This is a genomic window from Natronococcus sp. CG52 (assembly GCF_023913515.1).
GTDB lineage: Archaea > Halobacteriota > Halobacteria > Halobacteriales > Natrialbaceae > Natronococcus > Natronococcus zhouii.
In genome coordinates, this window is record NZ_CP099391.1 from 2,129,259 (window position 1) to 2,186,181 (window position 56,923).

Annotated in this window: 52 protein-coding genes and 1 pseudogene (1 of these 53 running past the window's edge); 31 read left to right on the forward strand and 22 right to left on the reverse strand. The window is 63.4% G+C overall.

All coding sequences use genetic code 11. The features are described from left to right. Together hutG and hutU are read right to left on the reverse strand one after the other, a co-directional pair. Window positions 1–345: the 5' end (the start) of a formimidoylglutamase gene (gene hutG, locus NED97_RS10795; RefSeq protein ID WP_252487051.1), read on the reverse strand. It extends 672 nt beyond the left edge of the window; the window shows 345 of its 1,017 coding nt (coding positions 1–345); the start codon lies at window positions 343–345; its stop codon lies beyond the left edge, outside the window. Further along, window positions 342–2,087 carry a urocanate hydratase gene (hutU, locus tag NED97_RS10800; RefSeq protein ID WP_252487052.1) on the reverse strand — a complete coding sequence of 582 codons (1,746 nt, stop codon included), beginning with the start codon at window positions 2,085–2,087 and terminating at the stop codon, window positions 342–344. Before hutU ends, hutG begins: the two co-directional genes overlap by 4 nt. Window positions 2,088–2,174: 87 nt before the next feature. Here hutU and NED97_RS10805 point away from each other — a divergent pair, with 87 nt between their 5' ends. The 3 genes from NED97_RS10805 to NED97_RS10815 all read left to right on the forward strand — a co-directional run bounded on the left by NED97_RS10805 (window position 2,175) and on the right by NED97_RS10815 (window position 4,501). Next, window positions 2,175–2,825, forward strand: coding sequence for a helix-turn-helix domain-containing protein (locus NED97_RS10805; protein ID WP_252487053.1), 651 nt, complete (start codon window positions 2,175–2,177; stop codon window positions 2,823–2,825). Window positions 2,826–3,121: 296 nt separating this feature from the next. Beyond that, complete coding sequence (locus tag NED97_RS10810) at window positions 3,122–3,415, forward strand: hypothetical protein (RefSeq protein WP_252487054.1); 294 nt, start codon at window positions 3,122–3,124, stop codon at window positions 3,413–3,415. A 273-nt stretch (window positions 3,416–3,688) separates the two neighbouring features. Then, complete coding sequence (locus tag NED97_RS10815) at window positions 3,689–4,501, forward strand: zinc metalloprotease (protein WP_252487055.1); 813 nt, start codon at window positions 3,689–3,691, stop codon at window positions 4,499–4,501. Between the two features lie 109 nt (window positions 4,502–4,610). Here NED97_RS10815 and NED97_RS10820 read toward each other — a convergent pair whose 3' ends face one another. The 3 genes from NED97_RS10820 to NED97_RS10830 form a co-directional block, all read right to left on the reverse strand. After that, window positions 4,611–4,961: a winged helix-turn-helix domain-containing protein gene (locus NED97_RS10820; RefSeq protein ID WP_252487056.1), complete on the reverse strand. Its 351-nt coding sequence runs from the start codon at window positions 4,959–4,961 to the stop codon at window positions 4,611–4,613. A gap of 136 nt (window positions 4,962–5,097) precedes the next feature. Further along, on the reverse strand, window positions 5,098–5,949 hold the full coding sequence (gene otsB, locus NED97_RS10825) for a trehalose-phosphatase (protein ID WP_252487057.1): 852 nt from the start codon (window positions 5,947–5,949) through the stop codon (window positions 5,098–5,100). Between the two features lies 1 nt (window position 5,950). Further along, window positions 5,951–7,627 (reverse strand): alpha,alpha-trehalose-phosphate synthase (UDP-forming), encoded by a 1,677-nt coding sequence (locus tag NED97_RS10830; RefSeq protein ID WP_252487058.1) that lies wholly within the window; start codon window positions 7,625–7,627, stop codon window positions 5,951–5,953. 180 nt (window positions 7,628–7,807) lie between these two features. Here NED97_RS10830 and NED97_RS10835 point away from each other — a divergent pair, with 180 nt between their 5' ends. From NED97_RS10835 to NED97_RS10850, 4 genes are all read left to right on the forward strand, one after another. Beyond that, a complete protein-coding gene (locus NED97_RS10835) occupies window positions 7,808–8,950 on the forward strand; it encodes a M24 family metallopeptidase (RefSeq protein WP_252487059.1) in 1,143 nt (380 codons plus the stop codon). Window positions 8,951–8,953: 3 nt separating this feature from the next. After that, the gene (locus NED97_RS10840; protein ID WP_252487060.1) at window positions 8,954–9,418 is read left to right on the forward strand and encodes a nucleotidyltransferase domain-containing protein; all 465 of its coding nucleotides are present in this window, start codon (window positions 8,954–8,956) and stop codon (window positions 9,416–9,418) included. 138 nt (window positions 9,419–9,556) lie between these two features. Further along, a complete protein-coding gene (locus tag NED97_RS10845; RefSeq protein ID WP_252487061.1) occupies window positions 9,557–10,285 on the forward strand; it encodes a proteasome subunit alpha in 729 nt (242 codons plus the stop codon). Continuing rightward, on the forward strand, window positions 10,286–11,041 hold the full coding sequence (locus tag NED97_RS10850) for an archaeal proteasome endopeptidase complex subunit alpha (RefSeq protein WP_252487062.1): 756 nt from the start codon (window positions 10,286–10,288) through the stop codon (window positions 11,039–11,041). A gap of 24 nt (window positions 11,042–11,065) precedes the next feature. Here NED97_RS10850 and NED97_RS10855 read toward each other — a convergent pair whose 3' ends face one another. Both NED97_RS10855 and NED97_RS10860 read right to left on the reverse strand, forming a co-directional pair. Then, complete coding sequence (locus tag NED97_RS10855) at window positions 11,066–12,181, reverse strand: DUF7351 domain-containing protein (RefSeq protein ID WP_252487063.1); 1,116 nt, start codon at window positions 12,179–12,181, stop codon at window positions 11,066–11,068. Between the two features lie 51 nt (window positions 12,182–12,232). Then, entirely contained in the window at window positions 12,233–13,069 is an 837-nt protein-coding gene (locus tag NED97_RS10860; RefSeq protein ID WP_252487064.1) for an alpha/beta fold hydrolase, read from the reverse strand. A gap of 113 nt (window positions 13,070–13,182) precedes the next feature. On the opposite strand from NED97_RS10860, the gene NED97_RS10865 reads away from it, so the two are divergent. Together NED97_RS10865 and NED97_RS10870 are read left to right on the forward strand one after the other, a co-directional pair. Beyond that, complete coding sequence (locus tag NED97_RS10865) at window positions 13,183–13,410, forward strand: DUF5795 family protein (protein WP_252487065.1); 228 nt, start codon at window positions 13,183–13,185, stop codon at window positions 13,408–13,410. Between the two features lie 502 nt (window positions 13,411–13,912). Beyond that, window positions 13,913–15,556, forward strand: a complete 1,644-nt coding sequence (locus NED97_RS10870; RefSeq protein ID WP_252487066.1) for a hypothetical protein — start codon at window positions 13,913–13,915, stop codon at window positions 15,554–15,556. Window positions 15,557–16,299: 743 nt separating this feature from the next. Here NED97_RS10870 and NED97_RS10875 read toward each other — a convergent pair. Beyond that, window positions 16,300–17,160 carry a succinylglutamate desuccinylase/aspartoacylase family protein gene (locus NED97_RS10875; protein ID WP_252487067.1) on the reverse strand — a complete coding sequence of 287 codons (861 nt, stop codon included), beginning with the start codon at window positions 17,158–17,160 and terminating at the stop codon, window positions 16,300–16,302. Between the two features lie 417 nt (window positions 17,161–17,577). Between NED97_RS10875 and NED97_RS10880 the strand changes: the two genes are divergently transcribed. The 3 genes from NED97_RS10880 to NED97_RS10890 all read left to right on the forward strand — a co-directional run bounded on the left by NED97_RS10880 (window position 17,578) and on the right by NED97_RS10890 (window position 20,944). Beyond that, window positions 17,578–18,750, forward strand: a complete 1,173-nt coding sequence (locus tag NED97_RS10880; protein WP_252487068.1) for a sugar phosphate nucleotidyltransferase — start codon at window positions 17,578–17,580, stop codon at window positions 18,748–18,750. Then, on the forward strand, window positions 18,750–20,549 hold the full coding sequence (glmS, locus tag NED97_RS10885; protein WP_252487069.1) for a glutamine--fructose-6-phosphate transaminase (isomerizing): 1,800 nt from the start codon (window positions 18,750–18,752) through the stop codon (window positions 20,547–20,549). The genes NED97_RS10880 and glmS overlap by 1 nt, the downstream gene beginning before the upstream one ends. 209 nt (window positions 20,550–20,758) lie before the next feature. Continuing rightward, window positions 20,759–20,944 carry a hypothetical protein gene (locus NED97_RS10890; protein WP_252487070.1) on the forward strand — a complete coding sequence of 62 codons (186 nt, stop codon included), beginning with the start codon at window positions 20,759–20,761 and terminating at the stop codon, window positions 20,942–20,944. A gap of 241 nt (window positions 20,945–21,185) precedes the next feature. On the opposite strand, the gene NED97_RS10895 is transcribed toward NED97_RS10890, so the two are convergent. Beyond that, window positions 21,186–21,749 (reverse strand): metal-dependent hydrolase, encoded by a 564-nt coding sequence (locus NED97_RS10895; protein ID WP_252487071.1) that lies wholly within the window; start codon window positions 21,747–21,749, stop codon window positions 21,186–21,188. A 163-nt stretch (window positions 21,750–21,912) separates the two neighbouring features. Here NED97_RS10895 and NED97_RS10900 point away from each other — a divergent pair, with 163 nt between their 5' ends. Further along, window positions 21,913–24,171, forward strand: a complete 2,259-nt coding sequence (locus tag NED97_RS10900; protein WP_252487072.1) for a CocE/NonD family hydrolase — start codon at window positions 21,913–21,915, stop codon at window positions 24,169–24,171. Window positions 24,172–24,324: 153 nt separating this feature from the next. Continuing rightward, entirely contained in the window at window positions 24,325–24,450 is a 126-nt protein-coding gene (locus NED97_RS23105) for a hypothetical protein (protein WP_256493251.1), read from the forward strand. 87 nt (window positions 24,451–24,537) lie between these two features. On the opposite strand, the gene NED97_RS10905 is transcribed toward NED97_RS23105, so the two are convergent. Continuing rightward, window positions 24,538–25,230, reverse strand: coding sequence for a CatB-related O-acetyltransferase (locus tag NED97_RS10905; RefSeq protein WP_252487073.1), 693 nt, complete (start codon window positions 25,228–25,230; stop codon window positions 24,538–24,540). A gap of 489 nt (window positions 25,231–25,719) precedes the next feature. Between NED97_RS10905 and NED97_RS10910 the strand changes: the two genes are divergently transcribed. The 5 genes from NED97_RS10910 (at window position 25,720) to NED97_RS10930 (ending at window position 32,428) form a co-directional block, all read left to right on the forward strand. Next, a complete protein-coding gene (locus tag NED97_RS10910) occupies window positions 25,720–27,042 on the forward strand; it encodes a polysaccharide deacetylase family protein (protein WP_252487074.1) in 1,323 nt (440 codons plus the stop codon). A gap of 443 nt (window positions 27,043–27,485) precedes the next feature. Beyond that, window positions 27,486–29,252 carry a nitrite/sulfite reductase gene (locus NED97_RS10915; RefSeq protein WP_252487075.1) on the forward strand — a complete coding sequence of 589 codons (1,767 nt, stop codon included), beginning with the start codon at window positions 27,486–27,488 and terminating at the stop codon, window positions 29,250–29,252. 2 nt (window positions 29,253–29,254) lie between these two features. Next, a complete protein-coding gene (locus tag NED97_RS10920; protein WP_252487076.1) occupies window positions 29,255–29,548 on the forward strand; it encodes a DUF6360 family protein in 294 nt (97 codons plus the stop codon). 137 nt (window positions 29,549–29,685) lie between these two features. Beyond that, a complete protein-coding gene (gene nasA / locus NED97_RS10925) occupies window positions 29,686–31,695 on the forward strand; it encodes an assimilatory nitrate reductase NasA (protein WP_345781240.1) in 2,010 nt (669 codons plus the stop codon). Between the two features lie 361 nt (window positions 31,696–32,056). Then, a complete protein-coding gene (locus NED97_RS10930; RefSeq protein WP_252487077.1) occupies window positions 32,057–32,428 on the forward strand; it encodes a cupin domain-containing protein in 372 nt (123 codons plus the stop codon). Between the two features lie 198 nt (window positions 32,429–32,626). Here the strand turns inward: NED97_RS10930 and NED97_RS10935 are convergent, their stop codons facing one another. Then, window positions 32,627–33,499: a VOC family protein gene (locus NED97_RS10935; protein ID WP_252487078.1), complete on the reverse strand. Its 873-nt coding sequence runs from the start codon at window positions 33,497–33,499 to the stop codon at window positions 32,627–32,629. 1,381 nt (window positions 33,500–34,880) lie between these two features. On the opposite strand from NED97_RS10935, the gene NED97_RS10940 reads away from it, so the two are divergent. Next, the gene (locus NED97_RS10940) at window positions 34,881–35,651 is read left to right on the forward strand and encodes a WbqC family protein (protein ID WP_252487079.1); all 771 of its coding nucleotides are present in this window, start codon (window positions 34,881–34,883) and stop codon (window positions 35,649–35,651) included. Window positions 35,652–35,990: 339 nt separating this feature from the next. Here the strand turns inward: NED97_RS10940 and NED97_RS10945 are convergent, their stop codons facing one another. After that, complete coding sequence (locus tag NED97_RS10945; protein ID WP_252487080.1) at window positions 35,991–36,659, reverse strand: class I SAM-dependent methyltransferase; 669 nt, start codon at window positions 36,657–36,659, stop codon at window positions 35,991–35,993. Window positions 36,660–36,817: 158 nt separating this feature from the next. On the opposite strand from NED97_RS10945, the gene NED97_RS23110 reads away from it, so the two are divergent. Further along, entirely contained in the window at window positions 36,818–36,943 is a 126-nt protein-coding gene (locus NED97_RS23110; protein ID WP_256493252.1) for a hypothetical protein, read from the forward strand. Between the two features lie 160 nt (window positions 36,944–37,103). On the opposite strand, the gene NED97_RS10950 is transcribed toward NED97_RS23110, so the two are convergent. Further along, window positions 37,104–37,307, reverse strand: a complete 204-nt coding sequence (locus tag NED97_RS10950; protein WP_252487081.1) for a hypothetical protein — start codon at window positions 37,305–37,307, stop codon at window positions 37,104–37,106. 650 nt (window positions 37,308–37,957) lie between these two features. Between NED97_RS10950 and NED97_RS10955 the strand changes: the two genes are divergently transcribed. Further along, the gene (locus NED97_RS10955; protein ID WP_252487082.1) at window positions 37,958–38,272 is read left to right on the forward strand and encodes a hypothetical protein; all 315 of its coding nucleotides are present in this window, start codon (window positions 37,958–37,960) and stop codon (window positions 38,270–38,272) included. A gap of 1,502 nt (window positions 38,273–39,774) precedes the next feature. Here the strand turns inward: NED97_RS10955 and NED97_RS10960 are convergent. Together NED97_RS10960 and NED97_RS10965 are read right to left on the reverse strand one after the other, a co-directional pair. Next, a complete protein-coding gene (locus NED97_RS10960; RefSeq protein ID WP_252487083.1) occupies window positions 39,775–41,268 on the reverse strand; it encodes a class I adenylate-forming enzyme family protein in 1,494 nt (497 codons plus the stop codon). Between the two features lie 424 nt (window positions 41,269–41,692). Continuing rightward, window positions 41,693–42,469 (reverse strand): IclR family transcriptional regulator, encoded by a 777-nt coding sequence (locus NED97_RS10965; protein WP_252487084.1) that lies wholly within the window; start codon window positions 42,467–42,469, stop codon window positions 41,693–41,695. 232 nt (window positions 42,470–42,701) lie between these two features. On the opposite strand from NED97_RS10965, the gene NED97_RS10970 reads away from it, so the two are divergent. The 3 genes from NED97_RS10970 (at window position 42,702) to NED97_RS10980 (ending at window position 47,495) form a co-directional block, all read left to right on the forward strand. Then, window positions 42,702–44,354: a long-chain fatty acid--CoA ligase gene (locus NED97_RS10970; RefSeq protein ID WP_252487085.1), complete on the forward strand. Its 1,653-nt coding sequence runs from the start codon at window positions 42,702–42,704 to the stop codon at window positions 44,352–44,354. Window positions 44,355–44,601: 247 nt separating this feature from the next. Further along, window positions 44,602–45,765 (forward strand): hypothetical protein, encoded by a 1,164-nt coding sequence (locus NED97_RS10975; protein WP_252487086.1) that lies wholly within the window; start codon window positions 44,602–44,604, stop codon window positions 45,763–45,765. Then, complete coding sequence (locus NED97_RS10980) at window positions 45,762–47,495, forward strand: GMC family oxidoreductase N-terminal domain-containing protein (protein ID WP_252487087.1); 1,734 nt, start codon at window positions 45,762–45,764, stop codon at window positions 47,493–47,495. The genes NED97_RS10975 and NED97_RS10980 overlap by 4 nt, the downstream gene beginning before the upstream one ends. Window positions 47,496–49,068: 1,573 nt before the next feature. Here NED97_RS10980 and NED97_RS10985 read toward each other — a convergent pair. Further along, window positions 49,069–49,470 (reverse strand): hypothetical protein, encoded by a 402-nt coding sequence (locus NED97_RS10985; RefSeq protein ID WP_252487088.1) that lies wholly within the window; start codon window positions 49,468–49,470, stop codon window positions 49,069–49,071. Window positions 49,471–49,802: 332 nt separating this feature from the next. On the opposite strand from NED97_RS10985, the gene NED97_RS10990 reads away from it, so the two are divergent. Next, a complete protein-coding gene (locus NED97_RS10990) occupies window positions 49,803–49,946 on the forward strand; it encodes a DUF7563 family protein (protein ID WP_252487089.1) in 144 nt (47 codons plus the stop codon). Window positions 49,947–50,235: 289 nt separating this feature from the next. Here the strand turns inward: NED97_RS10990 and NED97_RS10995 are convergent, their stop codons facing one another. Both NED97_RS10995 and NED97_RS11000 read right to left on the reverse strand, forming a co-directional pair. After that, window positions 50,236–50,514 carry a hypothetical protein gene (locus tag NED97_RS10995; RefSeq protein WP_252487090.1) on the reverse strand — a complete coding sequence of 93 codons (279 nt, stop codon included), beginning with the start codon at window positions 50,512–50,514 and terminating at the stop codon, window positions 50,236–50,238. A 274-nt stretch (window positions 50,515–50,788) separates the two neighbouring features. Beyond that, window positions 50,789–50,938: a hypothetical protein gene (locus NED97_RS11000; protein WP_252487091.1), complete on the reverse strand. Its 150-nt coding sequence runs from the start codon at window positions 50,936–50,938 to the stop codon at window positions 50,789–50,791. 610 nt (window positions 50,939–51,548) lie between these two features. Here NED97_RS11000 and NED97_RS11005 point away from each other — a divergent pair. After that, window positions 51,549–51,890, forward strand: a complete 342-nt coding sequence (locus NED97_RS11005; RefSeq protein WP_252490615.1) for a CBS domain-containing protein — start codon at window positions 51,549–51,551, stop codon at window positions 51,888–51,890. Window positions 51,891–52,536: 646 nt separating this feature from the next. After that, window positions 52,537–52,806, forward strand: a complete 270-nt coding sequence (locus tag NED97_RS11010; RefSeq protein ID WP_252487092.1) for an SH3 domain-containing protein — start codon at window positions 52,537–52,539, stop codon at window positions 52,804–52,806. A gap of 141 nt (window positions 52,807–52,947) precedes the next feature. Here the strand turns inward: NED97_RS11010 and NED97_RS11015 are convergent, their stop codons facing one another. The 3 genes and pseudogenes from NED97_RS11015 to NED97_RS11025 form a co-directional block, all read right to left on the reverse strand. Further along, the gene (locus NED97_RS11015; protein ID WP_252487093.1) at window positions 52,948–53,445 is read right to left on the reverse strand and encodes a hypothetical protein; all 498 of its coding nucleotides are present in this window, start codon (window positions 53,443–53,445) and stop codon (window positions 52,948–52,950) included. A 181-nt stretch (window positions 53,446–53,626) separates the two neighbouring features. Continuing rightward, window positions 53,627–53,809, reverse strand: a complete 183-nt coding sequence (locus NED97_RS11020; protein WP_252487094.1) for a hypothetical protein — start codon at window positions 53,807–53,809, stop codon at window positions 53,627–53,629. 199 nt (window positions 53,810–54,008) lie between these two features. Beyond that, window positions 54,009–54,359, reverse strand: a pseudogene (locus NED97_RS11025) (RNA-guided endonuclease TnpB family protein); the annotation flags it as partial. A gap of 407 nt (window positions 54,360–54,766) precedes the next feature. Between NED97_RS11025 and NED97_RS11030 the strand changes: the two are divergent. From NED97_RS11030 to NED97_RS23455, 3 genes are all read left to right on the forward strand, one after another. Then, on the forward strand, window positions 54,767–55,270 hold the full coding sequence (locus tag NED97_RS11030; RefSeq protein ID WP_252487095.1) for a hypothetical protein: 504 nt from the start codon (window positions 54,767–54,769) through the stop codon (window positions 55,268–55,270). A 349-nt stretch (window positions 55,271–55,619) separates the two neighbouring features. Next, complete coding sequence (locus NED97_RS11035; RefSeq protein ID WP_252487096.1) at window positions 55,620–56,033, forward strand: hypothetical protein; 414 nt, start codon at window positions 55,620–55,622, stop codon at window positions 56,031–56,033. 214 nt (window positions 56,034–56,247) lie between these two features. Next, window positions 56,248–56,418 (forward strand): DUF7563 family protein, encoded by a 171-nt coding sequence (locus NED97_RS23455; protein WP_455429872.1) that lies wholly within the window; start codon window positions 56,248–56,250, stop codon window positions 56,416–56,418. Between the two features lie 209 nt (window positions 56,419–56,627). Here the strand turns inward: NED97_RS23455 and NED97_RS11040 are convergent, their stop codons facing one another. Continuing rightward, window positions 56,628–56,861 carry a hypothetical protein gene (locus NED97_RS11040; RefSeq protein WP_252487097.1) on the reverse strand — a complete coding sequence of 78 codons (234 nt, stop codon included), beginning with the start codon at window positions 56,859–56,861 and terminating at the stop codon, window positions 56,628–56,630. Window positions 56,862–56,923 lie beyond the last annotated feature (62 nt).

Here is a 56,923-nt window from a genome sequence, read left to right on the forward strand (position 1 = left end):
CTCGACGAGCGAGCGCACGTCGCCGAGGTCGGCGACGGCGTCGATCGGTCCGCCGTCGAAGTGGTGGCTCTTGGTTCGCGCGAGCGATCGTCTGATCGCGGGCGGCGCTTCCCGCGCTCCCTGCCGTCCGATGACCGCGCTGTCGTACGGCTCGCCGACGAGAACGGCGGTCGCGGCTGCGTCCTCGAGGCTCTCGAGATCGACCCGTTCGACGACGTGGCCGAGCAGTTCGTCGTTCGGGTCGCCGCCGCGCGCCAGTTCGCGCCAGCCGCCCGTCGTCTCCCAGTCCGGGTGGGTCGCGAACCGGCGTCCGTTCCCGTCCTCGCGTTCGCCGTCGTCGGTCATTTGCGGCCCTCCATCGGAACGGGCACGTTCGAGTCGCGGGCCTCCTCGTGCGCCTCCTCGTACCCCGCGTCGGCGTGGCGGATCACGCCCATTCCCGGGTCCGTCGTGAACACCCGTTTTGCCTTTCGGGCGGCCAGGTCGGAGCCGTCGAGGACGACGTGATTGTTCGCGTGAAGGGCGTTGCCGATGCCGACGCCGCCGCCGTCGTGGACGCTGACGATGTCGGCGCCGGCTGCGCAGTTGAGCAGCGCGTTCAAGATCGGCCAGTCGGCGACGGCGTCGCTGCCGTCGCGCATCGCCTCCGTCTCGCGGTTCGGGCTCGCTACGGAGCCGGCGTCCAAGTGATCCCGCGTGACGACGATCGGTGCCGAAATTTCGCCGTCGGCGACGAGGTCGTTGATCCGGAGGGCGAAGCGGGCGCGCTCGGTGAGCGCCTCGTCGCCCTCTCCATCGGTGTTGTAGCCGAGCCAGCACACCCTCGAGGGCAGCCCCTGGAACTCGACCTGCTCCTGGGCGAGGTCGATCCAGCGGTGGAGATGGTCCTTCTCGGGGAAGAGTTCCCTGACCGCGTCGTCGGTCCGGTGGATGTCGGCCGGGTCGCCGGACAGGGCGACCCAGCGGAACGGCCCCTTCCCGCGACAGAACAGCGGGCGGATGTACGCCGGCACGAAGCCCGGGTAGTCGAACGCCGACTCGTGGTCGCGGTGGTCGGCGACCTGTCCGCGGATGTTGTTGCCGTACTCGAAGGCGACCGCGCCCTCCTCCTGCATCTCGAGGATCGCGTCGACGTGGCGCTCCATCGTCGCGAGGCTCTCCGCGACGTAGCTTTCCGGATCCTCCTCGCGAAGCCGGTCGGCCTCCGCGACCGAGTAGCCGGACGGGTAGTAGCCCTCGAGTTCGTCGTGGGCGCTGGTCTGGTCGGTGACGATGTCCGGGACGAAGCCGCGCTCGAGCATCGCCTCGAGCATATCGGCGGCGTTCGTGTGGACGCCGACGCTGTAGGGTTCGCCGGCCTCGGCGGCGGCTTCGGCCCGCTCGATCGCTTCGTCGAGGTCGTCGGTCTTCTCCCGGCAGTAGCCCGTCTCGAGGCGGCGGTCGATTCGGTTTTCGTCGACTTCGGCGGCGATGCAGACGCCGCCGTTCATCGTCACCGCGAGCGGCTGGGCGCCGCCCATCCCGCCGAGTCCGCCGGTAACGACGATCTTGCCGTGCAGGCCGTCGGTGTCCGGGTAGTGCTGGTTCGACAGCTCGGCCAGCGTCTCGTAGGTGCCCTGGATGATCCCCTGGGTGCCGATGTAGGCCCACGAGCCGGCGGTCATCTGGCCGTACATAATCAGGCCCTTCGCCTCGAGTTCGTGGAAATGTTCCCAGTCGTCCCACTTGCCGACGAGGTTCGAGTTGGCGATCAGCACCCGCGGCGCGCGCTCGTGAGTCTCGAATCGGCCGACGGGCTTCCCGCTCTGGACGAGCAGCGTCTCCTCGTCGCCCAGTTCGCGGAGTTCGTCACAGATCGCGTCGTAGGCGTCCCACGAGCGCGCCGCCCGGCCGGTCCCGCCGTAGACGACCAGGTCCTCGGGCCGCTCGGCGACGTCGGGATCCAGGTTGTTGTTCAGCATCCGGAGGGCGGCCTCCTGGCGCCACCCCTCACATTCGATATCCGTCCCCGTCGACGCACCCTGGTACTCCCGCCACTGTTCGCTCGGAGAACCCCTCCCGAGAGACGACCGCTGCTCGTTGCTCATACTCGGTAGAACGACCCGCAGAACCAACACCTATGATGTTCCGTTCGGAAATGGATTTATAACGGGTGGGGCGCGTACTGGAAGCGCGTGTACGAGTCAACCTTCGCCATCTCCGACTCGAGCGCCTACACCGAGCCGACCGACGGAACCGACTGTCGAATCGAACTCTGGTGTAACGACCACGCGGATCTCCTTTACGTCGCCGGCTCGACGATCGAGCCGGTCCTCTCCCAGGTTCGTTCCGATATCGGGGTCGACGAGTGCGTTCGGGGGGACGGAGAGGCCGTCGTCATCACGAGTTCGTGTCTGAAACGACACGAGACTACGTACGTCGAGCAGTATCTCGAGTCCCACAACTGTCTCTTTCTCCCGCCGCTCCGGTACGAAAACGGGAGGAAACACTGCCGGATCCTCGCGCTCGACTCGACGAGCCTCACCGCGCTCTACGCCGATCTCGTCGACGACGGGTTCGAGATCGACGTCCTGAGCAAGCGCGAAATCGACGTCCCCGCTCGATCCTCCCCGCTGTTGTCCCTCGACGAGGTTCTCCCGGAACTGACGGATCGGCAGCAGGAGGTCCTGTCACTGGCGATCGAGGCGGGGTACTACGAACTCCCTCGAGAGACGACGACCGAACGGCTCGCCGACGAACTGGGAGTCAACCGGCGGACGGTGGAGGACCACCTTCGGCGCGCCGAGAGAAAGCTGGTTACGTCGTTACACCCACACCTGTACTGATCCTCGTCCCCCACTCCTGAGAAACGCGCTCGTATCGCGTACGATCTCGCGTCGCGTGAGGTTTCGCGTTACGCGAGATTCCGCCCGTACTGGATCGAGCGCGTCACGTTTTCGCACTCTCGACGGAACGACCGTCCTTCGACGGCGTCAGTTCCGTGGTACGGACACTCAACCGACTATAAGAGTCACAGATGTTAACCCGACTGAGGATGGGACTGGCCCGACTCGGTTCGGAGGATGAGCGATTCGGGTATCCAGCGGAGACGGCCGCCTCGAGAGCCGGCGGAGGATCAGTCGTGATCGACGAAACCTCGGTCGAGGCCGTGTTCGAGGGGTCGAACGGCGAGTACTACACCGGCTGGGAGGTCGATCGACGCCTCCGGACGGACGCGTGGCGCCCCTGTCTTCGACAGAACGATCCCGACCGACGGCTGATCGAGGTCGAAACCGGCGTCCTGCTGTTGCTTGCGCCGATCGACCCGGAGGAGCTACCGGCCTCGATGGTGGTCCGTGTCGACGATGACATCGCCCGAGTCGTCGACACGAGGCGCCCGTTACCGACCGCCCGCTCGGTGCAGGCTCTCGAGTAACCTGTAACGGGCGGAAGGGCCAGCTGCTCCGGAGTCGCCGAAGGGCGACCCTAGCTTCGGCTCTGCAGTCGTGATCCCGTGCGCTTTCCGGGCATCGGTCGAGGAGATCCGTCCGCGAATCGCCGTCGAACTCCGGTCCGGTTTCCCGAGTGTACGGCCGTTCTGACCGTCTGTAGTCCGAATGTAACCGTTTTAGGCACGGCCGTTATAGCTCGTAGGGACACCCAACCCCGACCGACGATCGCGAGCCGAACTGACACCGATTACAGAGACATGAGCACGGATACCCACGCGGGCTCGAGTACGGGGTCCGTCAGACGCCGCCTCTTCCTGGGCGGACTCGGATCGCTACTCTCGCTCGGCACCCTGGGAACGCTCGGCTACGCCACGCGGTCGCCGGCCGAGACGCTCGAGGTCCGAGTCTGGCTCTCGGAGGAGGCGGCCCGATACGACGCCGTCGACAGCCGGCTGCTCGAGTACCTCGACGCACTGCTGGGCTACGAGTACTGGCAGCTCGAACTCTCGTACGGCGGCGTCGTCTCGGTTTCGACCGAGGACGGCGCCCGCGTCACGATCAACGGGGAGTGGCCGAAGATTCTCGCGGCGGGCGCGCTGGGGGCGCGCGATCTCGATCCGGTGGCGGACGTCAACCTGCTCGTGACCGACGGACAGATGACGACCACTCCGACCGGATTTGCGATCCCGCAGGTCGCCTCCGTCGGCGGCGCCCGGTATCTCGCCACGCTGCCGCCGTTCGACGAACTGGAGACGGTCCGGGACGGCGATTCGATTCACCGGGTCGTCGAAAACGAGCGACGGACGCGGACGACACAGATCCTGTTACACGAACTCGGCCACGCCCTCGGACTGGAACACGACCACGGCATCGCGTTCCGCGACGGGGACGCGATCGTCGCGACGCCGATGCTCAGCAGCTACGCCTGGGATTCGACGTACGAGAACGATCGGTCGCGGTGTGGGACGGTCTACCCGAGGACGGACGGTTACGACCGCACGCTCAGTCTTACCTTCTCGGCGTGCGCACAGCGCGAACTCGAGGCGTACAACGGCGGGTTCTCGCTGTAGCGCCACCGCTGTGGGGCAGTATCTTCTCACCGCTCGGCCCGCAGGATGAAACGGAACGGCGACGCTCCGAAAAGCGGCCGGCCTGCAGTCGACCCGGTGACTCAGGACGTTACTCGTCGTTGTCTTCGCTCTCGCCGCGAGCGAAACTGGCCTGACTCTCGGCCTGTTCCCCGTTCGCCTCGGCGCTCGGCCCCTCGATGAGCGACTCGAAGTCGTCGGCGTCGTCGTACTGGTCGCGGTAGACCAGCGCGGCCTTTCCGAGGGAGGTGATCTCGTACAGCCCGGATCGTTCCGCCGGACCGATCTTGCGGACGAGGCTGTAGTCCTCCAGCACCGGCAGTCTGGTGTTGATGTTCTTCCGGCTCTTTCCGGTGTGGGCTGCGAGATTGGTCGCGACGTTGCGCCCCTTATCCTCGAGTTCCTCGAGAATCAGGAAGTCAGTGGGTTGTCGTAATTTCACTCTCGGTCACGCTCGTACTCACACTATATTTCCAGTGGTGACTAATACTTTCGATCCGACCGGTCGGGTCCCTCCCGCGATTTGCCGGGGTAATAACGCGGTAGAGCGTCTGAGGGGAGTACTCCGGCAGTCTCAGTTACCGAGTGTCAGTCTCCTGAACGCCCGAGCGGTTCGCCCGATCGCGAACGCGTTCGAGACCGGCCGTCGCGAACCACTCGAGCAGCGAGGCGACCTGCTCCGGCGAGCGAACGCGGCCGGACGCAGCGGTCGGCTCGTCGCCGCCGACTCGTACGCCGATACCCTCCGGTTCGACCGCCTGAAACGCCGACTCGTCGGTGACGTCGTCGCCGATATAGACCGGGACCGCCTCGTCGGGGAGGTCCGCCACGATCAGTTCGACCGCGTTCCCCTTTCCCCAGGGGATATTCGGACCGATCTCGAGGATCTGCTTGCCGGTCGACACCTCGAGGTCGTCGCCGCCGAACCGGTCGACGGCGTCGTACGTGAGCCGTTCGACCTGCGGCTGGGCGCCCGACGGGACCGAGCGGAAGTGGACCGTCGCGGTCAACCGCTTGTTCTCGATCCGAGCGTTCGGAACGGGTTCGAGGGCAACCTCGAGCGCCTCGCAGACCGCGTCGATCCGTTCGGCACGTTTGCGCGCAACCGGGTGGACGGCGACCGATCCGTCGCGAGCGAGTTCGAGCCCGTGATTGCCGGCGTAGATCCGGGGCCCGTCGACTCGCTGGCGCACGTCCGCGAGTCCCCGACCGCTGACGACCGCGGTCGTTACGTCCGGCTCGGGCGTGACGGTCTCGAGTGCGTCCGTGACGGCCTGCGTCGGCTCTGCCTCGTCCGGATCCTCGACGATCGGTGCGAGCGTCCCGTCGAAGTCGAGACAGAGGAGCAGCTCCGCGGCGCCGGACAGTTTCGTTCGGAGCCGCGGCACCAGCTCGTCGATCGGCCGCGGGTGCGTCTTGCTCTTCGACATTCTACACTGGCGGCGTCTGCGCGTCCGTGTCTCGATCCGAGTTCGATCCCTCGTCCTCGTCGTCGTCCGAGTCAGAAGGCGCGTGAACGCGCCTGATCTCGTCGAACTGGCTTCGCATCCACGACTCGAGGTCGCCGTCGAACACCCGATTGCGGAGCGTGTTCATCCGCCGCCGGCGTTCCTCGGTCGGCATCGACAGCGCGGTCTCGAGCTGTGAGGCGAACGCGTCGGTGTCGGTCGGGTCGATCGTCAGCGTGGTGTCACCGAGTCGCTCGTGGGAACCGGTGCGGTCGCTCAGCACCAGGACGCCGTCGCCGTCGACGCTCGAAGCGACGTACTCCTGTGCGACGAGGTTCATCCCGTCGAGCAGCGGGCTGATAATCATCACGTCGGCCCGTCGGTAGAGTCCGCAGAGGTTCTCGTGGGAGACGTAGTCCTCGGTGTAGACGATCGGCTGCCAGTCGTCGGTCCCGAACCGGCTATTGATGCGTTCGACCTCGCTCCGGACCAGTTCGCCGAGTCGTTCGTAGGCGGGGATACCCGTTCGCGAGGGCGTCGCCTTCTGGAAGAACGTGAACTCGCCGTGCCACTCGGGACTGCGCTCGAGGACGCGCTCGATCGCCGACAGCCGCTCGGGAATTCCCTTCGAATAGTCGAGACGGTCGACGCCGAGGGCGAGGACAGTGTCGGCGGGAACGTCGTGGCGCTCGAGCAGCGCTGTCACCTCTTCGTCGTCGACGGCGCGGGCGTCTTCGTCGTAGGATTCGGCGTCGATCCCCATCGCGGACGTAACGAGTCTCGTCGTTTTACCCTCGTAGCGGACGAGGCACTCGTCGCGGTCGACGACCGCGTCGGCGAGGAACTCCTCGACGCAGTCGAGGAAGAGCGTGGCGTACTGGTCGACGTGGAATCCGAGCAGGTCGTTTCCGAGCAGTCCCTCGAGAATCTGCTCGCCCTCCGGACAGTGTGCGAACGTCTGCGGCGTCGGCCAGGGGATGTGCCAGAAGTGCGCGATCGTCGTCCCGTCTGGTACGCGTTCGCGGATCATCCGCGGCGCGAGCGCGAAGTGGTAGTCCTGGATCCAGACGACCGAGTCGTCGGTCGCGTGCTCCGAGACGGCCTCGGCGAAGCGCTCGTTGACGGTGCGGTACCACGCGAAATCGTTCGACCAATCGCCGTCTTTCTCCTCGATCAGGTCGGGAAACTCGTGGCACAGCGGCCAGAGAACCTGGTTGCTGAAGCCGTAGTAGTAGGAGTCGACCGCCTCTTCGGAGAGGTCGATCCGGTGAAGCGTGTACGCGTCCTCGCCCGGCGGCACGGTGACGCAATTGTCCCCGTCCGTGACGTCGAAGTCAGCCTCGCCGTCGCCCCAGGCGATCCAGGTCCCGCTTGCCTGCTTGACGACCGGATCGATACCGGCGGTCAGCCCGCCGGCCGGTTCGTCGACGGTAATCGATCGTCCGTCGGCCGAATCGTCGAGCGTACCGTCGGCGTTCGCCGCGGCCTCCGATCCGTCGTCCGCGTATTCGTGGCGATACGGCTGCCGGTTCGAAACGACGATCAACGAACCGGGACAGGACGGACCGTCGTCGCCGGATTCGTCGAGGGTCCGGGTTCCGCCGTCTGTTCGTCGCTCGTCCGCGAGTCTCTTCGACAGTCGCTGCTCCGTGAGTCGCATTCGCTGAATCGAAACAGTTCGCCGACGTGTTGGTTCGCGGCCTGCAACTGCATGGACCTCTAATGGGACCCCGTATCATTCAGGCGGATGGACCCGTCAAACAACCGGTTTCGCCGATTTTTCGCGGCAGTTCGTTTCGAAGACCCGAACGTTCTTCTCCCGATCGGCCGAAGCGCCGGCATGCATCCACCGTTCGAGGCCCGCATCGAAACCTGTCAGCGACGCCTCGAGGCCGTCGACGCGGACCTGCTCGTCTGCTTCCCGAGTCCGAGCCTCACCTATCTCACCGGCTTCGCGGAGTCGCCGTCGGAGCGCCACCTGTTGCTGTTCGTCCCGCGAGTCGGCTCACCGGCACTCGTCGCGCCGACGATGTACGAGGCGCAGTTGACGGCCTTCGACATCCCCGACCTTCGACTCTGGGACGACGAGGACGATCCGGTCGCGGTCGTCGACGGAGTGCTCGAGGAGTACGAACTCGAGTCTCCGACCGTCCTCCTCGACGACCGCATGTGGACGACGTTCGGCCAGGATCTGCGCGCGCTGCTTCCGACGGGCGAGTTCGGCCTCGCGAGTACCGTCCTCGAGCCGTTGCGAATCCGCAAAGACGAGGTCGAACTCGACGCGCTCCGGCGGGCGGGGGAGATCGCCGATCGCGTCTCGCTCGAGATCCGGTCGCGCGGCGAGGATCTGGTGGGAACGACCGAGGCCGAACTCGCCGCGGAGATCGACCGCCTGCTCGCGGCGGAAGGCGGCGGCGAGCCGGCGTTCGAGACGATCGTTGCGGCGGGACCGAACGGCGCCCGGCCGCACCACCACAGCGGCGACCGCGAAATTCAACGGGGCGATCCGATCGTGCTCGACTTCGGCGCGTTCGTCGACGCCGACCTCGAGGCCGGCACCGCCCGCTACCCCGGCGACCAGACCCGGACGATCGTCGTCGGCGACCCGCCGGCCGAGTACGAGCGGGTTCACGACGTGGTCCGCGAGGCCCAGCAGGCCGCCGTCGAGGCCATCGAACCCGGCGTCGCGGCCGGCGAGATCGATCTCGCTGCCCGGTCGGTTATCAAGGATGCCGGGTACGGCGATGCGTTCGTCCACCGCACCGGCCACGGCGTCGGCCTCGAGGTCCACGAGCCGCCCTATATCGTCGACGGTAACGACCGCGAACTCGAGCCGGGTATGGTCTTCAGCGTCGAGCCGGGGATCTATTTCGAGGGACAGTTCGGCGTCCGGATCGAGGACCTCGTGGTCGTCACCGAGGACGGCTGCGAGCGGTTGAACGACTCGCCTCGAGGGTGGAAGACCGGAGCCGCCAGCGAGTGAGCAATGCCCTCGATCAACCGGCGGTTCCGCGGCGTGGTGAAGACGCTCGCGACCGCGCTCGACGACGTCCCGTGGGCGCTGACGGGCAGTACGAGCTTCGCGCTGCAGGGCGTTCCGCTGACTCCGAACGACGTCGACGTGCAGACGACCGAAGACGGTGCGTACGAGATCGAACGCCGGTTCGCGGCGCAGGTGGTCGAACCGGTTTCGTTCGCCGAATCGGCGTCGATCCGGTCGCACTTCGGCGCCCTCGAGCAGGACGGCGTCCGCGTCGAGATCATGGGCGACGTTCGGAAACGACGCGACGGCGGAACCTGGGGGTCGCCGATCGAACTCGCGGAGCATCACGAGTTCGTGACCGTAGACGGCGTTCGGGTTCCGGTTCTCTCGCTCGAGTACGAAGCGGACGCCTACGAGAAGTTGGGACGGACAGAGCGAGCTGCACTCCTTCGCGAGCACGCCGATTAGGCGGTGCGTCGCTCGGACCGTTTGTCGGCTGTACGAACGACTCCTGACTCGATCGGACCGTGAAACGGGTTCGTACGCCCCCGCGGCTAAAATATATTTTAGCTAACAGTTATTCGCTGACGTGCCGTTCGTTCGAGTATGAGAGAACCCTTGCAACCGCCGGAAACGGACAATACGATCACGAATGGACGAGCGCCGGTCGTCGACGCGGACGCCGACGACCGAATCGTCAAGACCGGAACGACGACGCTGGGAGCGGTCGCCGTGGACGGCGCCGTCCTGGCCGCGGACAGCCGGGCCAGTCTCGGCGGACAGTTCGTCACGAACCGGACGGCCCAGAAGATCGAACCCATCGACGACCGGACGGCGGTCGCCTTCGCCGGCAGCGTGAGCGACGCCCAGTCGTTCGTTCGACAGCTTCGGGCCGAAGTTCGGGGCTACGAAATGCGACACGAACGGCCGATGTCCGTCGAGACGATGAGCACCGTCGCTGGCGACCTCGTTCGCCGCGGCTCCTACCGGATCCTCGACCCGGTGCTTGCCGGCGTCGACGACGAGCCGGCAGTGTACGATATCGGCCCCGGCGGCGGCGTCATGCGAACCGACTACGCTGCGAGCGGTAGCGGGATGCAACTCGCCTACGGCGTCCTCGAGAACTCCTACGAACCGGACGCGACCGTCGAAGAACTTCGGGACGTCGCCGTCTCAGCCGTCCACGGCGCGACCGAGCGCGACACCGCCAGTGGCGACGGGATGACCGTCGCGGCGATCACCGAGTCGGGGATTGACCTCGAGCGGTTCGACGACCTGGAGGCGGCCGTTGCGACGACGAACGAGACTCCTGACGGCGCCGAGGAGGTGGCCTGAATGGAGTCCTCGCGCCAGCAGGCCTACGACCGCGGGCACACCATCTTCTCGCCGGACGGGCGGCTCTACCAGGTCGAGTACGCGCGGGAGGCCGTCGAGCGCGGCTCGCCCAGCGTCGGCGTCCGAACCGACGAGGGGGCCGTCCTCGCAGCCCGGAAGCGGCTCCCGTCGCCGCTGCTCGAGGCCGACACGGTCGAGAAGATCCACCGGGTCGACGACCACGTCGCGGTCGCCTCGGCGGGCCACGCGGCGGACGCCCGTCGGCTCGTAGACCTCGCGCGCGAGGTCGGCCAGCGCCACCGGCTCCGGTACGGCGAACCGATCGACGTGGAGTCGCTCACGACGGCGATTGCCGACCACGTCCAGGAGTTTACCCAGACGGGTGGGTCGCGGCCCTACGGAACCGCGTTGCTCGTCGCTGGCGTCGACGAGTCCGCACCCGCCTCGAGCCCGCGACTGTTCGAACTCGATCCGAGCGGGACGCCCTACGGCTGGCGCGCGGTCGCGATCGGGAACGGCGCCGACGCCGTTCGAGGATACTTCGAATCGGCACTCGGCGACGACGGTGGCGGAACCCAGTGGGGGATTCGACGCGCACTCGAGGGGCTCGGGACGGCAACCGACGAGCCGCTCGTTCCCGAGAAAGTCGACGTCTGGAGGATGGAACCGGAGCCGGTGACGGTCCAGTCGCTCGCGAACGACGAAATCGCCGCTGCACTCGCAGAATCGGGCGTGGACGGCGGCCAGGAGAACTGAGAACGGGTGCGACGACTGGGGCCCTCACTCCGCGGGCCGACTCTGTGCGTCCGTCGAACCGTCCGCCCCTTCGGTCGTCGCCGGAGTTGCCGTCAGCGACTCCGCCGAGGAATCCCCCGCCATCCGTTCGCTCGACACGAGAGCCGCGTCCGGCCGTTCTTCCGGTTTCGACGGCGCCGTATCCGTCCGCTGGATCTCTCGAATCTGCACGGTTCCGTCGACGTACAGCGCCAGGATCTCCTCCTCGAGTTCGACGACGACCCGAACGCACAGGGGGTCCTCGGAAAGCACCGTCTCGTGCCACTCGTCGCCGACGTTCCAGATCGGACGGTCGCGAATCGGCCGATCATGGTCGCGGTGAAACGACACGACGGCAGGATGCTCGAGCAGGGCGAGCGTGACGGGGCAGCGGACACCGTGGCCACACTGGTGACACTCGAACGCCGCCTGAAGGTGGCCCGTCATCGGTTCGGGTAACAGATCTTTGACGCCCTCGGTCGGCGAAACGAGGTGGCCGTCGATGCGGCCGCTACACTCGGGGCAGACGCCGTCCTGCATGAGCGCAAGCCGATGGCGATGGTGGCGATCGAACGCTTCCGGCAGTCGCTCTCCGTGAGCTTCGAGTCCCGACGGCGGAAAGTCGAGTCCGAGCAGGGAGCGATCACACTCCCGACACGCGACCGTGACGACGTTGTCCGTGGACGTCGCCTCGAGCCCCGCCGCGTCGCAGAACGGGCAGGGGTCGGACAGCGAGATCGGGTCCCGGTCGACTCGTCGAGTGTAGTCACCGGCGGCGATGGCGCGGGCAATCTTCCGGCCCGCGTACGTGAACTCGTAGCCGTCGGAGTCGGTTCCGTCTCCCTCGACCTTCCGGAGGTACGCCCCCTCGAGTTGCTCGAGGTGGTAGGCGAACTTGGCCGACGTCTCGAGCCCCGACGCCTCGAACAGGTCCGTGAACGTCGGTCGCGACGGACCGTCCGCGTCGGTCCGCGCGAGCATCGTCTCGAGAATTCCCATCCGGATCTCGTTACCGAGCGCCTGGAACGCGTCGCTCGGCTCGGTGACGATAGTTCCGGCCGGTTGGTCGTCGTTTCGACCGTCCGATGCGGTCGTCGCGTCGCCATCGGATCCTGGAGTCATTCGCAGCTAGTTTGTCGCTCCGTCGACAAGTGGGTGTGGATACCGGTCGGTTCAGCCGGTGAGAAACTTCCGCAACTCCTCTCGGTAGGCCTCGGGTCGGTCCTCGGGCACCCAGTGGTTCGCCTCCTCGAGGCCGACGAGTTCGGCGCCGTCGATATCGCCCTCGAGTCGCTCGGCGTACTCGATCGGCTGGAACTCGTCCTCGGCGCCCCAGAGCATGAGCGTCCGAGCGTCCACCGCGCTGTGGTCGATCTCGGTCGTGTGGCTCGTGTTCGTCCCGATGGCGTTCCGGGAGAGCGAGACCTTCCCCTCCTCGGAGGCCCACTGGGTAACCATCCCCTCGACGAAGGCGTCGTCGGCGTCGTCACCGTACAGGGTCTCTCGGTAGACCGACTCGAGCAGGTCGGTCAGGTCGTCGACGCTCATCTCCTCGATGGTCGACGGCAGTCCGAGATCGACGATGCGCTCGATCGGCCAGGAGTCGTAACAGACGGCGTTCGAGAGGACGAGGTCGTCGACCGCGTCGGGTTCGTGGACCGCGTAGCGCAGCCCGACGCCGCCGCCGAGGTCGTGGCCGACGAAGGAGACCGAGTCCAACCCCAGCTGGTCGAACAGGTCGGCGACCGCGCGCTCCTGGGCTCGGATGGAACGGTCGAACCGGTCGTCCATCGTCGACTGACCGTAACCGACCATGTCGGGAACGATCACCCGGTAGTCGTCGGTGAACGCCGGAGCGATCTCGCGCCAGAGAAACGACGAGGTCGGAATGCCGTGGAGAAAGACGAGGGGGTCTCCCTCGCCTTCGTCGTAGTACGCCATCTCGAGGGCGTGTTCGTCGACGGTCACGGTCGTCGATTCGAGGTGGTCGATCCACTCGTCGTACTCCATGGTCGGCGCTCCCACACGCGAGTCAATAGTGATTCGCCCTGACCGGACGCGGCCGAGCGCCGGCTCGAGTCGACCTGGAAACGCTTAGGAGTCTCGCGGTCACAGAGTCTGACGTGAGCGAGAATCGCGTCGTTCAGGGGCGAATGGTTACGGCCGAAAAGCTCGCGGAGCTAATCGAGGACGACTCCGTCATGGAGGTCGACTCGATCGAGGAGGCCGACAGGGAGTGTCCCGACTGTGGCGGCAACGTCCTCAAGGTCGGCTACATGCCCTCCGTCACCGAGTTCGTCACCGGCTGGAAGTGCCAGGACTGCGACTGGAGCGAGACCGACAGGGACTGAGAGCACCTTTTCCCGACGGATACAGGCACTCTGCTGGTGTCACTGCAGCGCGTGGAGTCAGTTACGAAGTGCGTGCTCCGGAAACTCGGCACCGCTCTGTGATTACAGCCAATTCTCACGCCAGTAGACACATACCTGATCCGTCGAAAGAGAGCCACTCATTCCCAACGGACCCGAATAGCATCTCAACCAGCGACGGCTCGCGGGCTACAAAATATACTGGAAGGAGTATCTTACAGCTACGACGTAATTCTCGTGTGCAAACGCGTTCTGCTGGTTATTATCATTCTACTCTTCCCTTCGAGATATCGATCTGCCCGGTGTCTGCACCGACCATTCAGCGACGCTCAACGTTTGCACAACAATGAAAATCCCGACATCGTAACAGTGAACGAAACCCAGTCATATAAAATTACATGATTGTATAGTTCTGTTTCAATATATTTCACATATACATGTCTTTTCGCCAATCTTATTGCATACTATAACCCATACTTTCAGTATGGATAGAAGAAGAGTATTAGCAGGTACGGGTATCGCTTTCTCTGCTGCACTCGCCGGCTGTTCCGATCTCGACGGCGATCAGGCCGACGAGAATGACGATGGTGCCGACGATCTCGACGAGGACGACCACGACCAGGGCAACAGTACCGACGATTCTAGTGAGGACGACACTGTCGATGATCAAGGGGATCAGGACCAGGATGGCGAGCAGTTAGACGAAGACGAGGAGTACGAAATCCAGGAGGAGGAAGAGCAGGAAGAGCAGGGTCAAGACGAAGACGAGCAGGAGGACACCGAAGACGATGAAGAGGCTGAGCCGGAAAAACAGCCCAATGTGATCCTTCCAGAGGACGCTGAGGAGCATCTGGATGTTCTCAATCACGAACTCGACTCGGACGGGACCCGGTGCGAGTTTTACGGGGACCTCGAGCGAACCAGCAGCGACGACGAGTACCACGTCTCCTTTGATACCGAGGTAACGCTCTATTCTGACGGCGGTGAGACGGTCGCAGAGAAATCTGGCCCGAGTGTGGATAGGGATGATCTCAGAGAGGGTGAGAGCCGAGTCTACTCGATCAGTTTCGACGACTGCGAGGGTGCTAACCAGTATACGTTCGAGGTTGTGAATTTTAGCGCTATCCTCACGGCCGATGCGATGGAGGCTGACGTCGAAATCCATCCCGAGCTCGAGGATAAGCTCGAAGTCGGTCACAGCTTCAGCTGGGTGGACGAGCCTGGTAGTGGCCGATGTCGGATCCGTATGAGTGTAGAAAACACCACTCACGATCACGTCATCAGTGCCACCGCAAATAGTGATGATCTCGATCTCGGGTTCACTAACATCGAGCCGGGTGAATCAGCTGAGAAAGAGATCGAGGGGTCCTGTAGTGAGGACATCGAGCAGTATCTAGTTCGAATCGGAACGTCAGACTACGAGATTGAAGACGCTGAACTGGTCAACGATCACAATGAAGAGATCGATGCAGAGGGTGAAGTGAGCCTCTCCGAGGAAGCTGAAGAGCATCTGGAGGTTCAGGATCACGCGCTCATACGGAATGGTTCGGATGGATGTGAGGTTCGTATCGAAGTCGAGAAAACCAGCGTCGACAAGTACCTAATCTCCTTTAGGGCTGCGGTGGGTGTCTATTCTGATGACGGTGAAGAAATTGCGCGGAGAGGAGGTCTCGGCGGGCCGGGTACAAGTAACGAGCGTATTGAAAAAGGCGAGAGCCGAATCTACTCGAGTCTCGGTTTAGAAAACTGTGAGGGAGCTGCTGAGTATGAGATCGATGTTTGGCGTTTTGGCGCTTCCGTCCCGATCGACGAGCTGGATCCTGACTTCGACCTGGATACCGAGCTCGAAGGAAAACTCAAAGTCACGGATTCTTCGATCCGTTATCTCGATTCCGTTCCGCTCTACGATAGTGAACCCTGCAGGAAACATGCAACAGTGAAAAACGTCACTGAAGACTATCGTCTCTCTGTTAGAGGGCCAGAAGGCGACGAACGCAGAAAAACGATCACGCTTGAACCAGACGAAACCGGTGAGTTCTATTACTCCGGTTGGTGCTCGGTCTCTATGGACGATCTCACGTACGGGTACAGCATCCAGGCAGAGGAAGTCACAGAGATCGACTCGTAGCGCAACTCTTCCCTGATTTCAAGGAACGGAGACAACGGAGGAATGCGGTGGGTTCGATGGGTGACTGTTTTGGACCGGTGCTATGCGTGCCTCTGACGCCGGAAAAGGTCGGTCTGGGGAAGTGGAAGGAAGCGACTTTTTGTATCAACTGGTGGCTATCTATTGACTACTGGGGGTTTAGCTCGGAGCGGTCTCCTGGCGAAGATCGCCGAGCTTTGGACGTCTGATTTTCTGACGGCAAGCAGAAAATCATGCGCCTAAGACAGCAGAGGGATATATTCCACAGGAGGGAGGAACAGTTCCCGCAGGCGAGTGTGATGTTCGGGTAGTACGACACTCGATAGGCAAGACCGTTCTCGAGTACGAACTCTAAGTATTCGTCTGCCATCCGTTCTGGATTCTGCATCTGATAAAAATCGTCCAGAACGAACTCCGTTTGAGTCACTCGGTAAATGGCACCCGACGATGTCTAGCATCTACTGGTGGCTATTCTTCGCGAGACAATTTTCGCATTTAACAAAATTGAAGGGGAATCGATATCGGATGATCTGTTCTTACGGCCACTTTCGAGCTCACCAGAGACGAAATCCACTTCTTGGATACATACGAGGCATCCAATATTCGATGTTGAGCAAAAGTCCTAATGGAACAGTCATTAAACCGCGTTCCTGACGCCGTTCCGGCTGGGTCGCTCCGCCGCTGCCCGCCCCTCGAAACCCGGACCTCACCGCTGTCGGGACGATCTACAGCGACTCGGCCGCGTAGGACGTCTCGATCCCGTGGTTCCGAAGGAGGTAGCCGGCCAGCGACGTGGCCCACTGGGTCTGGGTCTCGAGGGTCGTCTCGTATCGCGTGACCTCCGTGAGATAGCCGGCATCCTCGAGGTCGGCGGCGACCTTGTGGACGAGTCGAGGGTGTTCGCCAGAGAGGGTGTTTCCGAGCGTGAAATCGTAGTCCTCGGGATACGAGTCGTCGATAACGTTCCGGTTCATGCAGCCGGCGACGTTGCTCGCGATCGCCCTCGAGTTACCCGCCGCGGACGGGAAGATCGCCTGTCCGTAGCCGTCCGGGCCGAGATCCGATCCCCAGATCCCCATGGAAGTGTGCATGTCGATAACGACGTCCGCGTCATAGTCCGTGATGAGGTCCCAGATCTCCCGCGCGATCGGCGTCGTGGGAGCCGAGCCGGAGGGGAACTGCTGATTCAGATCGCCGTCCGGCCCGCTGTACGTCCGCGCTTCGACCGCCGGCGCGTTCGCTTCGGGCAGCACGATGAGCGTTCCGCGGTCGAACTCCCACCCCCTGGCGTTCCGGGCGGCCTCGACGCCAGCCAGTTCGTTGCCGTGGATGCCCCCGATGACGACCGCCGTCGGACCCGATCGTTCGGATTCGCCGATGTACGCCGTGGTCTCGTACTCGGTTCCTGCCCGTAGCGTGCGCGTGGTTCGACGGATCGGGCGGAATCCGTCGTCCGCGCTTACGCTTCCGACGCCGACGAGTGCAGCGGTCGCTACCGTCGTCCCGCTCGCGATAAACGATCGCCGAGACGGCGTCGTCCGTTCAGTGCGTTGCTCCGGTTGTTCGTCCGCCGAGTGGTCGTTCATTGAATTCAACCGGGTACACCAAACTGGAATGTGTATGAAAGTATACTGTCTTTTCCAGATGACAAAGCGATCATATCGGCAGCGTCTCGAGCCGCACCGGTTCGTATACCTCCGGAGATAAATGGCGCCATCGAGCCGCGTGTGTGCCGAATTCGTTCCATCCGCGAATAGCGCCACTCGACCGGAGCGCCCGTTCTCGCCCGAATTTTCGCCGAGAACGTGCTCGATCCTGTACTGCGACCGTACTCGGCCGCCGTTGGTTGCAGAACTGCAACGAACTCGCCAGACGGCCGCTACCGACCGTTCCAGTGCGCGAATTGAGCGGTCAACGATGCCAAGAGACGGATCGAGAGCGTCTCGCTCGAGAATACTATCAGTACCGAAAACAATATCGGTGTCTGATCGTTGTCGATCAGTATGAATGAGTGTTCAGCGATCGTTCTTGCGGCGGGCGAGGGGAAACGGCTTCGGCCGCTCACGAAACACCGACCGAAGCCGATGCTCCCCGCGGCGACGAAGCCGATTCTCGAGCACGTTTTTGACGCGCTGATCGAGGCGGGGGTTACCGATATTACGGTCGTCGTCGGCTACAAGCGCAACCGTGTCCAGTCACACTTCGGACCGACGTATCGCAACGTGCCGCTACAGTACGTCACCCAGCAAAAACAGCTCGGCAGCGGCCACGCGCTGCTGGCAGCGGAGTCGGCGGTCGACGGCTCACTGCTCGTCGTCAACGGCGATCAGCTGGTCGACGAGCAGATCGTCGAGGACGTTCTCGCGGCCCACGACGCGGCTGCGGCGACGCTCGGGCTGATCCGGCGAGCCGACGTCGCGAGATACGGTGGCGTCCTCCTCGAGGAGGAACGGGTGACGGAGATCGTCGAGAACCCGCGCGACGAGCGAGGGTATTGCCTCAATGCGGGCGTGTACGCGTTCGAACCAGCAATCTTCGACGCGATCCGCGCGATCGAGCCCCGGGCGGGCGAACACTCCCTCACGGATGCGATATCGACGCTCCTCGGAAACGACGAGGACGTTCGTGGAGCCGTCTCCGAGGGAACGTGGATCGATGCCACCTATCCGTGGGACCTCCTCCGGATCGCCGACGATCTGCTCGCTGACGCCTCTTCCGTCGAAAATCGGGTGTCTCCGGCAGCGTCGATCCACGACGCCGCGACGATCCTCGAACCGGTCGTCGTCGGGCCGGATTGCGTCGTCGGTCCCGGCGCCGTCGTCGGACCGAACGTCTGTCTCGGCGAGAACGTGACGATCGGCTCGAACGCGACGGTCGAGCGCTCCGTGCTCGACGCGGACACGCGAGTCGGAAGCGGCACCACCCTGTCCGACTGCGTGACCGGTCGCGGCGTGCAGATCGGCCCGAACTCGACGGTCGTCGGCGGACCGGGCGACGTCGAGGTCGGAGACGAAATCCACCGCGAGGAAGCGCTCGGTGCGGTGCTGGCAGATCACGCCCGCGACGGCGGCGGGGTGACGTACGAGTCGGGGACGATCGTCGGTTCGGGGACCGTCTGCTATAGCGGCGCGACCGTCGGCGGCACGATCCCCGGCGACACCGAGGTGCGTACCTGATGTGCGGCATCATCGGCTACGTCGGCACGGACCGCGGCGACGCCGCCGAGGTGCTGCTCGAGGGACTCTCACAGCTCGAGTATCGCGGGTACGACTCGGCCGGAATCGCGCTGGCGAACGGCGAACTCGACGTCCACAAGCGCGAGGGCGAACTCGCCGAACTCGAGGCCGCACTGTCGACGGCCCGGCTCGGCGACGAAGCCGTCGGGGTCGGGCACACGCGATGGAGTACGCACGGCCCGCCGTCGGATCGCAACGCTCACCCCCACACCGACGAGGACGGCCGGGTCGCGGTCGTTCACAACGGGATCATCGAGAACTACCAGGCGCTCCGGGACGAGCTCGCGGCCGACGGCGTCGAGTTTCGAAGCGAGACCGACACCGAGGTCGTCCCGCACCTGATCGCGACGTTCCTCGACCGAGGGTTGGCGCCGGAGACCGCGTTCCGACGGGCGATCGATCGACTCGAGGGGAGCTACGCGATCGCCGCCGTCTTCGCCGGCTCGGAGACGGTGTACGCCGCCCGCCACGAGTCGCCGCTGGTGCTCGGCGTCGCCGCCGACGGCTACTACCTCGCGAGCGACGTGCCGGCGTTCATCGAGTACACCGACCGCGTCATTTACCTCGACGACGGCGAGTTCGCCCGTCTCGAAGCCGACGAGATCGCCGTCACGGACGGGAACGGCGAGGTCGTCGAGACGTCGATCGAGACCGTCGAGTGGGACGCCGAGGACGCCGGCAAGAGCGGCTACGACCACTACATGCGCAAGGAGATCAACGAACAGCCGTCGGCCCTTCGCGAGTGTTTCCGCGGCCGACTGGACGAACTCACGGGCCGCGTCTCGCTCGAGGGATTCGACGAACTGGAGCTGTCGACCCCGATCACGTTCGTCGCCTGTGGAACGTCCGCTCACGCGGCGATGTTCGGCGCACAACTGCTCCGGAAGTGGGGCGTCCCGGCCCACGCGTTTCTGGCCAGCGAGTTCGACGCTAGGTCGATGCCCCTGGGTTCGGAATCGACGATCGTCGGCGTCACCCAGAGCGGCGAGACGGCCGACACCCTGCGTGCGCTCCGGGAGGCCAACGGCGCCGGTGCGACGACGCTCGCGGTGACCAACACGGTCGGCAGTTCGGCCGCCCGCGAGACCGACGAGACGCTGTACATCCGGGCCGGACCGGAGATCAGCGTCGCCGCGACCAAGACCTTCGCGAGCCAGCAGGCCGCACTCACGATGCTCGCCGCCGAACTGAGCGATCACCGGTCCCGGGAACTCGTCCGCGAGCTACGAGCCGTCCCCGATCGAATCCAGTCCGTCCTCGATAGCTCGAGCGCTCGAGAGATTGCCGAACTGTACTGCGACGCCGACGCCTACTTCTTCATCGGTCGGGGGGCGAACTACCCCGTCGCACTCGAGGGCGCCCTGAAGATGAAGGAGATCACCTACGAGCACGCCGAGGGGTTCGCCGCCGGCGAGTTGAAACACGGCCCGCTCGCGCTCGTCTCCGAGAACACGCCGGTGTTCGCGGTCGTCACCGGCGACGGCCGCCGCACCGAGAAGACGATCGGGAACGTCAAGGAAGTCGAAGCGCGCGGGACGCCCGTCGTCGCGGTCACCGACGGCCGCTCCGAGGTCGGACGGTACGCCGACCACGTGCTCGAGATCCCGCCGGCCGGCGACGTGACGAGCGCGATCCTCGCGAACGTCCAGCTTCAGCTCGCGGCGTACTGGACCGCCAACGAATTGGGGCGGTCGATCGACAAGCCGCGAAACCTGGCGAAGAGCGTCACAGTCGAGTAGTCCGGCAGTCAGCGGGTCCTGAAACTCGACCCACAAAATACATACCCGTAACGTAGCTCTCATCTGTACGAATTTCAGCCGATGCGGATCACCGATCCGGACACCGTTTCTTCGCAGTCTCGAGCGACGGTCCGACGCCCGACAGACACTCGAGCGAGCGTCGTCGCTGGTGAAAGCGACCGGCGCGAGCAGGACGAGGGTGAGCGCCGATGACGGTCATCGTCGACCTGACTAACGGCGTCCGCGAGGAGTTCGAAACCGTCGAAGAACTCGAATCGGGCTGGATCAGGTGTACGCGCCCTCGCAAGCAGCCGGAACCGGACCTGCCCGGCGACGAAACGACGAAGTACTATCCGCTCGAGAAGGTCGACGCTGTCGAGTCCGTCTCGAAGTAAGAAACCGTCGTGACGCGGTCGTTCGAGCGAGATAGACGTCGTATCTCTCCGCATCGATCACACGTCCGTCGGGCGTACCTGAATAGGTGGTGGGCCCCCGACACCACCACACTGTCGGTACCCGCTCTCTCACACGTCGTCGTCGCACCACGAGATCGTAATTCTGTCGGCCGACTAACCCTTGTGTCGGAGGCGTGGCGTCTGCGGGTAGACGCCGACTCGCGGTGCGTTCCGTCCGGTCTCACGCCGACTCCTTCGTCGACGAACGGGTCAGGACGTCGAGGATGGCACGGATCGCCCCGAGTCCCGGATAGCCGTCGCGACGCCAGTAGACGAGCGCGAGCGCTGCGAGCGCGAACTCGAGGAGGAAGTACGGATTGCCGAGCGATTCCTGGAAGAGTCCGATCACCGACGGCGCCCCGGACTCGTAGGGCTCGACCGGTAGCGCGGGCCAGAGGAGGAAACTCGGATCGGGAGCACCCCACAGTACGGGCACGGCGTCGACCAGCGTGTGTGAAAGCGCACCGAGTGCGAACGCGATCCCGTACTCGGGACGATCGTACCGTCGAACGAGGAGATAGACGCCGATCGAGAGCGGCACCAGAAGGAGCAACGAGTGGGCGAGGCTGCGGCCGGTCGGGATCACACCAAGATACCACGCCAGCGGTTTATCGACGAGATCCGGGAACTGCGTGCCGAGCAAGAGGATCAGGACGGTGATCTCACCCGGTGGACGGTCGAACCGCGTCCGCGTCGCGAGCGTGTAACAGAGATAACCGACTGCTGCGTGTCCGAGCGGCCACATGTAGTTCGGACGACGCGAGCGACGCCTATAACGCGTCTGATTTCTCGTCGGGTTCGTCTCGCGTCCGCTGGGCGAAAAACGATTGGACGGAGTTGTCACTAGGTTCTTATTCGCTCTTGATTTTACCAGTTTTTGTGGCGATAGAAGTCACAGTCAGTAAACTATGAACCATTCCGACCACGATTCTGAACAGCGGGACGTAACGCGGCGGACCCTCCTGCAGGTAACGGCAGCAGGGACGGCCGGGCTCTCGATGTCCGGCCTCGCGTCAGCCGACGACGATCCGATCGACGGTCCACTTCCGGTCGAGGACCCGCCGGTAGACTTCGTCTGTGACCCGGACAACACCGAGCACTACACCGAGGTATCCGCCGAACCGACCCACGAGTTCGGAGAGGAGGAGACGATCGAACTCGAGAGCGAACAGGACGGGAAGAAGATCCAACTCGGGGTCCTGAAACCCGACCTCGAGGACGAGGAGACGGCGCCCGTCATTCTGCGGGCAACCCCCTACGTCGACGACCTCCGGGAGAAGTCGCTGCGGGACTGCGTGCGCACCGAACGGCTCACCGAGAACTACGTCGAGCAGGGGTACGCCGTCGCCGCCGTCGCCGTCCGCGGAACCGGCGGTTCGGGCGGCTGTATGGAGCTGTTCGGCCCCAACGAGCAGGCCGACGTTGACCAGACGGTGACCTATCTCGGCGAGGCCGACTGGTCGAACGGAAACGTCGCCATCGTCGGCCGCTCCTACGACGGTTCGACGCCGTGGATGGCGGCCCGGATGGGGAACCCGTACCTGGCGACGGTCGTCCCGTTCTCCGGCGTGCCGGACATGCACGATCTGATGTACCGGCGCGGCGCACCCGAGCCCCGCGGGTACGCGATCCTGCCGGGACTGTACTACGCCATCTCGCTCGGCATCCATTCGCCCGCGACCGGGGTCGGGCTGGCGACCTACCTCGAGCGCCTCTCCTGTCCCGACAACTACACCGACGGCTCGGTCTGGTCGCTGTACGCGGGTGCGACCGGCGAGCGCGACCCGAGCGGCTACTGGACCGAGCGCATCCTCAAGCGCGGCGTCGCCCGCAACTACGACGGTAGCGTCCTGATGGTCCACGGGCTCCAGGACTGGAACGTCAACCCCTCGCAGGTGTACCCGTGGACGGACGAACTTCGCGAGGCCGGCATCAGGACCCACATCTACTTCAAGCAGTTCGGGCACCACTATCCCGACGACGGTCGAATTCGGGAGACCGACGCCTACAACGAGAACTGGGCGGACTTCCTGCTCGCCTGGTTCGAGAGCGAACTGAAGGGACGCGACGAGGGCGTCGTCGAGGACGAGATCGACACGGTGGACGTCTTCGACGCCTCCGTCCACGCCCACCACTCCGGGGGCGAGTGGTACACCGCCGACGAGTGGCCGCCCGCGAAAGCGGCGGAGACCGAACTCTTCCTCGGCACCGACGAGGATCTGCGCGCAACGCCCGACCCCGAGACCGACGAGGAGATCGTCTACGTCGACGAGACGCGGGAGTACGATCCGACCCAACCCTCGGATCCGGAGCCTGGCTGTCGGGCGTGTGCGACGTTCGTCTCCGCGCCGTTCGACGACGACTTCCGGTTCGCGGGCGAACCCGAACTCACGCTCACGGTAACGCCGACGACCTCGGGCGGTCACCTCACGGTCTACCTGTGGGCCGTCGACGAAGACGACGAGGCCGAACGCCTCGGCTGGGGGCAGATCGACCTGCGGTACGCCGACGACTCCCCCGCTGCGGAGTATCCCACCCCCGGCGAGGAGCTGGACGTCCGCCTGCCGATCGAGCCCCTCGACGCGGTCGTCCCCGAGGGTCACCATCTCGCCGTCGTCCTCCACCAGGGGACGACCGGCGACCGAACCTACTCGCCGACGCCGGCGCCCGTCGTCGTCGAGACCGGCGGCGAGAACGGGATGTCGCTGCAGGCGTGGAACGCCGCGGTCCCTCGAGCGAGCCTCGATCTCAGCGCGGCGCGCGACGACAGCGGCTCGGTGTTTACCGGGGGCCAGACAAACCGAACCGACCTCGACGTGACGGTCCGGCACCCGGACGACGAGACGTTCCTCGTCCGTGACACGGTGCCGTCAGGGTGGACCGTCGACGAGGAATACGGTGACGGCGCCGCGACGACGCCGGCGTCGGACGGTGCCACGCACGTCCACTTCGGACTCGAGGATCCCCGGAGCGAGTACGACGTCACCCACTTCGCGACGGCACCCGACGACCTCGAGGAGTCGGACGAGTACGCGTTCGGCCCGGTCGCGGTGACGACGGAGACGGCTGATCCGCGGTCGGACGACGCCCCGACGCTGACCGACCGCGAGTGGACGGTCCTCGAGGAGACCGATCGAGACGTGACCGTCGCTGCGGCGGACATCTAGCACTACTGCCCGGATCGAAGCCGGACCGTCCGCCGAAGTGATCGGCGTGTCGACTCCGATCGCAGCCACCGGCATCGAGGATCGCCGTTCGTCTCGACTTCCATCGCTACTTCCGGTAGCTTTATCGTGTGAGGAGTTGACACGATCTACCCCATGGTTGGCAAACTCATCGCCCTGTTCACCCTGCTCCTGCTGGTGCTCTTTCTCGCGGGAGCGCCGGCGGTCGCCGAGTTCACGACGACGCAGCTGTGCGGGCCGCTCGAGTCGCTCGAGTGTTGATCGCGTTCGACGGCTCGGGCGATCCCGGGAAGATCGACGCCGTCCGAGAGGGACCGGCGCGGTCGGAGGGTGCCGCCGGTCGTATCCTCAGTTGACAGCAATCAGATCGTCGGTTTCCTGCAGTTCGCGTTCGAAAAAGGCGCGGTTCTCGCGGATCGTCTCTTCGTCCCACTCCCACCACTCGAGTTCCAGGAGGTGCTCTCTCACCCCCTCGGGGAATCGCCAGCCGATCCGTTCGGCCGGGACCCCCGCGACGATAGCGTACGGCTCGACGTCGTCGGTGACGACCGACCCGGCACCGATGGCGGCGCCGTCGCCGATCGTTACCCCGGAGAGTATCGTCGTCCGGGTGCCGATCCAGACGTCGCTGCCGACCGTGATCGGCCCGTCCGACGCCGGCGGCAGTTCGCTGTCGAGGACCTCGTCGTAGAACCGGATCTGCATCGACGGCTGCGACATCTTGTGGTTCGTCTGCTGGAACGTCGTCTCCCTGGCGATCGCGCAGTACTTCCCGATTTCGACGTCTCCGACCAGATCACAGTCGGGCTCGAGATTCGTCCGTTTTTGGACGGTGACGTCGCCGTCGAGCACGCAGCCGCGACTCAGTCTCGTGTGCGGACCGAGTTCCACCTGCCGTCGGAGCAGACAGCCGATCGAGACCCGCGCGGATGGAGCGATATCCAGATCCATCGAATCGAAGTACCGGTTGAGCACCGCGTGTGTCACAGCGGGATACCCGAGTATCGACAGTGACCGTTCTACGATGGTCCGGAGGGCCATGCGCGTTGTATTACCTCACTATTTCCCTTATATAATTTAGACGTACACGTGATATAGGGTCGGAGAGACGCTTCTTCAAGACGCACCTACTCGAATAGGTACCGGAAAACCTCGGGTAGACCACCGTTTCACGCGCTACAATTACGATTCGCGACACGGCGGGAGATCCCCGATAGCGTGGTACGTCACCCGCACCAGCCGCCGTCTCGACGGAAGGCGATCGTTCAGATCGTGCGCCGGCGCGTCGTGACACTCCGTCGTCGCCGTCCGCCACGATAAGCCCGTCAACACCGCCGACGGACGCTCGTAACCGGTATTCGCGACGGGAGCCGGACGGACATCGTCGGTGGTCGAGCCGGTTCGGACGACGAGGCACGCGTGTCGGCCGCGTTCGATCCTGGTACCGGGATACCGGCGCAGTAAAAATGGTCGCGCTGGAGGTACACAGCGCATAACAATCCGTCGAACCGGGCTGTCCTCGAATGGACAATGGACCGACGAACGTATCTTGCAACAGGAGCGGTGGTCGCCCTCGCCGGCTGTAGCGAACTCGGCGGACCGGGCGAAGCCGACGACGAGGATCCCGAGGACGACGAACGGAACGGAGACGACACGAACGGCGAGGACGAGTCGGACGACTACCCCGAACTGGCCGGCACGTTCGACGACTTCGAGGACCTCGAGCCCTGGGTGGCGTTCCAGGACATCGGCTCGATCGAGGCGGATACGGAGCGCGCATACGACGGCTCGCAGTCCGCCCGCCTGACTCCGGACGCGGAGGGTCACGTCCGAGTGCGTCGCGAACTGGACGACCCGATCGACATCACCGAAGTGACTCCCGGACTCGCCATGACCGCCGAGGACCGCGGAATCGTACTCATCCAGCTCCAGGACGAGAGCGGGGACTACGTCGAGTACAGCCAGCAGGTGCTCGGAGACATGCCTCTCGCCCGCAAGAACTTCGGACCCACTCGCGTGCGCGGCGAGCCCGACCTGGAGAACATCATCGTCTTACAAATCATTCGCTGGTTCGGCAGCGACGAGGCCGTTGCCGGGGAGGAGGACGAGGAACTCGAGGAGAGCGACGGCGCCGCCGACGACGCCACCGATCAGATGTGGGTCGACGACTTCCACTTCGTTCCCAACACTAACCCGGGCAAAGTGATGATACAGTTCCACGGCGGGTACGAGACGCACTACACGGAGGCGTACCCGCGAATCGCCGAGACCGACTATCCGGCGACGACGTTCGTGCCGACCGGCCGCCTTCGGGAGGACCCCGCCGTCGAGGGCGACCGACTCACCCACGAACAGGTCGGCGAACTCGCCGACGAGGGGTGGACCATCGGCGCGCAGCCGGCCAACGGGCTGCAGCTTCAGACCGTCGAGTCGGACAGGGTCGAGGAGGTCGTCACCGAGCCGGCAGACTGGCTCGCCGACGAAGGCTACGACGACGGCGCCCGGTTCTTCGCGTTCCCCGCCTCGCAGTACACCGAGGAGTCGTACGAGGCCGTCCAGGACACCTACGACCTCGCGTTCGCGGGGCAGTCGCCGTGTCAGGGGTACGCCGGGAATCCACACCTTTGTTCGACCGTCCCGAACCCGACGCCGGACGAGGCGACGGAGCTACTCGAGTGGACCGCGGAGCACGGCGGGATCACGTCGATCGCGTTCTACCAGCTCGAGGAGAGCGACGCTCTCGGCGGCCTCGAGGCGACCCTCGACGGGCTCGACGAGTACGTCGACTCGGGCGACCTCGAGGTGATCACGCCCGCGGAGATGGCCGACGAGTACGTCTACGAGGACGACTAGACTCGTCCGACCGATCGGAACGAACGGCGCCTCCGGACGGATCGAGCGCCGATCGAACACGACCTCCGCGAGGGAGGCTCCACCGGGACGAACCGACGCTTGCGACGTTTTTCGACGGACTTCTCGAAGGACGACCGAGAGCCATCGCCGAGCGCGAGCAGCCCGACACGAACGTACGAACGATCGCGCCCATTGCTACCAGCCGACGCTTCTTTTTCGGAGTCAGATATCCAAAAATTCGATCGATTTGCGACGGGCGTACGGATAAGATGTATTAAGTCGGTATTATTCTGCCCGTGCTTCCGCCAGAGTCGCTATTTATTTTATTTCATAAACACAAGCCTTTATGAGATCTCATCTGTACACATACTATCCGTGCCAGAGCATGATCTCGCAGATATTCGCTCCAGCGGTCGACAAACGTTTCCGGAACGGTGGTTCTGATGAGTAATAAGAAAGAGGAGTGGAAGGAGGGGCTGTACGGCGACGAGGTCCGGGAAAAGATTCTCGAGTTCGCCGACCGCGGTTGGGAGTCGATCCCCGAGGACGAACGCGACGAGTGGTTCACCCGGTTCAAGTTCTGGGGTCTCTTCCACCACCGATCGGGTCAGGAGTCGTACTTCATGATGCGGCTGACCAATTGCGGCGGCGTGCTCGAGCCCGGTCAACTTCGAGCGATCGGCGAGGTCGCCCGCGACTACGCGGTCGGCCCCGTCGAGAACCCCGAGTTCGGCAACGCCTGGATCGACCTCACGACCCGGCAGTCGATCCAACTTCACTGGCTCAAACTCGAGGACGTTCCCGAGATCTGGGCGAAACTCGAGGACGCCGGCGTCTCCTCCCGGTCGGCCGGCGGTGACACGATGCGCAACGTCTCGGGCTGTCCCGTCGCGGGCAAGGGCGAGGAGTACGTCGAGAGCCGCGAGATCTTGGACGAGATCCAGGCGGAGATCCGCGGCGACGACGACCTCTGCAACATGCCGCGGAAGTTCAATATCTCGGTCTCGGGCTGCCGTCAGGGCTGTGCCCAGGACGCGATCAACGACATCGGTCTCGAGCCCGCCCACAAGCTCATCGACGGATCGGAGGTCGAGGGCTTCAACGTCCGCGTCGGCGGCGGTCTCGGCGGCCGAAAACCGCGTCGCGCCCGCCCGCTCGACCTGTTCGTCCGCCCCGAACGCGCCGTCGAGACGGTGCGAGCGTTCGTCGAATGCTACCACGAGGAGGGGAACCGGCAGAACCGGTCGAAGAACCGCGCCCGGTTCTTCGTCGACGAACTGGGGACCGACGAGATCCGCGGCATGCTCGAGGAGCGACTCGAGTTCGACCTCGAGCCCGCGGGGACGGACTTCCGCGGCGAGTACACGTACAACGCCGGCCGGCCGACCGACCGCGGTGCCCACGACCACGTCGGCGTCTACGACCAAGCCGACGGGAAGAACTACGTCGGCCTCTCGGTACCGGTCGGACGACTTCCGGCGGACGAGGCGATCGACCTCGCCGACCTCGCCGATGCGTACGGCTCGGGCGAGGTCCGACTCACCCGCCGTCAGAACCCGCTGGTGATGGACGTCCCCGACGACGCGCTCGACGACCTGCTCGCCGAGCCGCTGCTCGAGAAACACAAGCCCGAGCCCAACCCCTTCGTCCAGGGGACGATGGCCTGCACCGGGACGGAGTTCTGCTCGCTCGCGCTCACCGAGACGAAGGCCCGGACGGCCCGGGTGCTGCGGTGGCTCGGCGAGAACGTCTCGCTCCCCGACGACGTCGAGCGGATCAAGATCCACTACTCGGGCTGTACCGCGGACTGCGGTCAGGCGATGACGGCCGACATCGGGCTGCAGGGGATGCGCGCCCGCAAGGACGGCGAGATGGTCGAAGCGCTGGACGTCGGCGTCGGCGGCGGAATGGGCACGGATCCTTCGTTCGTCGAGTGGATCCGCCAGCGCCTTCCCGCCGACGAACTGCCGGGGCTGCTCCGGAACCTCCTCGAGTCGTACGCCGCGCTCCGCGAGGAGGGCCAGCCCTTCCGCGAGTGGGTCGAGGCCACCGGCCACGAGACGCTGGTCGAACTCGCCGAGCCCGAGGAAGTCACGGGATACACGGATCCGTGTCTGGCCGACGGCAAGCAGTCGTGGTACCCCTTCGACGACGGAACGAGCCCGGCGCCGACGGCTCCCGACGGAACGCCGCTGGAGGCCGACGATTGACCATGCGTCGCCAGCTCGACGTGACCGCCTACACCACGTTCGACCGCGTCGACGCCCGCGCGACGGGCGACGGCTGGACCGACGAGGCGGTCGCCGTCCTCGACGTTGAATCCCCGCGGGACGAGCGAACGGTGACGCTCGGCCTCGAACTCGATCCCGTCGAACTCGAGCACCTCGATCCGCACGCCGATACCGTCCTGCTGACGCCCGGGCAGGCGCGGGTGCTCGCCGCGGAACTGGAGGCGGCCGCCGCCGCCGCCGAGAGCGGCGAGGCGATGACCAGCGGGAGACGGTGAGCACCCGGTGAGATGATGATCGAACACATCCGCTTCTTGAGAAGCCACGAACCGCCCCGCGCCAGACGCGCGCGTGATCGGCCGTGAGCGACTGGGTCTCGACGACGTGCATGCGCTGTGCCGTCGGCTGCGGACACATGCACCGGGGCGCCGACGTCAGCTACGGAATCGACACCGTCCGCGGCGACGCCGCCCACCCCGTCAACCAGGGGTTGGCGTGTGCGCGCGGCATCAGTGAGAGCAAGGACCCCGAGGGCGACTGGCTCACCCAGCCGCTCGTCCGCCGCGGCGGAGAGCTTCGCCGGACGACCTGGGACATCGCCCTCGCACACGCACTCGAGGGGCTCCAGCGGGCCCACAAGCGGGCTCCGGACGCCGTCGCCGTTCTCGGCAGCGGCCAGCAGACCAACGAGGCCGCCTACGCGCTCGGAAAGGTCGCCCGCGGCGGCTTCGGTACCCGACACTACGACGCCAACACGACGCTGTGTATGGCCAGCGCGGTGACGGCGTACTACCAGGCCTTCGGCAGCGACGCCCCGCCCTGTACCTACGCCGACATCGACGAGGCCGAGCGACACGTCATCTGGGGGGCCAATCCCGCGGTCGCCCACCCAGTCCTGTTTCGCTGGCTCAAGCGGCGAGCGGCGGAAGAGGACGTCGAGATCGTCGTCGTCGACCCGGTACGCTCCGAGACCGCGGAGAATGCCGAACGACACGTCGCACCCGATCCGGGTATGGATCTCGCCTTGGCCCGTGCGGTCCTCGCCCGACTCGTCGACGCCGACCGCCTCGACGAGGCGTTCCTCGAGGAGGCGACCGACGGGTTCGACGAGCTTCGCGACGTGCTCCCCGACGCCGACTCCGCCGCCGACGCGGCTGGCGTCGAGATGGCCGACGTCGACCTCCTCGCGGACGCGCTCGACCGGCGGGCGCTCGTCTACTGGGGGATGGGCGTCAACCAGCACGTCCAGGGGACCGAGACGGCGCGGGCGCTGATCGACCTGACGCTGGCGACCGGCAACCTCCGCCCCGGCGGCGGCCCGTTCTCGCTCACCGGCCAGGCGAACTCCATGGGAACCCGCGTCTGCTCCTCGAAGGGAACCTGGCCCGGCCAGCGCCCGTTCACCGATCCCGACCACCGGCGAACCGTCGCCGACCACTGGGACGTGCCGGTCGACCGCCTGCCAGGCGATACGGGGCCGGGGCCGGTCGGCATCCTCGAGGCGGACGACGTCGAGGCGGTCTGGACCGTCGCGACCAACCCCGTCGCCGGGATGCCCGACGCCGACACCGCTCGCGAGGCACTCGAGGACGCCTTCGTCGTCGCCCAGGACGCCTTTCACACGGAGACGACGGCGGTCGCCGACGTGGTCCTTCCCGCGGCGACCTGGGGCGAGTCCGAGGGAACGACGACGAATATGGAACGCACCATCTCACGCGTGCGTGCGGCCACCGATATCCCGGGCGGCGTGCGCCCGGACCTCGAGATCATCGCCACGATCGGTTCACGGCTCTTTCCGGAGCTCTTCGAGACCGGATCGCCGGAGCCGGCGGCGGTCTTCGACGAGTTCACCGCGCTGACGGCGGGGACCGCCGCCGACTGTTCGGGCATCACGTACGAACGACTCGAGGAGGCTCACGCGGTTCGCTGGCCGGCTCCCGACGAAACGAGCGCCGGCGGCTACCGGTACTACGAGGACGAGTCGTGGGCGTTCCCGACCGAGACCGGCAACGCTCAGTTCTCGACCGGGCGACAGGCGTCGCTTCCCGAACCGGTCGACGACGAGTTCGACCTCGTCCTGACGACGGCCCGCGAGGCCGACGGCTACAACACCGGCGTCCGTTCGCGCGGCGGCTCAAGCGGCGAACTGGTCGCGCGCATCCATCCGGATACCGTCGACGCCTCTGTCGACACTAGGGAGGACAATCGCGTCACCATCACCTCGCGGCGCGGCAGCGTTACGGCTTACGTCGACCGGGACGAGGGAATTCCGCGGGGAATGGTCTGGCTTCCAATTCACCGTCCGGCAACGAATCGACTGACCCTCTCCGACCGTGACCCGCAGTCGAAGGAGCCGCACTTCAAACAGTGTGCCGTCCGGCTGGCGACTCCGGAGGCAGCCCTCCCGCCTGCAACGGCCGATTGAGAGAGCAGCGCGTCTCCGTTACGGGCGCTGGTATTCCGGTCAGTTTTCGTCGAATCGGCCGTCCAGTAAACCTGCGCATCGACGGCTATAACCGGGAGAGTCGGGGTCGCGGACGTCGTGGCTTTCGCCTCCTTTTCGCGTCGCTTCCGACCCTCCGACGACCGTCCCCCGATCCTACAGCTATCCCTCATCACTCCGTATTGGCCCTCTTCACGAGTGGCACGCGATCGGTCGTCTCTGCGTGACAGCAGTCAGGAAGGTCGAAACGTTTCGGCGACCTGTCGTCGGCGGCAGTCTGTCCGTTATCAGGGGCACCCGCGTGAAACACGATTATTATTAGCCTTTGGTTGCATCAACCCGTATGGGGTATCACCTGATCAGTCCGGACGATATCGATCCGCTGTCTGATCGTCCGGTGGATGCACGATCCGTTAGTGATGCTGCGGGACTGGAGAACGTAGGTTTGCGTCTCTACGAAGCCAGTCCGGGAGAACAACTCCCGCTCGCATACCACTACCACGAGCAGCAGGAGGAGGCGTTCTACGTCACTGAAGGGGTGCTCCACGTTGAGACGCCCGACGAGGAGTACGTCGTCGAGGCTGGCAACGTATTCGTCGCCGAACCGTCGAGCCCCCACCGCGCCTACAACCCGACGAGCGCCAGCGGACCGGTTCGCGTCCTCGCCGTCGGCGCGCCGGCCGTTAGTGACGCCGAACCGTACGAATCGTCGTAGAAAACGGTCAGAAGGCGAAAACGGCCTCTTCCGACGTGGTCGGTTTCGGGTAAGCACCGGCGAGTGCTGCACACGCGCTGTACGTTCAGTAAGGCTCTGCAAACACCATCCGTAGCTGATAGTAACCCCCGGCGTTCAGTTCGAACCTGTACGGAACGGATACCGTCAGTTGCTCTCGGCAGGTTCACTCCCTACCGGTCACACCGGGATCGGTCGCTCGAGGTCGCTCTCACGGATCCGAAGTCGGATACCGTCCGGGTCGGTCGTCTCGAATCCGTCGCCGTCCGCTTCGTCGGCGGTATCGGACCCCCGCTGCTCGAGTCGCTCGCGAAGCGCGGCAAGCGCGCCCGCATCGGGAACGAGGAGTTCGAACCATTCGAGTCCGCGTCCTCTCGGCGGCACCGACCGGCTTCCCCACACGTTCAGCCCGAGATGGTGGTGGTAGCCGTCGGCGGCGACGAAGAGCGCCGAATCGTCGAACCGCTGTTTGATCCCCATTCCGAGAGCATCGACGTAGAACTCCCGCGCTGCCGGCAGCGAGGACACCTCGAGGTGGACGTGGCCGACGGTCGTCGCGTCGGGAGTCGACTCCCGTCCCTGACCGGCGCTCCGGACGCCCTCGAGGTCGAGCGGCTCCGTTCCGATTCCGATCGTGCCGTCGTCGGCGACGGGCCACTCCTCGCGGGGCCGGTCGCAGTACACCTCGACCCCGTTCCCCTCGGGATCCGAGAGGTACAGCGCCTCGCTCACGACGTGGTCCGCCGAGCCGTCGAGTTGCCAGCGGTCCTCGATTCGCTCGAGGGCGTCGCCGAGCGCCGCCCGCGACGGGACGAGAAACGCCGTGTGGAACAGTCCCGTCTCGTCCGCTCCCCGGGGAGCGGCCTTCGGATCCTCGACGAGCACGACGAGCGGTTCTTCGCCCGCGGCGAGGACTGCACGGTCGTCGCGTCGCTCCCGGACGTCGAGTCCGATCACCGTCTCGTAGAACCGGCTGACCCGCTCGAGATTACGTACCCGAAGCGCGACGCGTCCGATCCTCGCCGCGGCCGGCAGGGAACTCTCAGCAGTCATTACGTTGGTACTCGAGTGCCCGTCGGTTAGGACTTTCCGCACCGGTGAATCGCTATCTGATGCGGATACTGTTCGTCGAATCGTGCCGCTCGCTACGGAGAACCGTCGGTTGCGAGGTGACGCGTGAAGGAAGGAAGGTGCCTGCCGACTGCGGCCGTCGACAGACGCATCACTGAACCGGTTGCAATCGACCAGCAGGGCGACTATCGACCGACAACACGGTAGTCCCCTACGTCCTCGCTGGTCGTTTTCCACTTCGACTGCTCCGGAAAGTACCCGTCGAATTCGAAATCGGAACGACAGCTGAACAGTCGTGCAAACTCGAACGTCCGGTCCGTTGACCGACGTCCGATAAACTGGATCCGGGGATGTCGGAACCGTCATTCGGACACCAGATGGACGGCCGGTACGCTTTCGGCGTCTACCGCCACGTAGAGGTGGCCCGTATCGGGTGCGACCTCGACGTCGCGAATCCGCCATCCGCAGTCGTCCGGCAGCGGCTCGAGTTCGTCAGCGGGTCCCGTACTATGCGCGTTTTTCGCGGGAGCGAGACTCTGTTACGAGCTGGTATGTCAATGCGGAAAATTCTTCCCCCGACGAGATAAATAAAAAACAATAGGTTAGTAATCCTCCGGTTCACACTGGGGAGCAGGGGCGAACGGGTCGAGAGTGGGCGAACCAGCAACACCGAACCACGCAGGTACCAGAATGTGCGCACTCGAAATTTCCGTTACCGGATCCGATAACGACGAACTGACCGCTGTCGAACGAGAACTCCTCGCGAAAGTCGTTCACGACTCGCTGGCTAGCCACTTCGACGTGTATCCCGACTCGGTCGCTGTCCACACGACGGTGGATAGCTGACTCGAGACGCCTCCGAACGGACCATCGGCGGCGGTGGAGAACGATCTCGGCGGGGCGTCTCGATCAGTCGTTCGGCGGGGTGAATCAGTTCGAAGATCAGTGAGGCGGTGGTGTTCGATAGAGTGCTATAGTACCAACTGAAACGATTTCCACACCGATCGCACTGTCCGCGGTTCGGAGCGAGCGAAGCGAGCGAGAACCGCGCACCCGTCGTGCGAGCGGGCGCGCAGTGACTTTCAGCGGCTACTATCGTTCTCGACCCGGCGAGTGGCGTCGATCACCACCTCGAGTTCGGACATCGGTTCGGCGTTCGCTGCTAGTGGCGCTGTCCTGTGTCCGCCCGGGGAGCGGGCATCTCACCGGCTGACCTGTCGACTGTTCGCTCGCGAACAACAGTCACAACTGCTGACTACCGGATTCGAGCCGGCTCGGAGTAGCCGGATGGGTGGGCGTTACAATACTGCTCACACTGCTATCGGCGTCTGGATCGACTGCTAGCCACGCTCACAACACGATCATGCAACGCAATAACTCCTGCTCGCAGCCGTCTTCGAATCGGGCCAGCACCGAGTCAGCACCGCCAGCCTGTGGACGCCCGGACGACCGCACCGTCGCGATCCATCAGCCGAACTACCTGCCGTGGCTCGGCTACTTCCACAAACTGCACCGAAGTGACGTCTTCGTCGTTCTCGACGATGTCGAATACACGTCCAACTCCTGGATCAATCGCAACAAGATCAAGACGCCCGACGGGTGGACGTGGCTCACCGTCCCCGTTCGCAGTTCCGACGAGTCGATCGCAGCCGTCGAGATCGCAGACGACGAGTGGCGGGACACACATCGCAAGAGTCTCCAGCAGAACTACGGTAAGGCGGCGTACTTCGACGAGACCATCGAGTTCTTCGAGCGGACGTACGCGCGGTCGTGGGACTCGCTGTGCGAACTGAACGTCCATCTGGTCCAGGAACTCGCCGACCGGATCGGCCTCGAGTGTACGTTCGTTCGCGCGTCGACGCTCGACGTCGACGCCACGAACAGCGAACGCATCGTCCGACTCTGCGAGGAATCGGGTGCCGACCGATACCTTTCCGGAGACGGTGCCCGATCTTACAACGACCGTTCGAAGTTCGAGGCAGCCGACGTCAGTCTCGAATATCAGTCGTTCGACCACCCTCAATACGAACAGCGGTTCGACGGCTTCGTTCCAAACCTCTCCATCGTCGACGCGCTGATGAACGTCGGTCCGGATGGGACGTTCGACCTGTTGCGGTCAGCACCCGACGGATAAGTCACACCGACCGAAGGGCGACGAGCGCGCGGCGTTCGTTCGCCACGACGTCTGCCCCGGTCAGCGCGACACTGATGGCACCCCTGATTGATTGTTCCTGGTGTGGTATCCAGTACCAAGAAGGAGGGTGATCAGTATGACGCCGTTCGAGTACGTGCTTTTGGGTGTCGCGATCGCGATCCTCGCCGGCTACCTGGGGGCGATCGTGGCCACCCGGCTCGAGCGACTGCGCGCGCGCTGAGGGCGTCCGAGCGCCGATAACAGTACCACGCCGAACAGGGACGGCGAGCAACGAGCCTCGAGGACGTGAACCACTCCAATCGTCTTGGAACGGGGCCGTCACTCCGTGTCGTGGCTGGCGGGCCGCGCCTGGATCATGGTGATGATGCCGAGCAACCGGGTGGACGCACAGTGTGTCGGCAGCCCGGCGTCTGCGACGAGCGTCATCGGTTCCTGGTTCCAGCGACACCCCATCTTCTCGTAGTGGGCCTCGGCGCGCCGATCCTGAAACCGGGCGATCGACTCGACGTCGCTTCTGCCGTGTTCGAGGAGGAGGATCTGTCCGTCGGGACGACACACCCTGCTCATCTCCCGGAGCGCCGCGACGGGATCCGGAAACGTGCAGGTCGATAGCGACGAGAGCACCGTATCGAAGCTGTCGTCGGGAAACTCGAGCGCCTGGGCATCCATCTCGTACAGGGTGCCGTCCACGCCGAGTCCCTCGAGTCGCTGCCGTGCCTTCGCCAGCATCTCGGGACTGATGTCGATTCCGGTGAGATCGACCGTGTCCGGGAGATACCGAAAGTTCGGTCCCGTACCACAGGCGACGTCGAGAACGCGCCCGTTCGCCGCCGCAAACAGCTGCCGGCGATATCGGCCGGCGAGCAGGCGGTCGAATCGCTCCATCCGGTGGATCCAGTCGGCCTGCTCCGCGTACACCGATCGAATCTCGGCGATGGACATCTGGCGGTGATCAGTCGGTGCGTGAGTGGTGTCGGTCGAAGTCATATGTGGATCTGGTTGTGCGGCGTTCGAGCGAGCGGAGGTCGGTCGCTGGTTGCGGTGAACGCGCTACTACGGCAGTGGGACTACGACCCCGTGGCATAATATACCGTTCCAGAAACGCGAGACGAGAGTCGTCCCGATCACCAAGTCGACGCGAACTGTTGATCGGCCCGAACACCGCCGGGGCGCTCGAGGTCGCCGAGAGAGACGGCGACGAGCCGACGAATACGGTGCTGACGATCGTCTGTGATGGCGACAGCCGGTTCTTCGCGACCATCGCCGACTGATCGGTAGTCCGGCGGAGCGGTTCTGCCGGTACGTTGCATCGATACGTCATACGGGAGTGAGTCGTCGACACCGCGTTTTTCCCGGCCGATCCGGTATCGTCGGTCCCGTACCGGAACGGGGGTCACGGCGATCGACACCGGACGCGACCCGCTGGGAAGGCTACTGATTTTCCCACGCACTGGGCGCAACGTCGAGCGCGTGGACGGCGGGCCGGTACAGGAAGACGACGACGAAGATGATCACGAGTTCGATCCAGAATCCCAGGTCACCGACGAGCGCCCGCACGACGGCGAGGACGAGGAATACCAGAACGAGCATCGCGGCGTAGTGCGGTGCGACCTCGAGGAGACGGTCGTTGTCCATGGGCGTTCTTCGACGATGACCACTAAAAATCGTAGTGTAGAATCTCCTTCTCCGTCGCTCGCCCGGGGACGATCGCGGAGACCGGACCGACGGCGGATCGATGCCGAACGCGGCGATTGCGTGGCCGGGAACGCCCCGAAAGAACGGCAACAGGTGCGTCTCACGACCGGGTGTGAGACGAGTCGATCGCCTCGAGGGCGTGCTCATTGCCGCGGGTGATGGGTAGCAGGCGGTCACGTCGGTCGACGGCAGTCGGAGAGACGGAGTGGCGGTGTGTGCACTCGTAAAGCCGCCGTGCGTGCGCTGGCGACGACCGTGCCGGAGATGCCAATTCCAGGGCAGACGCCGTCTCGGACTCAAACTCGCGATTTCAGTCGACCCGCACTACTACTCGATCGCCTCGGCTGTCGTTCGTGCGGTCGAGTAATCATCTGTTACCGGCTTCATCTCGAAGCAGGACGATCGCGTCTAATCTCGCTCCAGGGCTGGTGAGAAGCGAGAACCCTACTCTGTGCTCCGAGAGAGTGTATTACTTATTTGAAGCACTTTTCGAAAATTCTCGCCGTTCGTTCACGTTCTAATGTAATTGTGCACAATATTCCTTTAACTCGACGGGAAGACTTAAGTTTCGATAGTTAGCTTTCACGGACATGGCACGCGATGCTGCGGAACTGGATGCGAACGCGACGGACAGCGGAAACGAACTCCCGAACCAGATAACGGTCGTCGGACACGGCACACCTGCGAGCTTCGAGCTCACCGTCGACGGGGTAATCGAACCCGCGGGAGCCGAACAGACGACGTTCGTTTCGAATCACGCCGTCGAAGGAGCGATCGAAACCGGCGTCGTCCAGTTTCGTTTCTCCGGCGAGATGGCTAACGTTCACATCGTCGACGTGGACGGGTTCGGACGGGACGGCTCGCCGTCCTCGCCGACGATCCACGTCGAATACGGGAATCAGTAGTTCGCGAGATAGGTGATTCAGGGTGTTCACGGGACCGTCGGACCAGCCGTCGATGAACCGATGCGAACCCAGAGTGTAGGAGGCGCCCGGCCTCTGCAGAACGCGGTGTAAAAAGTACCCGAGTTCACCCGACTGGTTGCGCGTAGCCCTCGACCCGTTCGTGGTACTGGCGAAGAACAGGAAGTGTACCGCAGATACTGCTCGGCTTTCGAGTAGTCACCAGATGCGAGTTACCGCCACTCGCGAGCAGCGCCGTCCACGTCGAGCTCCTCTATAGTAGCCACTGAAAGTCACTGCACACCCGATCGCACGACGGGTGCGCGGGTCGGAGCGAGCGAAGCAAGCGAGAACCGCGGACAGTGCGATCGGTGTGGAAATCGTTTCAGTTGGTACTATAGCCGGCGCTGTGACTTCGCCGGCAGGCGACGCCGATATCGACGGCGCGCGGACTCCACTACCGAACTTCTGTGAACGGTTCTGAAGCGCGAGTTGAGAGCGACGAGGATTCGGCAACGGCCGGTAAAGTACCACTTTCGAGTACTGTACCCATCAGTGAGTGTATGGGATAAACGCAAGTCGACAGATGGCAGAAAGCGCCCGGTTGGATACGGTTTCGTCGCCGAAACGACGGTTCCGCGGAACGAGCGGCGTTACTGACCGTGTATCGTCCGTAAAAGGCGGTCCGAATCCGATTAGACTGTCTTCGGAACGTCGTCGACTCAGAAACCAGCAGAGCCCTCGAAACGGATTCGGTAAGATTCTTCCTGCCTCGCAGCGGATTTCGAGACAGTATACGGAAACGGAGTGAATTGTATATAGTATACTATATTAACCGGAACCTGATCGATTTATGATCTTTTAAACACGCTACCAGTAATCGTTGGAACAGGTATCGACCGACGGGCTACTGAAATCGACCAATCTAACCGATACGTCGAGCGAGGCGAGCGATTTTCCGCTTACCGCCCGACCGCTGGGAGGACGCCAGCTTTGGAGTGAAACTCCCTTCGAACGCGACCCGAGGGGTTCGTAAGGGACGGCCGCCGAATGCGGTTTCGTCCGCCTCTCTGTGCTCACTGCTCGACGTTCGGAGACCACGAAAGGGCCCGCACTCCCGACTGACGCGTTCCTCGTCATCCTCGTCCGAAACAGTTCGCCACTACCTGGTAGTCCTTCCCACCGTTTCACCCGCTATGAGACACCGACAGTGAGAGAACGCGTCGAAAAGACGGGGGTCGCAGCGATCTCGCCGTGACTACCGGCGGCCCCGTCGTAGCACTACGTTTCTGGAGCGATTCACCACTCTCCGTGACGACCAACGGAGCAACCAGCTCTCTATGGCCGGTTTCCGGTTGAGATCTCGAGATCGAAGTTGACCGGAACCGATCGATGCGCGGAATCTGTAATCGGTACAGAATCTTCTTTACAACCATATTATTGTAATCAACGGTCGCTCTCGAGAACGGGAATCAGCTAGGGTGGACGGACTCGAACGAGGTGAGTTAAAACGAGTTGCGGAGTTGAACGCGATCTATCTTCCCGGTCGCCGTTCGCGGAATGTCGTCGACGAATTCGATTCGCTGTGGCACCTCGTGGTCGTCGAGGTTCGCTCGGCATTCCGCTTTCACCCGCTCTGCGGTGAGATCGGTGCCGTCTCGCTCGATGATCGCCGTAATAAGTGCGCCGTTCAGATCATCGGTGACGTCGATGACTGCAGCCTCGACGACTCGGTCGATCTGATACAGCGTTTTCTCGATTTCTCGCGGGAACACGTTGGCACAGCCGGTCGTAAACATATCCTCGCGTCGATCGACGATATAGAGGTAGCCGTCTTCGTCCAACCAGCCGATGTCGCCCGAGCGCAACCAGGTCGTTCCGTCCCGTTCGACGTACCGTTGTCTCGCTCTCTGGAACTGCACGTATCCGGGTGCAACGGTGTCGCCGTGCCAGAGGAGTTCGCCGCGCTCGCCGGGACTGACGGGCGTCCCCGTTTCGAGGTCTTCGATACGGAGTTCGATCACCTCTCGGGCGGGCGGTCCCACGCTTCCCGGCTTTCGGCGGTCGCTGGTTGCCGGGCTGAACGCCGCAAGTGGCGTCGTTTCGGTCATTCCGTACCCCTCCAGCACCGGACAACCGAGGAGCTGTTCGGCATCGTCTAACCGTTCACTGGGCATCGGAGAGCCGCCGACGCCGACCCGCTCGAGAGAGGTGAGGTCGTACGTGTCGGCCCGTTCGAAGCCGAGGAGGTCGATAATCATCCCCGGCGTCAGGAAGCTGTACGTCACGCGGTGGGTCTCGATAGCCGCAAGCGCCGCCTCGGGGTCCCACTCCGGAAGCAGTCGGTTCTCGGCTTCGGCGACCAGCAACGGTGTCGTCGTCACGTTGAGTCCGGTCACGTGAAAGCACTGACACACCGTGAGGCCGACCTCGTGGCGCGTCCACTCCATGTACTTCCGGATTCCCTGTGCGTTGGCCTCGAGGTTGCCGTGGGTGTGTTGGACGCCCTTCGGTCGGCCCGTCGTTCCGCTCGTAAAGAGAATTTCCGCGATATCGTCGCTTCGACGAGGACGGAGTTCGTACTCGTCGTCGCTCTCCTCGAGCAACCGTTCGAACCGATCGCCGACGGAGCCGTCGATCGTCACCGGTGAGTCGACCGCGGTTGCGACGTCCGCCCATCGCTCGTCCGTGACGAGAACGGAGACGTCGCTGGTCTCGAGGATGTACTCGATTTGCTGGTCGCTGAACTGTGTGTTGATCGGGACGGGAATCGCACCCCGTTTCATCGCCCCTAGATAGCTGAGGAGTAACTCGAGGCGATTCTCGAGACAGATCGCGACCCACTCACCGCGCTCGACACCGAGTGTCTCGAGCGCGTTTGCCACCCGGTTGGTTTCCGTCGCGAATTCTTCGTAGGTACGGAGACCGTTTGCGTCGCCGACCGCCGGTCTGGTGGGAACGTTTCGCGCGGCGAAGTCGACGTGATTTGCGAAATTCATACTATCCTGTTACTGTGGACACCTATCCCGTTTTCTGATTTATACACCCGATCTCAGCTGAGAAATTAAAAATAGGGTTAGTAGAACGCGTCTCCCGTCGCGTGGAGCGCTGTCCCGTATTATCGAACAATCGACGGGGGCAGGAAGTAATTGCGGAGGTGGAATAGTAGCTACTGAACGTCATGCACACCCGATCGCACAGCCCTCGTGCGATCGGTGTGAAAACCGGTTCAGTTGGTGTTATAAGAGCGGTCCGAGAGAGCAGGTCCCCACCCGGCCTGGATTTCAAATTTATTGGCCGTCGATACCCTCTCGATCACACGACAGCTGTGGGGATCGGAAGAACAGCTCTTCGGGTGTTCGGAACGATCCCACATTGTCGAACAGCGTCGAACCGATTCCCTCCCGAACCCGCCCCTGAACCCTATCTTTTCGACCCGAAGACGATGTCCGTCTGAATCGTGTCGGCGTGCTCTCGGACGAGTGAGACGATCTCTCCGCCCTCGAGTTCCTCCGCAATCTCAGCCGTAGGGCCGTAGACAGCGATGGCACCGTACACGCGGTCGTCGGTCGCGATCGCTGCGCCGACCCCCGTGCTTCCGTCGATCATCTCACCGCGATCCACCGCGTACCCCTGTGTACGAACGGTCTCCAGTTCGGCGCGGAGTGCCCGCTCGTCGGTTATCGTCCCCTCGGTTCGTCCCGGAAGGCCGTACCGATCGACGATCGACGATAGTCGTTCCGGGGGGAGTTGTGCGAGGATCGCCTTCCCCGGTGCGTTCGTGTGGAGGTGGACGCGCGTGAGCGAGAGGCCACCTGCGGCCGGCGTGTACTCGTCGTCTCTCCAGTGCGTTGCAAACAGGATCGCCCCCATTCCGTTCTCTTCGGTGACCAACTGAACGTGCCCGTTCGACTCCCGTTCGAGGCGCTTGACCGTTTCGATCCCGTGAGCGAACACCTCGAGGGTAGCGCGCGATTCCCGGCCGATATGGAAGTATCGGGTACTGAGCCGGTAGTTCCCGTCCGTTTTGACGACGTATCCGAGCCGTTCGAGCGTCTGGAGATGATTGTGTACCGTACTCTTCGGACGCTCGAGTGTCTCCGATAGCTCGGTCACTCCCGCTTGCCCGCGGTCGCGAATCGCGTCGATCACTTCGTAGGATCGCTTGACCGAACTGATCGGAACGGACGGATCGTTCATACCTCAGTATGATCGTTCCGCTACTTAGGTTTGTTCGATAATGTGGTACGAGTTAGGGCGTTTCGGTATTCAGTCAGCTCTCGGACGCTCCTCTCGACTGGATCCGCCGGTTCACCACTCGCAGCGACGGTCGGCGGCGACGATCTGCCAACTCTCGAATCGAACCCGCGAGAGCTATAACCTATGTAATGAAAAATGTAATAACTCGGCTCTGTGTCTGAAGAGAGTGTATATGCCGGCCGGAACAGACCAGACACTCCGACCGTTTCTGTGGCGCGCAGCCAACCTGTATTCCGATACGGAGATCGTCTCCCGCAACCACGACGGAATGCAGCGATACACGTACGGCGAGTACGAGCAACGAACGAGTCGGCTCGCGAACGCACTCGACGAGCACGGCATCGAGGAAGGTGACCGAGTTGGGACGTTCTGCTGGAACCATTCCCGGCACTTCGAGACGTACTTCGGCGTGCCGTCGGTCGGCGCCCAGCTTCACACGATCAATCCGCTGCTCCCCGACGCGCACATCCAGTACATCGTCGACAACGCCGACGATCGGCTGATCTTCGTCGACCACTCGCTCGCGCCGAAACTCGCGAGCGCGGTAGCCGACGCCGACGACGAGTTCGACGGCGTTGATTTCGTCGTGATGGGAAGCGAGCCCTCCGATGACCTCGACGCGACGCCCTACGAATCGTTCATCGAAGGCCAGGAGACGGAGTACGACTGGCCCGATATCGACGAGGACCAGCCGGCGGGGATGTGTTACACCTCGGGGACGACCGGCAACCCGAAGGGCGTCGAGTACACCCAGCAGATGCTCTGGAGCCACACGATGGCGACCCTGACGCCACAGGGGATCCCGATGGCCGACGACGACGTCGTCATGCCCGTCGTGCCGATGTTCCACGTCAACGCGTGGGGAATGCCGTTTACGGCGACCGCAGGCGGGTCCAAACACGTCTACCCGGGTCCGTCGCCCGAACCCGAAGACATCGCGAACCTCATCGAAAACGAGGGCGTGACCATCAGCGCAGGGGTTCCGACCGTCTGGCTCGGGCTGATGGAGTACTGTTCGGAGCACGACGTCGATCTCTCGACGCTCGAGACGGTGATCGTCGGCGGCTCGGCCGCCCCGAAATCGATGATCGAGTGGTTCGACGAGCAGGGCGTCGAGGTCCTCCACGCCTGGGGAATGACCGAGATGTCCCCGATCGGCTCGGTTTCCCACCTCAAATCCGATCTTCGGGATGCGGACTACGAGACCCAACTCGAGAAACGCGGCAAGCAGGGGCTGATGGTTCCGGGCCTCGAGTTCAAGGTGATCGACGAGAACAGCGAGGAGATCGCCTGGGATGGAGAGGAGTTCGGGGAACTGTGGATCCGCGGTCCCTGGGTCACGAAAGAGTACTTCAAGCGTCCCGAAGCTAACGAGGAAGACTTCGAGGACGGCTGGCTCAAGACCGGTGACGTCGTCACCGTCGACGAGGACGGCTACATCCAAATCGTCGATCGCGAAAAGGACGTGATCAAATCCGGCGGGGAGTGGATCTCGTCGGTCGAACTCGAGAACGCGGTGATGGCTCACGGCGACGTCTCCGAAGCGGCCGTCGTCGGCGTTCCCCACGAACGCTGGCAGGAGCGACCGGTTGCGTTCGTCGTGCCGGGAGAGGGTGTCGATCGAGACACGCTCGTTTCGGAGATTACCGAGATGCTCGCCGACGACTACCCCAAGTGGTGGCTTCCGGACGAGATCGAGTTTATCGAGGAGGTACCCAAGACGGCGACCGGCAAGTTCTCGAAGAAGGATATCCGCGAGGAGTACGCCGACCAGTCCCTCGTCGAGGGACAGGTGCCGGAGGATGCCGCACCGGATCGAGACTGAGTAGCTCCCGCACGCCGTTCTCTCGCTGCGTGGAACCTGGACCACCGCGACCGTTGTTCTGACAGCCTCCGAGACGGCGACCGGTACGTTCAGTTCGTCGGTTCTAATAAGTAAAAATAAAGTATCATAAATAGATAAACAAGAAAGCAAAATATTAAGTGCTGCGTTACTGTTTGTGATACTGTGTTTCACGGTAGTACGCACCATGTCAAGAGATAGTACCAACTCCGTCTCGAGGCGAACAGTCATGCAGGGCCTGGGCGGTCTGGCCGCCGTGTCGATGTCCGGCGCGACGGTCGCGGAGGCGGAGGAGGCGCTCACCGAAGCGCTCCCGACGGACCCCCACACTCGCGACACCTATCGGGCCATCGTCGACGCGATCATCCCCGAAACGCCACAGCTGGAGGACGAACTCGGACCGGAGCACGTCCCCGGCGGACTCGAGGTCGAACTCGAGAAGTTCCTCGTCTGGGACTTCAACCACTTCCACGAGATTCGACTCGAGACCCTGGCCAACACCGGCGGAACCGATCCGGTGACCGACGACGCACCCTCGGCGGACCAGCTGGAGCTCAGCCTCGAGCCGGGAGAAGCAGACTCCGATCTCGATGCGCTGCTGGAGGTCGACGGCATCGATACCGCCGTCATCGACGCGGTGATCGACGACCTCAACGATCTGCTCGCAACCCTCAGCGGCGGGCTCCTCGGCTCATCCGACGAGATCACCACCGACGATTTCGAGGAGACCCTCGACTTCGGCACGATCGAGGCGCTCGAGATCACGATCGACGAGACGGTCGACGAAGACGAAACTGGACCGGTCGATTTCGACGTGTTCGTCGAAACGGCCAACGAAACCAGTAACACGGCTATTCAGAACTACCCGTACGCTTCACTGTTCACCATCGTCTTCGACATCGTCGCGACGGAGTTCATCCTCCTCGGAAAAAACGAGGATGCGATCGACCGCGGCAACGAGGAGTTCCCGGCCGGCGGGACCTTCGTCCAGCTCTCCCGAGAAGACCGGCTCCGCTGTCTCTGGAGCATCGTCGACGGCGGTGCGATCGACCGGCTCGACGGCCTCCTCGAGCCGATCGTCACGGACGTCGGTATCCTCAAATTCGTCGTGATGGCCGTCAACGGGCTTCACGGCTTCGGCTACTACACGGAGTGGTCGGGCTACGAGGACACCAAGACCGCCACGCCGACGGATCGAGCGCTGAACGTGCCGCCGGGTAAAGTCCAGAGTCGGAGACAGACCGAGTATCCCGGCCCACAATCGGGCCACGCAGCCGACTGGCGCCACGCTGTCCCCGGCGGGTTCGACGATCCCGAAGCGGACGAGTTGGATCTCGACAGCGATCTCAAAGGCGATGACGTTCTCGAGGGTATCGGAGGTGACACGCCGTGAACGATCCGGACGTCGTCATCATCGGTGCCGGTGCGGACGGTCCCGCGACTGCCTCACGCCTCGCACGGGAACACGGCCTCGACGTCCTCGTCCTCGAGGGCGGTGCGTGGCACGGTAACGAGAAGTGGCCGAAACCGCACGTGGACGCCGGTGGGACGGTGAGTACCGATCCCGACGATCTCGACGGAAAGCTACTCGACGAGCAGTTCACCGTCCTGGAGGCCGGTGCGAACGACCCGACGTTCGGCTACCTTCGCGTCGGCCCCGCCGACCACTCTCGAGCCCCGTGGTTCCGAAACGTTCCACAGAACGCGTTCCTCTGGCAGGTGTCGGCCGTCGGCGGGACGTCGACTCACTACTTCGGGAACCATCCGCGCGGCTATCCGTACGCCTTCGACGAACAGCCACACTGGCCGATCGATTACGAGGACCTCGTTCCGTACTACCAGCTCAACGAGGCGGTGACGAGCACCCAGCAGGCCCCGATGACCAACAAGGAGGAGGTGTTCATCGAGGGTGCGGAGGGTGCCGGATACGACCGTCTCGACACGCTGAACGTGACCGAGACCGGCTGGCGGCCGCAGCCGAACGCGGTCGAAGACCCCCCGGACGAACTCAACTCGAACTTCGACGGCTCGTTCAGCTGGGACGACGGGTTCCGCGGTGACGCGCTCGCCGCCGACCACTTCCAGGGCGGACCGACGCCGGAGGGCGCGCCGGTTCGAGAGAAAGCGCGGAAATCGAGCAACACCAGTTGGGTGCCCCGGGCGCTGGATACGAACGAAAACGAAAGCGTCGGCAACGTCGCCATCCGACCGAACGCCTACGTCACGGACATCAAAACCGACGAGGGTGCCGGCAATCTCGAGGCAACCGGCGTCGAGTTCCGCGATACCTGGTCCGGTTCGACCGTGACCGTCGAGGCGGACGTCACCGTCCTCGCGGCGGGCTGCATCGAGTCGCCCCGACTCTGGCTCAACTCCGGACTGCCGGACGACGGCTGGGTCGGCAAGGGACTCACCACGCACTGGTTCGACTGGATCGTCGGCGTCTACCCGGACGACGCGGTCGAAGACATCAACGGCGAGCCGAACATGGATCCGTTCGTCGGGCACAACTCCGCGGTGCGATTCGACAAACCCGGCGTCGGCGGCATGGAAGACATCGGGATGTCGCCCGGCCTCGTCTCCTTCGCCAACTACCTGTTCAGCCAGGCGGGGTACAGCTTCGACGTCGAGGTCGACCCCGACGAGCCGTGGGACAGTCGCGGTTACGTGGTCGGCGAGGAACTCAAGCGACGGATGGCAGACTATCGCAACACCAAGGCGCTGCTCATCCTGACCGACGACCTGCCGCGACAGGACAACGGCGTCTCGCTGGACGACACGTTCGCCGACGAACACGGTGCGGTTCCCGAAATCAGGTGGGAGCCCCACCCCGACGACGACGCGAAGCGCGACGAACTCTCGCGGATCGCCGCGCGAATTCACAAGGAGGCCGGTGCAGAGCACGTCCACCGGTGTGACTGGCCGCCGCTGTTCCTCCACATGCAGTCTTCGATGCGGATGGGGAAAGTCGTCGATGAGAACGCCGAAGCCTACAACGTCGACCGGTTGTTCGTCGGCGATCACTCCGCGTTAGCCAACGGCGTCGGCGGACCGAATCCAACCAACAGCGGTCAAGCACTCTCACTCCGAACCGCTGATCGAATCGGAGAGCTGTACTTCTGAGGAAGACGCCGTTTCTGGCCGAACGATGCCAGAAGCCCGGAACCCCAGTCCGGGCCCGTCGCGCATCGCGGCTCCGAGACTGCTTCCCGCGGTGTCGTCGAAACCCGACCGTTCGTGGACCGCCGGGCGTTCGATACTGGGGGGTGGGACAGCCGGTCTCTGCTATTCCGAGAGTCTCGGTATACCTCGCTTCGGTGGTCGTAGCCTGTAAATTGCGGTGAACGGTGTGGGCCGAGGACGGGTACCGACTTCGCCGATAGAGTTCGATGGCTTTCTACCGACCTCTCTACTTTATATACTGCTCGAGAACTATAGATATCTGGCGGCGAGCGTGTGCGGAAGGCGGGTCGCGACTGGCCGGCCGAGCGCGATCGACGGCCGCGGACGACCGATCGTCGAATCGCGTCACGCACGACAAACTGATCGGTTCGACGGGTAATACGTACGAACGGTGTCTGCGGAAGGAAACGCCGGTACCTGGGGATCCCCCGAAACGGAACCCGTTTCGACGATCAGAAACCGCCTCGAATCGTCCAGAAGATCCTGATCTCCATAATCTGCTGATCTGTCCCCTATCAGGCGCTTAGAGATCGGGTTCTCTCTATCGTTTTCTGAGAACGACGGCGGCAAGACCGCTGTATTGCTTGGTCTGGCATATCAGAACTCGAGGCCACACCGTGTCATCATCGGCTCCGCTGTTACGCTTCTATCCCAGATTCGAACCGATATCAAACATATCTTCTGGTCGATATAATTACCAAACTATCTGTTCGAAGAACTCTTTGCTCTCGAGGGCATCGCCGCGACCCCAGCGGTGGAAAGACGCGGTGACCGAACGCATATCGTGATCGTTCAATTCTGACCGAGACGGTCACCGTAGCGCGACTCGAGCGGACGGTGGCGTCGCGTGTGTAACTCCCAGTCACGACCCTCGGAGAGGCCTGTATTCCCTGTTGTCTTTGTCCTGTCGTGATTTCATCGCTCGGAGACCGATACTAGGTGCCTCGGAACCCTCAGTACCGGCTGGGAGACGTCGTACCCGTGTGGTGACCATCGCCTTCCCGGTTATAGCACCAACTGAAACGGGTTCCACACCGACCGCACGACGGCTGTGTGATCGGGTGTACCCTGACGTTCGGTGGCTACTATAGGTTCCGACGGGAACTCGAGCGAGCGCTCACAGCCGTCGGCGTCGTCGGACTTGCAGTCTAGGATGAGGACCCCGACCGCAGAGGCTGTCGACTCGATTCCTTTACCGGTCGGCTGGTCCTCGTCGGTCCGGAGTCGAGATGCCAGAGCAGATTTGCTCGAGGATGTGATCGAAACGCTCGGGTAAACGCGGATCACGTAGACAGTCGAAAATCAGGCATCGCTCTCGGTAGAGGTGCGTACGCCGGGACGAAGCGCAGTCAATCCCTCCTTCCGATCGACGTACACCGTCTCGCAGTCGACGATACAGTCGACGCCGAACCCGTCACTCCACCGTGTCTCACCAAACGTGAATCGCCATCGCTCGTCGCCGTCCTCGAGATCGGCCTCCCTTCCCGATCGACCGAAGGACGAGTTGCGGTCGTTATTCGACGCTCAGTCCGTCGTCAGCCTCGACCTGCTCGGCGTCCCAGCGGATCGTAAACGTGGTACTCCGCTCCGCGCCGGTATCCAGCAGATCGGAGTCCGTATCGATCGCGACGTCGAGCGTGCACGTCTGGGGCGGGTTGATCGTCGCACTGTCGTTGCCCGCGATCACCGTGACTTTCTCCCCGACGCTCGAGCCCTGGCCCTGGCCTCGATCGCTCGTCCCGGTCGTCATGTCGGTGCCCTGCACGCCCGGCTCCTGTCTGTCGGTTGAGAGCGTTCGATCATCCCGTTCACCGGAGTCCGGCTGACGACTCGGATCGAGTTCGTCGGCGAAGCTCCGGAGGTAGTCGGCGATTTCTGCGCGGGTACGATCCTGCGTCGAGTCGAGAGATGCCATGCAGAGTGGTCAATAACGTGAACAATGAGTGTGGGGCTTGCAATATATACCAGCTTACCAGCGAATTCAGCGATAGACAGCCGGTACCGAACCCCCAGCATCTGTTTTCAGCTCGCCCGGGCTATCGAACTACGAGCTAGCGCGGGTCTGGGAGAGGCCCACGACGGCGATCGAGACCAGCCGATCGCCCCGCTCAGGAGCGTATCGAACACCGTCTGCACCAACGTCGTCTCGACCACCAGCTCCTGGTACTCGATCGGCCAGACCACGCTCGCGCAGTCAGATATCGCGTCGACCACCACGGCTATTTGAATAGTATATGAGAGTTACGTATGCCAACCTGTGGCAACTGTAGCGAGTACGTCACGCGCGACTTCGTTCGGGTATTCGGCGTCGACAGCGAGGTCCAGGGCTGTCCGAACTGTACGACGTACCGCGAACTCTGCGACGGCGGCGCAGTGGGCTCCACCGAGTGAGACGTTTTGACCGCCGGTCCCGTCAGGCTCTCCGCTATAGTAGCCGCTGACAGTCAGTGCACACCCGATCGCACGACGGGTGCGCGGTTCGGAGCGAGCGAAGCGAGCGAGAACCGCGCACAGTGCGATCGGTGTGGAAACCGTTCCAGTTGGTAGTAGAGCTATAACGGCTTCGCTATCGCCGGCCGCGAGACGCCGCGGACGTACCGGCTGACGGTCGGTGGTGATGTCGTCCGTTCGCGTGAGAACGACGAGTCGGCTCGTCTCGGTCGTGGACGAGGAGTGATCGCTACTCCTGGCGAAGCGCCGCAGCGATCGACTCGAGTTCTGCCTTCCGGAAGGGGGCGCCGGAACCGTCCGGCTCGTCGTCATCTCGGAGGCCGACCTTCCAGCGAATCCCCGCCCGCATCTTCGATTTCGGGGGCAGAGTCCCCGGCGGAATCTCGTAGTCGACGGCGTCACAGATGGCGGCGAGGGCCTCCTTCGTGAAGGCCGTCGATTCCTCACGTTTGTATCGCCCCACAGCCTGTCGGATCTCGTTCCGGAGGTCGTCGACCGTTCGTGTCATACGGCCGATAACGGACGAACGCGTTGTGTAGGTTGTGGTCGGCGGTCGACCAGACACCAGTCGTCGTGCAAGGCGTCCCGAGGGAGCGACCGAAAGTTCGCGAGCACGCCAGATGCTGTCACGTCCGACGAGAACCCTCGGTTCGCTCATCGGTCGAGAAGAAGACTGCCGAGAGGATACGTCTGCCTCGGTTCGGTGATGGTCGGACGGAGCAGTAGACTGCCTATTCGAGAGGTCGATCAGAGGGGGAGGCTCCGTGCCGGCAGCGGGCCGTTCAGTAGCCGAAGTAGACGTCGACTGTGACGCCGAGGAAAAAGGTGAAGAGGAACGCCGTCGCTGCGAGCAAGAGCAGGTTGTAGCGTGCGAGGACGGGTTCGTACTGCTGGACTTCGAGCGTTGCGGGGAGTGATAATTTACTACTCATACACGAGTGAACGAACCAGACGATTAAAACGCTGTTCCGAATCGCGTCACCATACAGCACGCTCACACGGCAGCAGGTGGCGTGTGACGGCTATTCACTGATTGGATCGAGAGCGTCGAGAGCCGGTGGGTGACTCCGCGAGGGCGATCCGGATCGCCAGAGCAACACGTTCGGCCGCGTCAGCGAGGGCGGTCAGTAGGGCCCGATCAGTAGCTTCCCCGGGCGAATCTCGTCACGAGTTCGTTCTACGACATCTCGGATCTCGAGAATCCGGAGCTCTTACACGAACTCGACGCGGTGAACGATCTGACGCGACCGAACGACGTGGAGTTCGATCCGCTCCGCGAGGGGATCCGTGTTCGCTCCCCGAGGCTGCCGACGAGGGACCGATCGACGATCCGGTCGACGACACCGACGGCGTCGAGGGGATCGAAGTCGACCGATAGTGATACCCGTCGATGATGAGGTATCGGAGCGGGCCTCCATCGACGTCGAGGCTGTCGCTCGCGAGTCGATTTTCAACCAGCACCGGAGAGCCACAACACCAATGTCATCCGGTGACATACTCCGTCGTATGACCACTGGCAACGGCACCCGCGTCGAGGACGTCATGTCGACCCCCCTGAAGACGATTTCGAAGAACGCCACGCTCGAAGCCGCGGCGACGGCGATGCGCGACAGCGATATCAAGGCCCTCGTCGTGACGACGGATCCGCCGTCGATCATCACGAGCACCGACCTGGTCGCCGCCGCCGCCGAGGGCCGCGACCCTACCGAACTGCAGGTTTCGGCGGTGATGACCGAATCGGTCGAGACCGTGCCGCCGGATCTCTACCTCGAGGAAGTGGCTGCAATGATGACGGGTCTAGGGATCAATCACCTCCCGGTCCTCGACGATGACGACTACGTCGGGATGATCTCCTCGACCGATATCACCGCCGTACTCTCCTGAGAGCCACCCGTTTCGGACGCTGCGGCGCTCGGGGGCCTGCAGTCCGCTCGAGCCGGGCCCAGACCCGTCCGGACCCGGCCAACCGGCAGAGTACGCGTAGAGCGGTGCTCGGACCGGTCGGTCTCGGACTTAGCGGGCTGTCGTTGCAGCTGTCACTATAGTAGCCACCGAACGTCAGTGCACACCCGATCGCACAGCCGTCGTGCGATCCGTGTGGAAATCGCTCCAGTTGGTACTAGAGGCGACGGAATCCCAATGGCCCGTAATCGTTTTCTCCCGCGCGATCACGCCTGCACGGGCCACGAAGACCAACGCTGACAACTGAGCGGGCCGCGCTGGCGAGCCGGCGCTCCGAACGGAGGCTCGGCTGCGGCAGCGCGCGCTGTATATCCGGAGCAGATTTTGGCCCGCACCGGAGATTCCGTCACGGTGAGCAAGCACGCTCTACAGCAGAACTACGCCGCGAGACGCCGGATCGGGGCTAAACCACCCATCACAACAGTATGTTCTACAACTGGCAGTTTCCACAAAACATACTACGTGTGGGAAGAATGAAAGCTCCGATGGCAATGGTTCCGACTAACCGACGGGGGACGCCACCGATGTACGGTGATAGCGATTACGGCAGTCTCGAGACCCGCCCGCGATGAGCGATACGATGTTCGCGGTTCACCTGGTCGACGGCCGCGTCGAGGAATTCGAGACGGTTACGATGCTCGAGCATCACGAGGACGGCTGGATCCGATGCGTACGGTCGGCGCCCTCGCCTCGCGAAAAGCTCCCCGAAACGACGAAGTACTACCGGTGTGAGACCGTCGCGAGGATCGAGCGAACCGACCGGAACGGCAGTTCGCGCATCGTCAACAGCGATCAACTCGAGTTCAAGGACGCCCTCAAGAGCGTCCTGGGCAAGTGACCAGCGGATCTCCCGGTTCGATTCGCGTTGCAAAGGCCCAGGTGTGGAGATAGAGTCGGGACGGAGTTGGCGGGAACGGTGTGAGTGCTCGGATCACGGTAGTCGTGGCTGGATCGCCGCGTGGCGATGCAGCGGGACCGGTTACTCGAATTCGAGTGTCCACTCGCCGTGAGCCTCGACACCGATGCACCCGAGACCGGTGTGGGAGAACGTCGCCTCGCCGGTGTAGGAACCGACCTCGTTGACGACGAACTCGTCGAGCTGTCCTTCGGTCGGGAGGATCGCTACCTGAAAGTTGCGATCGCCACGGTGCGAGCACGTCGCCGTATACGACCCGCCGAACTCGAACGGCCCGACCACCCGCGGCTTGGTATCGTGGAGGGACTGTGGCAGATCCTCCACACTGGGAATCCGCGGCTGTCGGACCTCGAGCCACCAGTCGCCGTCGGCTTCGACCTCGAGGGAGTAGGTGCCGGGCTCCAGGACCCGAGCGCTCTCACCGGCGTACTCTCCGATCTCGTTTACGAACAGTGCGTGCCGGTCGTCCGTCGACGAAGCGAGGTGTACCTGAAAGTTACTCGAGCCGCTGTGCACCGCATCGATCACGGTCAAACCGCCGTTGATTTCGATCTCCACCATCGCTCTGTTCGACCCGGATATATCCGCACCAGAGAGGGGTTGAATGCGGAGAGATACCCTCTCAAAGATACAAAAATGTACTGGGGAAATTCAGCGACTGAGCCGACGGCAGCACGGGGAAAAGGTGCTCGGTCTCGGCGGGACGGCGGAAGCGATTTTCTGTGAAAAAAGGTGGTCGCGGTCAGGGGTGTGGATACTCGAGTGCGGGGGTGATTTCGATCGTGCTCCGGTCCTCGAGCCCCGAAATACGTTCGAGCGCGTGCGCCTCACAGAAGTAGTGTGTCTTTGTCTCGCCGCGTGCGTTACTGTTGACGGCGATGCGGTGAGTGGCATCCGTCATACAGGAGGTCCGGCCACAGTGCATACGGCCGGCTTCCACATAATACAGTATAGATCTTTGCGTGGGCAAAAGGGACCGGCGACTGTCGGACCCCGAACCGGAACGGTTCGTCGAACGGGCGATCTCACGTGTTACGGAGGAACGCGTCCGCGGGTCACTGCTGGAACGCCGGCGCGAACCGTTCGTTTGCCCCGTGGCGTGCACCCGTTGTGGCCGGACACGAGGAGACCGTACTGCGTGGTCGTTCATCGCCGTGTTTGCGGTAGCCAGGGGGATTCGGCTCGTCGATTTTCTGTCGCAGGTCAAACCATGACTGGATAGCGTCGGAAAGTTCATCGATAACTTTCTGACTGAATTGTGCGTTCAAGTCTTTCCAGCACTCTCGGGTTTTCATATACGCTTTCAGCGGGCCTTCATCTGGGATTTCGCCGGTTTCGTCCCAGATTCGACCTGCTGTCCAGCGTGCGACGTTCCAGATTTTCGAGGCGGAATCACCGAGCGAATCGAGGCCGTCGCAAACCTGTCGGTGGTTCTGGATGGAACCGACGCAGGTGCGAGTGACCTCAACCGCCATATATAGATCATGTAGATAAATTTATTTGATTGTGCGGATTCACGTTGAATATCCGGCATGCTATTGACGGTGGATTGTGTCGGAGTTGTCGGATTCACTCCCGCCGTGAACGGCGGGATTCTCTCCTCGAAGAAAGATAGATAGCACCTGATTTAATTGCTGAAAACCGTACGCTGAGTGCAGTCACAAACGGGAAGAGTGGATCAAATGGCTATCGGGATGCGGCGGTAGCTATTGCTGTTGTTGCTCAGAGATAACTCGAGCGAGGGACTGGACGTCGAGCGACCACAGCCGAGCACGATATCATCGAACATCGTGACAGCTACGCCGTTGCCTACCCGCGTTCGGGGGCGAACAGTGTAAGGCGAACCCATATGCGGACGGTCCCCGACAGACCGAAAACGAGCATGGACCGACGGATGGCTCTCGGCGTGGTCGCTGGCGCGAGCCTTGCAGCCCTATCCGGCGGTTCTATCGACGAGTCCGACGCCGAATCGCCACCCGTCGCGGATGGACAACCGGAGACGGATGACGACGATCCGAACGCCAGCCCCGTCCTCGCCCGCGGGATGCCGGATGTCGCCTTCGAACTCGCGCCCGTTTCGCTGACCGAGTGTGGCGCTACCTGTCGTGAGGCGACGACCACCCTCCGCAACACCGGCGACGACGATGCAACCGACGTTCGTGTCTCCGTGACCGTCTTCACCGACGAGACGGTCGTCTGGGAGACCGACGACCGTCTCGGACGGCTCGCGGCCGGTGCCGGCGTCACCCGAACGTACCGCGTCGACGTCGACCCGGGAGCGGCGCTCGCGATTCGGGAGAACGACGGCTGGCTCACGATAGCGGTCACGATCGAATCAGACCAGCAGACGGAACGGATCATCCGGGAAAAAGAGGTCGAGATCTGATCGAGTAATCCTGTGCGGCCTCGAGCAGTCCCTCCTCGACCTATATCGGTTCCGTCGCCCTCGGTTCCGCTGGTGCTGGCTGGCTTCCGACCGCACACCGTTACAGCCGAGTCCACGAGCATCCGCGGTGCTCTCGTCCGAGTCGGCCCGTAGTGATCCCGAGGCCAGTACGCCTACCGGTAGAACAGGCCGACTGCCTCGAGGTCGTTCGGAAAAGTGAGCAAACGTGAAACGTTTGCGATCTCTGCAAGACCGACAGTTTCGCAGTATGACGGACGCCTTCGGCGTCTCGAATCACTTGACACCGAGGCGGTTCACCTATTTACGCGGTGCCCCCAAACACCAACCGATGACCGAGACTGGCAGATTCAAAGTGTTCGGCGTGTACGTCTCGGAGCCAGTTCACGACGCCCTCCAAACGTCGGTGTACGAAGCGGCCGGAGTCGTCACCCTCGAGGACTACTTCGACGCAACGGGGTCGGTTCCGGCCGACGATCCGGGCGCCGAAGCGACCGATGCGATCCTCGCCGACGTCATCGAGGCGTTCGCCGCGCTGTACGACGACGCGAACTTCGACGCCGTCAGTCGACTCGATCCCGACGGGTTCGAACTCGTTCAACTCGCTGCCAGCCCGGAGCAAGTCACACGCGCCCGCGAACAGTTCCGTGCCGCCGCGACGATCCGGGACACGGACCTGCGGACGGTTCACACTGCGATCCTCGCTGCGCACTTCGACGTCCCCGTAGCGACCGCCGACCGGTAACGGGTTCAAGAGAGCCTCGTGTCGACCGGGCCGCGATACTGTGAACCGTCTCAACCGGCCCTCTCGAGAACGCTCGCTCGAGAATTTCCTAGGACTGTTGCCGTGAGCATGCGCTTTCGGATGAGATACTGCCGATAATGCTAAGTATGTGCATGCCAAGTGGTAACATGTAGCAAAGTGAGTGATCATGGAGAACTGTCCAAACTGCAACGAAATGGTCTCGGCGAATTTCGTCCGCGTATTTGGCGACAATAGGGGCCACCTCGAGGGATGTGTGCACTGTCTCAGTTCGGCAGAACTCACCGGAACGACCGACGAGAACGAGTATCTGTCCTCTCTCTCGCGAGTGCGATCGCAGGCACCGCTCCCGCCGCAGACGGAGTGAGCAGCGGGAAGGACTGACGGCTTGTCGGAGGGGACTACACAGAAGAGTGTCCCTCAAGTCGGTGAGCAGTGCCGACAGATTCCGAAATGAGACTCTTAGCAGACGTGTTGTAGTTTGCGAGTACGAGGAATGGGCTGAATCTCCGTGACACTGTACGCGAACGAAGTTTGGGACCTCACAGTACTGATCGGTCGAGGGCCCTCGAGACATTAGGACCGATGTGCCGTCGCGGCAGTTTCGTCGACTGCGTCCGGCCGATTCGACGACTCGTTCATCTCCTCGACGCAGCAGGAAAGACAGGTGAGTTCGTGCGTGTTCGGATTCTGCCAGCGCTCCCGCTCGAGCCAGACTCCCTTTACGTTCTCGCCGTCGATCTCAACCCCGCAGTGAAAACAGTCGTTGGGCACGCCAGGGGGAGTCGGCTGGGGCCAGTAGAGTTGCATAGGCGGTGTCTCTATCATTGAATATCATAGTTCTATCTATTATATATTTCGTTAATGTTCGT

What these genes read in the sequence shown, in the direction of transcription:
- hutU (WP_252487052.1), bottom strand. Translation starts at nt 2,087, where the DNA reads ATGAGCAACGAGCAGCGGTCGTCTCTCGGGAGGGGTTCTCCGAGCGAA.
- NED97_RS10815 (WP_252487055.1), top strand. Translation starts at nt 3,689, where the DNA reads ATGAGCACGGATACCCACGCGGGCTCGAGTACGGGGTCCGTCAGACGC.
- otsB (WP_252487057.1), bottom strand. Translation starts at nt 5,949, where the DNA reads ATGTCGAAGAGCAAGACGCACCCGCGGCCGATCGACGAGCTGGTGCCG.
- NED97_RS10830 (WP_252487058.1), bottom strand. Translation starts at nt 7,627, where the DNA reads ATGCGACTCACGGAGCAGCGACTGTCGAAGAGACTCGCGGACGAGCGA.
- NED97_RS10835 (WP_252487059.1), top strand. Translation starts at nt 7,808, where the DNA reads ATGCATCCACCGTTCGAGGCCCGCATCGAAACCTGTCAGCGACGCCTC.
- NED97_RS10840 (WP_252487060.1), top strand. Translation starts at nt 8,954, where the DNA reads ATGCCCTCGATCAACCGGCGGTTCCGCGGCGTGGTGAAGACGCTCGCG.
- NED97_RS10845 (WP_252487061.1), top strand. Translation starts at nt 9,557, where the DNA reads ATGAGAGAACCCTTGCAACCGCCGGAAACGGACAATACGATCACGAAT.
- NED97_RS10850 (WP_252487062.1), top strand. Translation starts at nt 10,286, where the DNA reads ATGGAGTCCTCGCGCCAGCAGGCCTACGACCGCGGGCACACCATCTTC.
- NED97_RS10855 (WP_252487063.1), bottom strand. Translation starts at nt 12,181, where the DNA reads ATGACTCCAGGATCCGATGGCGACGCGACGACCGCATCGGACGGTCGA.
- NED97_RS10860 (WP_252487064.1), bottom strand. Translation starts at nt 13,069, where the DNA reads ATGGAGTACGACGAGTGGATCGACCACCTCGAATCGACGACCGTGACC.
- NED97_RS10870 (WP_252487066.1), top strand. Translation starts at nt 13,913, where the DNA reads ATGGATAGAAGAAGAGTATTAGCAGGTACGGGTATCGCTTTCTCTGCT.
- NED97_RS10875 (WP_252487067.1), bottom strand. Translation starts at nt 17,160, where the DNA reads ATGAACGACCACTCGGCGGACGAACAACCGGAGCAACGCACTGAACGG.
- NED97_RS10880 (WP_252487068.1), top strand. Translation starts at nt 17,578, where the DNA reads ATGAATGAGTGTTCAGCGATCGTTCTTGCGGCGGGCGAGGGGAAACGG.
- glmS (WP_252487069.1), top strand. Translation starts at nt 18,750, where the DNA reads ATGTGCGGCATCATCGGCTACGTCGGCACGGACCGCGGCGACGCCGCC.
- NED97_RS10890 (WP_252487070.1), top strand. Translation starts at nt 20,759, where the DNA reads ATGACGGTCATCGTCGACCTGACTAACGGCGTCCGCGAGGAGTTCGAA.
- NED97_RS10895 (WP_252487071.1), bottom strand. Translation starts at nt 21,749, where the DNA reads ATGTGGCCGCTCGGACACGCAGCAGTCGGTTATCTCTGTTACACGCTC.
- NED97_RS10900 (WP_252487072.1), top strand. Translation starts at nt 21,913, where the DNA reads ATGAACCATTCCGACCACGATTCTGAACAGCGGGACGTAACGCGGCGG.
- NED97_RS23105 (WP_256493251.1), top strand. Translation starts at nt 24,325, where the DNA reads ATGGTTGGCAAACTCATCGCCCTGTTCACCCTGCTCCTGCTGGTGCTC.
- NED97_RS10905 (WP_252487073.1), bottom strand. Translation starts at nt 25,230, where the DNA reads ATGGCCCTCCGGACCATCGTAGAACGGTCACTGTCGATACTCGGGTAT.
- NED97_RS10910 (WP_252487074.1), top strand. Translation starts at nt 25,720, where the DNA reads ATGGACCGACGAACGTATCTTGCAACAGGAGCGGTGGTCGCCCTCGCC.
- NED97_RS10915 (WP_252487075.1), top strand. Translation starts at nt 27,486, where the DNA reads ATGAGTAATAAGAAAGAGGAGTGGAAGGAGGGGCTGTACGGCGACGAG.
- NED97_RS10920 (WP_252487076.1), top strand. Translation starts at nt 29,255, where the DNA reads ATGCGTCGCCAGCTCGACGTGACCGCCTACACCACGTTCGACCGCGTC.
- nasA (WP_345781240.1), top strand. Translation starts at nt 29,686, where the DNA reads ATGCACCGGGGCGCCGACGTCAGCTACGGAATCGACACCGTCCGCGGC.
- NED97_RS10930 (WP_252487077.1), top strand. Translation starts at nt 32,057, where the DNA reads ATGGGGTATCACCTGATCAGTCCGGACGATATCGATCCGCTGTCTGAT.
- NED97_RS10935 (WP_252487078.1), bottom strand. Translation starts at nt 33,499, where the DNA reads ATGACTGCTGAGAGTTCCCTGCCGGCCGCGGCGAGGATCGGACGCGTC.
- NED97_RS10940 (WP_252487079.1), top strand. Translation starts at nt 34,881, where the DNA reads ATGCAACGCAATAACTCCTGCTCGCAGCCGTCTTCGAATCGGGCCAGC.
- NED97_RS10945 (WP_252487080.1), bottom strand. Translation starts at nt 36,659, where the DNA reads ATGACTTCGACCGACACCACTCACGCACCGACTGATCACCGCCAGATG.
- NED97_RS10950 (WP_252487081.1), bottom strand. Translation starts at nt 37,307, where the DNA reads ATGGACAACGACCGTCTCCTCGAGGTCGCACCGCACTACGCCGCGATG.
- NED97_RS10955 (WP_252487082.1), top strand. Translation starts at nt 37,958, where the DNA reads ATGGCACGCGATGCTGCGGAACTGGATGCGAACGCGACGGACAGCGGA.
- NED97_RS10960 (WP_252487083.1), bottom strand. Translation starts at nt 41,268, where the DNA reads ATGAATTTCGCAAATCACGTCGACTTCGCCGCGCGAAACGTTCCCACC.
- NED97_RS10965 (WP_252487084.1), bottom strand. Translation starts at nt 42,469, where the DNA reads ATGAACGATCCGTCCGTTCCGATCAGTTCGGTCAAGCGATCCTACGAA.
- NED97_RS10970 (WP_252487085.1), top strand. Translation starts at nt 42,702, where the DNA reads ATGCCGGCCGGAACAGACCAGACACTCCGACCGTTTCTGTGGCGCGCA.
- NED97_RS10975 (WP_252487086.1), top strand. Translation starts at nt 44,602, where the DNA reads ATGCAGGGCCTGGGCGGTCTGGCCGCCGTGTCGATGTCCGGCGCGACG.
- NED97_RS10985 (WP_252487088.1), bottom strand. Translation starts at nt 49,470, where the DNA reads ATGGCATCTCTCGACTCGACGCAGGATCGTACCCGCGCAGAAATCGCC.
- NED97_RS10990 (WP_252487089.1), top strand. Translation starts at nt 49,803, where the DNA reads ATGCCAACCTGTGGCAACTGTAGCGAGTACGTCACGCGCGACTTCGTT.
- NED97_RS10995 (WP_252487090.1), bottom strand. Translation starts at nt 50,514, where the DNA reads ATGACACGAACGGTCGACGACCTCCGGAACGAGATCCGACAGGCTGTG.
- NED97_RS11000 (WP_252487091.1), bottom strand. Translation starts at nt 50,938, where the DNA reads ATGAGTAGTAAATTATCACTCCCCGCAACGCTCGAAGTCCAGCAGTAC.
- NED97_RS11005 (WP_252490615.1), top strand. Translation starts at nt 51,549, where the DNA reads ATGTCGACCCCCCTGAAGACGATTTCGAAGAACGCCACGCTCGAAGCC.
- NED97_RS11010 (WP_252487092.1), top strand. Translation starts at nt 52,537, where the DNA reads ATGAGCGATACGATGTTCGCGGTTCACCTGGTCGACGGCCGCGTCGAG.
- NED97_RS11015 (WP_252487093.1), bottom strand. Translation starts at nt 53,445, where the DNA reads ATGGTGGAGATCGAAATCAACGGCGGTTTGACCGTGATCGATGCGGTG.
- NED97_RS11020 (WP_252487094.1), bottom strand. Translation starts at nt 53,809, where the DNA reads ATGCACTGTGGCCGGACCTCCTGTATGACGGATGCCACTCACCGCATC.
- NED97_RS11030 (WP_252487095.1), top strand. Translation starts at nt 54,767, where the DNA reads ATGGACCGACGGATGGCTCTCGGCGTGGTCGCTGGCGCGAGCCTTGCA.
- NED97_RS11035 (WP_252487096.1), top strand. Translation starts at nt 55,620, where the DNA reads ATGACCGAGACTGGCAGATTCAAAGTGTTCGGCGTGTACGTCTCGGAG.
- NED97_RS23455 (WP_455429872.1), top strand. Translation starts at nt 56,248, where the DNA reads ATGGTCTCGGCGAATTTCGTCCGCGTATTTGGCGACAATAGGGGCCAC.
- NED97_RS11040 (WP_252487097.1), bottom strand. Translation starts at nt 56,861, where the DNA reads ATGCAACTCTACTGGCCCCAGCCGACTCCCCCTGGCGTGCCCAACGAC.